The sequence below is a fragment of the Nocardia takedensis NBRC 100417 genome, from assembly GCF_000308695.1.
Lineage (GTDB): Bacteria > Actinomycetota > Actinomycetes > Mycobacteriales > Mycobacteriaceae > Nocardia > Nocardia takedensis.
In genome coordinates, this window is record NZ_BAGG01000019.1 from 57,672 (window position 1) to 115,342 (window position 57,671).

Sequence of the window (57,671 nt, forward strand, 5' to 3'; positions counted from 1 at the left end):
CGGGCGCCGGACCGGAGACCTTGGTGGCGGTGGCGCTGCCGCGCTCGCTGGACCTGGTGGTCGCGCTGCTGGCGACCGTCAAGGCGGGCGCGGGCTACCTGCCCGTCGACCCCACCTACCCGGCCGACCGCATCGCCTACATGCTCGACGACGCGCAACCGGTCTGCGTGCTGAGCACCGCCGAACGCGACGTCGACCTGCCCGCGGACCTGCCGGTCCTGGAAATCGACACCCTGGATCTGTCCCAGGTGCCCGCCGGGCCGATCACCGCCGCCGAACGCCGCGCGCCGCTCACGCCGGACTCGATCGCCTACGTCATCTACACCTCCGGGTCGACCGGCAGGCCCAAGGGCGTGCGGGTGCCGCACCGCACGGTGGTGGCGCTGTTCGCCAACACCCACAACGATTTCGGGTTCGATCGCTCCGACGTGTGGACGATGTTCCACTCCTACGCCTTCGACTTCTCGGTGTGGGAACTGTGGGGCCCGCTGCTCTACGGCGGCACCCTGGTCGTGGTCGACTACTACGTCTCGCGCTCGCCCGAGCAGTTCCTGCACCTGCTGCGCCGCGAACGGGTCACCGTGCTCAACCAGACCCCGTCGGCGTTCTACCAACTGGCCGAGGCCGACCGCGTCGCCGAACCGACCGCGCCGCCGCTGGCGTTGCGCTACATCGTCTTCGGCGGCGAGGCGCTGGAACCGCGCCGACTCGCCGACTGGTACAGCAGGCACACCGACACCACACCGCGCCTGGTGAACATGTACGGCATCACCGAGACGACGGTGCACGTCACCCGGCGCGCGCTCGACGCGGCCTCGGTGGAGGCGGCCGACGCCAGCGTCGTCGGGCGGGCCATCGCCGGTCTGCGCACCTACCTGCTCGACAGCGGCCTGCGTCCGGTGCCGCCCGGCGTCCCCGGCGAGATCTACGTCGCGGGCAGCCAACTCGCGCGCGGCTACCTCGGTCGGCGGGCGCTGACCGCGAGTCGCTTCGTCGCCAACCCGTTCGACGAACCCGGCGCGCTGCTGTACCGCTCGGGCGATCTGGCCCGCTGGAACCGCGACGGCGACCTGGAATACCTCGGCCGCGCCGACGACCAGGTCAAGGTGCGCGGATTCCGCATCGAACTCGGCGAGATCGAAGCCGCGCTGCTGGCCCAGGAACGCGTCCGGCAGGTCGCGGTCGTGGTCCGCGAGGACAAGCCCGGCGATCAGCGGATCGTGGCCTACCTGGTCGGCGATCCCGGCGCGGCGCTCGACGTCGAGTCCGTGCGCGAAGGCGCGGGCGAGGCGCTGCCCACCTACATGGTCCCCTCGGCCTTCGTCGTGCTGGACGCGATCCCGTTGACCGCCAACGGCAAACTGGACCGCCGCGCGCTGCCCGCCCCGACCTTCACCACCACCGCGACCCGCGAGCCGATCGGCGACGTCGAGGCGCGGATCGCCGAGTTGTTCGCCCAGGTGCTGGGTCTGGAGTCGGTGGGCGTGGACGATTCGTTCTTCGCCGTCGGCGGCGACAGCATCCTGTCGATTCAGCTGGTGTCGCGCGCCAAGGCGGCGGGCATCGTGTTCAGCCCGCGCCAGGTGTTCGAGCAGCGCACCGTCGCCGGACTCGCCCGGGTCGCGGCGGCCGCCGCCGACAGCACACCCGACGTGCTCGAGGAATTGCGCGGCGGCGGCGTCGGTGAGATCCCGCTGACCCCGGTGCTGGCCGCCTATCTGGCGCACGGCTCGCACAACCGGTTCTTCCAGAGCATGGTGCTCGGACTGCCCGAGGAGATCGACGCGGCCGGCCTGGTGGAGACCATCGGCGCGGTTCTCGACCACCACGATGTCCTGCGGTCGCGGGTTTTCCGCGCCGAGACCGGTTGGCGGCTCGAAGCGCTGCCGACCGGCGCGATCGACCCGACCGAGTTGATCGGGCGCATCGACATCCCGGCGGGCACGAGCGAGGAGGAACTGCGGCGGATCGCGGCCTCGGCGGTGGAGGAGACGGTCGACGCGCTCGACCCGGCCGCCGCGCGCATGCTGGCCTTCACCTGGCTCAGCCGACCCGACGGACCGGACGTCCTCGCCGTGGCCGCCCACCACTACGCCATCGACGGCGTGTCCTGGCGCGTGCTGATCCCCGATCTGGCGACGGCCTGGGCGCAGCGGCTGTCCGGTCAGCCGATCGCGTTGTCGCCCAACGGCACATCCTTCCGCCGCTGGGCGCACGGCCTGGTCGAGGTGGCCCCGCGCAGGCGCGGCGAGATCGACTTCTGGCGCTCGGTGGTGGCCACCCCCGACCCGCTCTTGGGCGCGCGCGCCCTCGATCCCGCCTTCGACACCCAGGCCACCGTGCGCCGGGTGCAGATCCGCGTCCCGGTCGAGGTGGCCGAGGCCGTGCTGACCACCGTGCCCGCGCTCTACCGCGGCGGCGTGAACGACGGACTGCTCGCGGCGCTGGCGATGGCGGTGCGCGCGTGGCGGGCCCGGCGCGGCGTCGACGCCCCGCGCACCCTGGTGAAACTCGAGGGCCACGGCCGCGAGGAAGAGGTGCTGCCCGGCGCGGACCTCACCCGCACGGTCGGCTGGTTCACCAGCATCTACCCGGTCGCCCTCGACCTGTCCGGGGTCGACCCGGCCACGGTCTTCGACGGCGGCGCGGCCACCGGTGACGCCATCAAGGCGATCAAGGAACAACTGCTCGCCGTGCCGGACAAGGGCATCGGCTACGGACTGCTGCGCCACCTCGACCCGGAGAGCGGCGCGCGGGTCGCCGGTCCGCTCGGCCAGATCAGCTTCAACTACCTGGGACGGGTCTCGGCGGGCGGTGTGCCCGAGGGGCTGACGGCGCTGGGCTGGATGCCGACCGACGCGGTCGGCCAGCACAGTCCCGACCAGGACCACGCCATGCCCGCGGCGGCCGTCGTCGACGTGAACGCGATCGTCAACGACGGGCCCGACGGCCCGCTGATGGACGTCACCTTCCTCTACGCGGCCGAGGTCATCGGCGAATCCGAAGTCCGCGAACTGGCCGAGGACTGGGTCGACGCGCTCGGCGCGCTGGCCCGCCACACCGAGGACCCGTCGGTGGGCGGTCTCACCCCGTCCGACGTGCCGCTGGTACGGGTCACCCAGGACGAGATCGAGCGGTGGCGCGCGCAACGCCCCGGCCTGAGCGACATCCTGCCGCTCTCGCCGTTGCAGGCGGGTCTGCTGTTCCTCACCGAACTCGACCTCGACGCCGTGGACGACTACGTCATGCAGTTCTCCCTGGAACTGGCGGGCGGCATCTACATCGACCGGATGCGGCGCGCCGCCCAAGCCCTGCTCGACCGGCACGCCAGTCTGCGCACCGCGTTCGTCAACGCGGCCGACGGCACACCGGTCGCCCTGGTGGTCGACGCGGTGCCGGTGCCGTGGCAGGCCGTCCCCGACGTCCCCGACGAGCAGTTGGACGCCGTCCTGGCCGCCGAGCAGCGTCGGCGTTTCGACCCGGCCACCGCGCCGCTGATGCGGGTCTCCATGCACCGCACCGTGTCCGGGCGCAGCTTCCTGACCCTGACCACCCACCACATCCTGCTCGACGGTTGGTCGATGCCGCTGTTGATGAAGGATCTGCTGGCGCTCTACGCGCTGCGCGGCGACGGCACCGCCCTGCCCCGGGTGCGTCCCTACCGCGAATACCTGGCGTGGCTGAGCGAACAGGACCCGGACGCCTCGCGGCGCGCCTGGACCGACGCGCTCGCAGGCGTCGAACCGACGCCGCTGGTGCCCGCGCTGCCCGCCCCCGCCACGCCCGCCGACGGGGTCGGCGTGGTCGAGTTGACGCTCTCGCCGGAGGAGACCGCCGAACTGACGGCGATGGCGAGCGGGGCGGGCGTCACCGTGAACACGGTGGTGCAGGCCGCGTGGGCGCTGGTCGTCGCCGCGAGCACCGACCGCTCCGAAGCGGTGTTCGGCGCCGCCGTGTCCGGTCGTCCGCCGCAGTTGGACGGCATCGACTCGATGGTCGGCCTGTTCGTCAACACGATCCCGGTGCGGGTGCGCTTCGAGCCGGACTGGACGGTGCGCGAACTGCTGGGCCGTCTGCAATCCGAACAGGCCGCCCTGCTCGACCACCACTACCTCGGGTTGGCCGACCTCCAGCGCGCGGTGGGCGTGGACGCGCTGTTCGACACCATGATCGCCTTCGAGTCCTACCCGGTCGACTCCGAGGGGCTGGCCGAGGCGGGCACCATCGACGGCATGTCCGTGGTCGACCTGCGCGCGGTCAACTACACCCACTACCCGGTCACGTTGCTGGTGAACCTGGACACCCGCCTGTGGGTGAAGGTCCAGCACCACCGCGCGTCGGTGGACGACGCGGTCGCGCGGTCGCTCACCGACCGGTTGCGGATGCTGCTGGGAGCCTTCGTCACCGCGCCCGAGCGCGCGCTGTCGCGGCTGTCACTGCTGCTGGAACCCGAACGGTTCGTGCTGGAGTCGATGAACGGCACGGACGTGGCCTGGCCCGCCGACGAGGCGACGCTGGTGTCGAAGTTCCGCATCCAGTCCGAACGCTCACCCGACGCGCCCGCCCTCAGCGCGGGCGGTCGCACGCTGACCTACGCCGAACTGCGCGAACGCGTCGACGTCATGGCCGACGCCCTCGCGGCGCGCGGCGCGGGGCCGGACACGCTGGTCGCCGTCGCGATGCGGCGCTCGATCGATCTGGTCGTGGCGGTGCACGCGGTGCTCAGTTGCGGTGCGGCCTACGTGCCGGTCGACCCGGACCACCCCGCCGAGCGCAACGACCACGTCCTGGGTTCGGCGCGTCCACTGTTCGTACTCACCACGGCCGCCGACGATTTCGTCACCGGGACCGAGGTCCCGGTGGTCGACGTCGCCGACCTGGACGAACCGGAGGTCGCGCCCGCGCGGCGGTGGCCGCGCCCCGACAACCTGGCCTACGTGATCTACACCTCCGGCTCGACCGGTCGTCCCAAGGGCGTGATGATCACCCACCGGCAGATGGTCAACCAGTTCCGCTGGGCGCAGTCGGCCTACCCGCACAACCGCTCCGACACCGTGCTGCACAAGACGCCGATCACCTTCGACATCTCCACGTGGGAGTTGTTCTGGCCCTTGCAGACCGGTGCGCGACTGGTGCTGGCCGAACCCGACGGCCACCGCGATCCGCGCTACCTCGCGGAGCTGATCCGGCGCGAATCGGTATCGACGGTGCATTTCGTGCCCTCGATGCTGGACGCGTTCCTCGATCTGGCCCCCGATCTGCCGACCGCGGTGCCGCGCCGGGTGTTCGCGGCGGGCGAGGCGCTGGGCGCCGGCACCGTCGCGCGGTTCGACGCGTCCCTGCCGGGCGCGCTGCACAACTGGTACGGCCCGGCCGAGGCCACCGTGGTCACGGCCTGCCGCGCCAACGGCGCCGACCCGAACGCGCCGGTCTCCATCGGTTCGCCGGTCGCCAACACCCGCGTCTACGTGCTCGACCGCCAGTTGCGCCAAGTGCCGTTGGGCGCGCCCGGTGAGCTGTACGTCGGCGGCGTGCAACTGGCGCGCGGTTACGTCGGAGCGCCCGCGCTGACCGCCGAACGGTTCGTCGCCGATCCGTTCCGGCCCGGCGTGCGCCTCTACCGCACCGGTGACGTGGTCAGGCTCTCGCGCGGCGGCCTGGAATACCTCGGCCGCGCCGACTTCCAGGTCAAGATCCGCGGTCAGCGCATCGAACTCGGCGAGATCGAGGCCGTGCTGGCCCGGCACGACGCGGTGGCGCACGCCGCCGCCGCGGTGGTGCCCGAGCCGGACCGCCTGGTCGCCTACGTGGTGGCCGCCCCGGATCGCGAGATCGACGACGCGGCGCTGCTCGAGCACGCCCGCGCGAGCCTGCCCGGGTACATGGTGCCCGCGGTCGTCGTGACGCTGCCGGAACTGCCGCTCAACGCCAGCGGCAAACTCGACCGCCGCGCGCTGCCGGTGCCCGAGTTCACCGCGCGCGCCTACCGCGCGCCGGTCACCCCGACCCAGCACCTCGTGGCGGAGGTCTTCGCGGAAATCCTCGGCCTGGACCGGGTCGGCCTGGACGACGATTTCTTCGCCCTCGGCGGCACCAGCCTGGAGGCGAGCCGGGTGGCGGGCCGGTTGCGCGCCCGCTCCGGCGCCGAGGTGCGCGTGCAGTGGTTCTTCCTCGCCCCGACCGTCGAGGCGCTGGGCGACCGGCTCGCCGAGGCCGCCGCGGGCACCCTGGACTACACCGCCGAGACCGAGGCCGCGATGGGGGTGCTGCTGCCGATCCGCGCCTCCGGGGACCGACCCGCGCTGTTCTGCGTCCACCCGATGTACGGGCTGGCGTGGTGCTACAGCGGGTTGGTCCGCCACGTCGGCCGGGACACGCCGATCTACGGCATCCAGGCCGCCGCGCTGTCGGAGGACGCGCCGCCGCCGCGCTCACTGCGCGAGATGGCGCACCGGTACGCCACCGAGATCGTGGCCGCCCAACCGCGCGGGCCCTACCACCTGCTCGGCTGGTCGCTGGGCGGTGTGCTGGCCCACGAGATCGCGGTCATCCTGCAGACCTCGGGTCGGGAGGTGGCGGTGCTGGCCATGCTCGACAGCGATCACGACTTCGACCTGACCACTTGGCGCACCGCCACCGTGGAACTGTTGGCCGAACTCGGGCTGACCGGCGTCGACGCCGCCGGTTTCGCCACGGACCGGCCGCTGGAGCTGTCCGAGGCCGACTTCGCCAAGCTCTACGCGGCGATCCCGGCCGACACGGTCGGGATCACCCCGGACCGATTGCGCCGGATCTACACCAGCGCCATGCGGTCGGTGGAGCTCACCCGCGAGTTCGAGCCGAAGTTCTTCGACGGCACGGTGCAGTTCTTCCGCGCCGCCGCGGACACCCGGCGCACCCACGACGTGATCGCGGCGTGGCATCCGTACGCGGCCCGGGTGGTCGACCATCCGGTCGCGGCGACGCACGAGGTGATGACACAGGCGCCCGCGCTCGGCGAGATCGGCCCGGTGCTGGATAGATTGTTGCGAGGAGAGGACGACGCCCGGTGACCCCCGGACATCGGGCGTGCCCCCGACCCGACCGGCTGTACATTGTTCGCGCTGGTCAGCAATGATGACGACACGTTACGGTAACGACGGCCCCTGGTGTGACGACTACACAGGCCGTATGGTCGGGCCGGCTACCCGCCGGCCCGGTCGAGGGAAGACCATCCGTCCCGATACGAAGTGAAGGTGCGAAATTGATACGTCGACTCACCCGGCGCCGTGGCTCGCGTGCCGCGGCGATGCTGGCGGCGACCGCGGTGTTCGCGGGCGTCATGTCCGGACTCGGCGCATCCCCGGCCTCGGCGGCCGACCCGATCATCGACTCCAAGGCCCTGCTCGGTAATCCCGTCGCGCCCGACGGCTCCAAGATCACCAAGGCCGAGATCAAGGACGCGCGCAACCTGCGGTTGTACGTGTACTCGGCGGCGATGGACGAGACCTTCCCGGTCGACGTGCAGCGCCCCGCCGACGCCTCGGTGCCGCGTCCGGCCTTCTACCTGCTCAACGGCGCGGGCGGCGGCGAGGACACCGCCTCCTGGAACGCCAAGACCGACGCGTTGCAGTTCCTCAGCGACAAGAACGTCAACGTGATCCAGCCCATCGGCGGCAAGTGGAGCTACTACACCGACTGGATCAAGGACGATCCGACGCTGGGCCGCAACAAGTGGACCACCTTCTTCACCGAGGAACTGCCCCCGCTGATCGACGGCGCGCTGGGCACCAACGGCGTCAACGGAATCGCGGGTCTGTCGACCTCGGGCACCACGGTGCTGGCGCTGCCGATCGCCAAGCCGGGCCTCTACAAGGCCGCCGCCGCCTACAGCGGCTGCGCCCAGACCAGTGACCCGGTGGGTTCGGAGTTCGTGCGCCTGACCGTCGAGACCTGGGGCGGCGGCGACACCTTGAACATGTGGGGCCCGGAGGGCTCGCCGGAGTGGACGAAGAACGATCCCTACGTCAACGCCGAAGGGCTGCGCGGGGTCGATCTCTACGTCTCCACCGGTACCGGCCTGCCCGGCCCGTACGACACCCTGGACGGCAAGTACGCGCTGCCCGGCGCCTACGGTCTGGCCAATCAGCTCATCATCGGCGGCGTGATCGAGGCGGGCACCAACTTCTGCACGCACAACTTGCAGAACAAGCTGAACGAACTGGGCATCCCGGCCACGTTCAACTTCCGCCCCAACGGCACCCACTCGTGGGGCTACTGGCAGGACGAGCTGCACCAGTCCTGGCCGGTCCTGGCCCGCGGCATGGGCGTCTGACCCTCCCGAACTCCACCGCCCCGGTCGCGCTCAGCGGCCGGGGCGGTGTCGTGTGTGGGGGCCGTTCAGACCCAGTTCTCGGCCCAGTACTTCCAGATCAGCGGTGCGTAGCCGGCCAAGGGGGGAACGCGGATGTCGGAGTCGGCCAGCGCGGCGGTGGTGCGCTCACAGCCGAACCAGCAGGTGAATTCGCTGTGCGCCAGCACGTCGCGGGGGACGCCGACGCGCGGCAGCACCCATTTCGCGCCCGGCACCCGCAGCATCATCTCCAGGGTGCGTTTGGGCATGACCTCGACCAGGTGCGGCGCGCCCGCCTCGTCGGCGAACAGGTTCAGCGCCTCGGCCGCGCTCTGCCTGCGCGGGTCGACCAAGTGGTAGGTGCTGGAGTTCGGCAGGTCGCCGTGGGCGATGTGGTCGAGCGCGCGGGCCACGAAATCCACCGGCACCATGTTGGTCTCGCCCAGTTTCGGTACCAGCACGGGCAGCAGGCGGGGGAGTTGGGCGGCCATCCGCAGCAGGCGGAAGAAGTAGTAGGGGCCGTCGATGCGGTCGATCTCGCCGGTGCGGGAGTGCCCGATGACGATCGAGGGCCGGTAGATCCGCCAGTCCACCCCGGAGTCGCGCACGATGCGCTCGGCCTCGAATTTGCCGCGTTGCAGGGCGGTGGCGGGCCGCTGGCCGCGGTCGAACATGTCCTCGGTGAACAGGCCCTCGAAGCCGCCCGCGACCTCCACGGTCGAGAGGTGGTGCAGCAGGGGCGTTCCCAGCGCCTCGGCCACCTCCACCACGTGGCGGGTGCCGCCGCCGCGCTCGATCAGGTCGTAGCTCGAGGCCAGGTGGAAGATGTGGTCGATCTCGCCGCGGTGCTCGACCAGCCAGCCCGGGTCGATGCCGAGTCCGGGCGCGCCGAGGTCGCCGCGGACCGGGCGGACCCGGTCACCGCCGTCCCACTCCCGGGCGCAGCAGGTGAAGCGGTCCGCCGAGTCGAGGCCGGGTCGGACCAGTACGTGGATATCGCCGTCACGATGCAGCAACTGCGGGACGAGGAATCGACCGATGAACCCAGTTGCTCCGGTAACCAGGTATGCCATAGCCGATGAACATAGTCGGCGGAAATCCGCGATGTGTGGCCGGGACCACCATCGCGGACCTCGGTCGGCCGCGCGCCGGACTAGTCGGCGAAGACCGCCTTGCGCTTGGTGAGCATCGCGGTCGCGCCCTCGAAGAAGTCCGGCGAGACCAGCAGTTCGGTCTGTCCGGCCTTCTCGGCGGCCAGCGCGGCGTCCAGGTGCGAGAGGGTGGCGGCGTTGAGGGCCTGCTTGGTCAGTTCCAGCGCGCGGCGCGGACCCGCGGCCAGCTTCTCGGCCACGGCGTCGACGCGGGCGTCGAGGTCGGCGTCGGCGAGCACGCCCGCGAACAGTCCGGCTTCCTTGGCCTTGCCCGCGGGCAGGCGCTCGCCCAGCAGCGCCATCTCGGCGGCCAACGGGCGGCCCGCCGCGGCGGCGACCATCGCGGCGGCGCCGCCGTCGGGCATCAGGCCGATGTTGATGAAGGCCAGCAGCAGGTAGGAGTCGGTTTCGGCGTAGACGAGGTCGGCGGCCAACGCGATGCCGACGCCGACGCCCGCGGCCGCGCCCTTGATCTTGGCCACGACCGGGACCGGCACGTCGACAATGGATTTCACGAGCCGGTTGGCGGCGTCCATGACCATGTCGGAGGTGATGCCGCGCTGTTGTTCGGCGGCCGAGGAGGACAGGTCGGCGCCGGTGCAGAAGTCGCCGCCCTCGCCCGCGAGTACGATCGCCCGGACCTCGCGATCCTCGGCGGCGGCCAGGAAGGTGTCCCCGAGGGCGACCATGGTGTCGTAGTCCACGGCGTTCTTGCGCTTGGGGTTGGTGATGGTGACGCGCAGGATCTTCCCGTCCTTGACCGCGGAGAAACGGGCCGCGGTTGCGGAATCGGTATTACTCATCATCAGCTCCTGGTCTGCCATTCGCCCGGCATCGCAACACGAATAGTGGTTAACTTTGCGAATTGTGGTTAACTTAGGTTGACTTGTCGGGCGCTGTCAACAGGCAGCGCCGTGGTGAGGGGACCGTCCCGGAATGGAGTGATGCATGGTCGCGGAACGCAGCGAGATCGATCTCGCTCCCGCGCGCCGTGCCACCGGCGGCAACGCCGCCGAACCCGCCAAATCCGTGCGCAGGCGTCCCAAGGACCGCAAGGTCCAGATCGTGCGCGCCGCCGCGCGCGCCTTCAGCGAACGCGGCTACTACCCGGTCGGCGTCGACGAGATCGCGGCCGAGGTCGGCATCTCCGGCCCCGCGCTCTACCGCCACTTCGCCAACAAGTACGCGCTGCTGGTCGCCGCCGCCGAAGAAGGCGCCCGCCACCTGCTCCAGGTCGCCCAGGACGCCGACGACCCCGACCTGGAACCCGCCGCCCGCCTGGACGCCCTGATCAAGGCGATCAGCGAACACACCATCGACATCCGCCGCGAAGCCGGGCTCTACCGGTGGGAACGCCGCTACCTCGAACACGAGGACCGCGTGCGCATCCGCAAGATCTACGACGACCTCAACGCCACCGTCGCCGCCCCGATCGCCGGTCTGCGCCCGGAACTGCCCGACGCCGACGTCGCCATGCGCGCCGCCGCCGTGCTCAGCGTAGTCGCCAGCATCTCCGCGCACCGCACCGCGCTGTCCGGCGCGCGCCTGCTGCCGCTGCTCGAACAGATGTGCGCCGCGGTGGTGCACGCCGACCTGCCGCCCGCCCCGCCCGCACCCGAACCCGGGCCGGTCACCAAGGGGCTTCCGGTCACCTCGAAACGCGAACAGCTGCTCACCGAGGCCATCCGCATCTTCGGCAGGCAGGGCTACCACGAGGCCAGCATCGAGGAGATCGGCGCGGCCGTCGGCATCAACGCCTCCAGCGTCTACCGCTACTTCAGCAGCAAATCCGATCTGCTCGCCGCCGCCTTCTACCGCACCGGCGACCGGGTCGCGATGGCCATCACCGAAGCGCTGGCCGAAGCGACCAGCCGCCCCGACGCGGTGCGCGGCATCGCCGAACGCCAGGCCCGGCTGACCTTCGCGATGCCCGAGATCATGCCGGTCTACTACGCCGAGTTCAGCAACCTGCCGCCCGCCGAACAGCACAAGCTGCGCGCCATCCAGCGGCAGAACGTGCAGGAGTGGGCGAACCTGCTCGACGGCGACCCGACCGAGGCCCGCTTCCGCGTGCACGCGGCCATCGGTCAGGTCATCGACGTGGGGCGGTTGGTCCGATTCGACTCCCGCCCCGAGCAATTGGCGCGCGTCACCGCCCTGATGGAGGCCGTGCTGCTCGGCTGAGCCGCCGTCCGGGGTCGGTGTCGACGCGCCGCTCAGGGGCGGTGTCGACGTGCCCCTCAGGGGCGGTGCGCGTGCCGTAGTCGGAACATCGTCTTCGCCAGGCGTAGGTGCCGTGGGTGCCGCTCGAACGTGGACAGGTTCACCGGCGCCCGGTACTGCTTGCGGGCCACCGCGAGGGTGCGGCTGAACTCGCGCAGGCCGTGCTCGCCGTGGCTGTGGCCCTGGCCGTATTCGCCGACGCCGCCGAAGGGCAGCGCGGGAATGCTGGTGTAGGCGGTGGAGGAGTTGATGGTCACCACCCCGACGCGCAGTTTCTCGGCGAAGGAGTCGACGTCGGCGACGTCGCGGGTGAACACCGAGACCGCGATGGCGTTGCCGGTGGCGTTGATCCGCTCGGCCGCCTCCTCCAGGTTCGCCACCCGGTTCACGATCAGCACGGGGCCGATGGCCTCACCGGTGACGGCGATGCTCTGTTCGGGGACCTCGGCGAGCACGATCGGCTGGATGTAGGGCTCGCGCAGCGACTCCAGGTCACCGACCACCGCGCGGCCGCCGCGGGCGAGTGCGTCGCGGACCTGCCGGCGCACCACCTCGATCTGCGATTCGAGCACCATCGGGCCGTAGGAGGCGTGCCGGTCCGCGCCCGGACGCAGGACCCGCGCGTGCGCGGCCACCAGTTCCAGGAAGTTGTCGTAGACCGAATCGGCGACGTAGGCGCGCTGGATGCCGGTGGGGTTCTGGCCCGCGTTGGCCATCGCGCCGAACACCGCGGCTTCGGCGGCGTCGTCGAGTTCGGCGTCGACGTGCACGACCATCGCGCCCTTGCCCGCCCGTTCCACCACCACCGGTGTCATGGTCTGCGCGCAGGCCGAGATGACCTCGCGCGCACCGGCTTCCGATCCGGCGTAGGCGATCTTGTCGACCTTGGCCCGGCACAGCGCGGCCCCGGTGACGTGATCGCCGGTGACCACTTGCAGCACCGGTTGGTCGGGGGCCAGTCGCTGCCAACTCTCGGCCAGCCACACCCCGACGCCGGTGGTCAGCTCGTGCGGTTTGAACACCACCGCGTTGCCCGCGGCCATCGCGTAGGCGATCGAGCCCATCGGGGTGAACAGCGGGTTGTTCCACGGCCCGAGCACGCCGACGACGCCGAGCGGGAGGTAGCCCACCGACGCCTTCTGGTTACGGGTCAGCCACGTCGAGCGCAGGCCGCGCCTGCGCAGGGTGCGTCCGGCGTTGCGGGCGGCCCAGTCCAGGTTCTCGATGGCCAGCAGGACCTCGATCACCGCGTCCGCCTCCGGTTTCCCGGTCTCCTCGCGGATGATCTCCACCAATTCGCCCGCGCGCTTGGCGATGTGGCGTTTCCAGTCCAGCAGCCACCGTTTGCGGGCTTTGAATCCCAGTGCGGCCCACCATCTCTCGGCCGAGCGCGCCGCGCGCACGGTGCGATCGAGTTCGCCGGTTCCCATCATCGCGTAGCTGCCGACCACCTCGCCGGTGCGCGGGTCGTAGGAGGTCAGGACCTCCCGGCCGGTCGGATACAGGGCTGTCCGTACGGATTCCATCGCCGTGCGCGGCTGCGTTGACTCTGTCATGTCGCACCTCTCGCAGTCGTCCCACCCTGGTACTCACCCGGTGGACAGCGACCCCGCCGACAGGTGAGTACGTCGTTTTCCCCTGCCAGCAGATTATGGGCGTCGCGAGGCGTCGACAAGACGGCGTCACTGCCCCTGCGCTGCCCTCGCGCGGATCCGCCCAGGGCGGGTCCCGACCGGCCACGCAATTGTGATCAAGAACACAGTTCGGAACAGTTCCGGTGGGATACCCCTGCTCACCCTTGTCGCGGAGTTGGGGCCGGTAACATCACGCCGAGCGATCCGATCACCACCGGAGGGCGTGCCCACGGCACGCCACGGCGAGGATCGCCGCACCGGGCAGATAGTGGAGAGTTGATGCCGAGTTCGAACCAAGCAGAGTCGTCCGTGAGCGATCCGGCGGTCCTCGTCGAGGACGTCCGCAAATCCTTCGGCGAGGTCGAGGCCCTGCGCGGCATCAGTTTCACCGCGGCCAAAGCGACCGTGCTCGGCATCCTCGGCCCCAACGGCGCCGGGAAGACCACCACCGTCAAGATCCTGTCCACGCTGCTGCGCCCCGACTCCGGCACCGCCGTCGTCGCCGGACACGACGTGCGCGCCGACCCCGCGGGCGTGCGCCGCTCGATCATGATGACCGGCCAGTACGCCGCCCTCGACGAGAACCTCTCCGGACGGGAGAACCTCGAACTGTTCGGCAGGCTCATGGGCCTGGGTCGCTCGTCGGCCCGCCGCCGCGCCGACGACCTGCTCGAACAGTTCGACCTGGTCAGCGCGGGCCGCCGCTCGGTGCGCCAGTACTCCGGCGGTATGCGCCGCCGCGTCGACATCGCCTGCGGACTCGTGGTGCGCCCCGAAGTGGTCTTCCTCGACGAACCCACCACCGGTCTGGACCCGCGCAGCCGCCAAGGCGTGTGGGACCTGGTGCAGATCCTCAAGCAGCAGGGCATCACCGTGCTGCTGACCACCCAGTACCTCGAGGAAGCCGACGTCCTGAGCGACCGGATCATCGTCATCGACAAGGGCACCGTCATCGCCGAAGGCACCGCCGACGAACTCAAGGAGAAGACCGGCGGCAGCTACTGCGAGGTCGTCCCGCTCGATCCCAAGCAGCTGCAGCGCGCCGCCGACGCCCTCGGCGACCTGGTGCCCGCCGCCGTCGCCGCCGATCTCGACGGCGCCGACCGCCTCTCGATCCCGGCCCCCGGCGGCGCCACCACCCTGGCCGAGGCGCTGCGCCGACTCGACTACGTCGGCGTCGACCTCGCCGACATCGGCCTGCGCCGCCCTTCCCTCGACGACGTATTCCTGTCCATCACCGGCCACTCGGGCGGTCAGTCGTGACGGCCGCCACCACCGAGCGACCCGATCCGGGCGCCGACCCCGATCGGCTCTTCGCCGCGCTGCCCGAAGCCAGTCCGTCCTCGTTCGCGCAGTGGCGCGCGCTGAGCGGGCGGGTCGTGCGCACGATGGCGACCAAGGGCGAACTGATCGTCGCCTTCGTCACCCCGCTGGTGTTCACCCTCGGCTTCTACCTGCCGCTGCGCTACGTCATGAAATTCCAGGGCATCGACTACGCGCAGTTCGTCATGCCGGTCATCGTGTTGCAGACCATGGCGTTCACGATGATGTCGAACGCCCAGTTGTCGGCGTTCGAGGCGCTGACCGGGTTGAGCACCCGATTGCAGACGATGCCCATCGGCACCCTCGTCCCGCTGTCCGCGCGGATCAGCGCCGGGCTGGTGCGTTCGGTCGTCTCGCTGATCGGTGCGCTGCTGTTCGGCCACCTGATCGGGTTCCGCTTCGAGGCCGGGGTGTGGCAGGCCGTGCTGTTCTGCGGGTTCTCCCTCGCGGTCGGCACGGTGCTGGCGATCGGCGCGGACGGGCTCGGGTCGCTGACCAAGAGCCCGGAATCGCTGAGTCAGGCGCTGACGCTGCCGACGATCATCTTCGGCATGCTCTCGTGCGGATTCGTGCCGGAGACCTCCTTCCCCGAGTGGATCCGGCCGTTCGCGCGCAATCAGCCGATCTCCCAGTTCTCCTTCGCGATGCGCGACATGGCGGCCGACGGGGTCAGCTGGCAGGTGTTGTGGGTTCCGCTGCTGTGGTTGGGCGGACTGGCGATCGTATTCATCCCGTTTGCGGTCTGGGCGAGTGTGAGGCGGTCATGAGTTCGGCGGAGATGGTCTTGGACGAGGACGTCGCGACCGAGGAGATCCGGTGGCAGCCGCTGCCGGTCGTGGAACGACCGCGCGCGGAGAACGGCTTCGGCACCTGGCTCGACCACAGCCTGGTACAGGCCAAACGGCTGCTCTACGGGTGGGCGCGCGATCCCGCGACCACCATCCAGACCATCCTGTATCCGGCCGTCACCCTGCTGATGTTCCACGTCGTGCTGGGCAATTCGATCAGCGCCGCCACCGGGCAGCCCGCCGTCTACGGTCAGGTCCCGATGATCACGCTGGTCGCGGCGATGTCCGGGGCGGTGGTGAGCGCGCTGGGTTTCAAGGTGGAGAAGGCCACGGGCCTGCTCGGCCGGTTCTGGACCATGCCGGTGCATCGCGCCGCCGGTCTGACCGGCAGGTTGATCGCCGAGGCGGTCCGGGTGCTGCTGACCACACTGTTCGTCATCGCGGTCGGTTTCGCCATCGGGTTCCGCTTCGATCAGGGCGCGCTCGCCGCGGTGGCGATGATCGGCATCCCCGTGCTGTTCGGCATCGGTTTCGCGGTGCTGGTCACGGCGTTGGCGACGATCACCGAAGGCGTCATGCTGGTCAGCCTCATCAGCATCGTCAACACACTGCTGATGTTCTTCAACACCGGCTTCGTCCCCGTCGGCGCGTACCCCACCTGGTTGCAGGACGTGGTCGAGAACCAGCCCATGAGCTGCGCCATCGACGCCATGCGCGGCCTGTCCTACGGCGGCCCCGTCGCCGAGCCCATGTGGAAGACCGTCGCCTGGACCGTCGGCCTCATCGCCGTCTTCGCCCTCCCCGCCATCCGCGGCTACCGCCGCGCCGCCGAAACCGGCGCGTGAGTGTCACGGCGGACGTACCGTCGTGACCAGCGATATCCGTATGCTGGGGTGGCGAATCGGAGGGAGGTGTGCGCGATGACGGCGGCGACCACGCACGAACCGCCGCGGGATCCGGCGGAGGTGTTGTTGGAGGGGTTCCACGCACTGGTGACTCCCGACGGGTTCCGGGCCGAACTGATCGAGGGGGAAATCATCGTGACACCGCCGCCGTCGGGCGATCACGAGGCGATCGTCGCCTCCGTGGTCCGGCAGATCATCCGGCGCGCGACCGTCGATCTGGACTTCTCGGGCAACAAAGGTCTGTTGCTGGAACGCGGCGGCCTGTGCCCGAGTAATCACCTGATCCCCGACGGGGTGTTCGCGCCGGTCGGCGCTTACGCCGGTCAACCCGCTTGGATGCCGGTCGACGACATTGTCTTGGTCCTCGAGGTGACCAGCGCCAAAGCCGAACGGGATCGGCGCGGCAAGCGCTATTGCTACGCCCGGGGCGGCGTGCCGCTCTATCTGCTGGTGGACCGGGAGAAGCAGGCGGTCACACTGTTCGGCGAACCAGGCGGCGACGGTGACCTGATCGATTACCGTTCGGAGTCGCGGGTGCCCTTCGGCAAGCCGCTCGACCTGCCGAGCCCCTTCGCGCTGACGTTGGAGACCGTCGACTTCCGGTAGGTCAGTAGGGGTGGTCGAGCCAGCGGTTGCGGTGGGTCCAGCCGACGAGGTCGTAGCGCCAGTGGAAGGGCCAGGTGTGGGCGACGGTGTTGACCAGGACCGCGCCGAGGGCCGTGTAGTCGTCATGGGCGGAGAGCAGGGCGCGTTGTCCGCGCTCGGATTCGGTGAAGAACGCCTCGAACATGGCGATGGACTGGTCGGTGGTGAGACGGCCGAGGCCGTACAGCCCGCGCATGCGCATCCAGTAGACCAGGCGCGCGCGCCACGGCCACAACGCTTCGACGGGGTTCGTTCCCGCGTTCAGGGCGTCGACGGCGGTGTCGACCAGGGCCAGTGAGTCGGCGACGCTGTAGCCGGTGCAGGGGTGCATCATGCCGCCGCGTGAGCCGAACGGGATCGGTCCGTCGCCGCGGCGGGCGGGCGGGGGCTGGTCGAGGGGGTAGTGGGCGGCTTCGCTAGGTTCGTCACCGGTGAGGTGGATGCCGTGCGCGGCGAGGCGGGCCAGGGTGCGGGCCCGCAGCACGTGCTGGGGCATTCCCCCGCGTAATCCGAGGCTGGTCTCCTCGAAGATGACGGTGCCGTCGCCGAGCGGCACGGCGTACAGGAACGACGGCGGTTCGTCGGGGCCCGCGCCGTTCTCGGGCCGCCAGTCCAGCAGCAGTCCTTCGCCGTCGCCGACCATGGGCGCGGCGACGGCGGCGTCGACGAAGATGCCGTGCGCGGAGGCGGTGCGCCGCGCGCCGGGGGAGGGCAGGCCGCGGGTGTCGAAGACGGTGTCGGCGGTGATGGTCGTCCCGTCGCGCAGGGTGACGGTGTGCGCGGTGACCTCGGCGGCCCGCCCGGTGATCACGGTGGCCTCGTCCAGCGGGAGCGCGTCGCGGAGTCCGGGTTTGGACAGCACGCAGTAGGGGCGTTCGACGCGGTGTTCGGTCTCGGTCCACACGGTCGGCGCGGCGATGCGCTGGGCGATGGCGCTCGCGGGTAGCCAGGCGGGCAGTTCGTCGATCCAGCAGGAGAAGGTGGGCGGCCACAGGCGGTCGGGGCGCGGGTCGACGGCGGCGACGCGGAGTCCGGCCGCGGCCGCTCGGTGGGCCAGCGCCCGTCCGGTCGGCCCGAGGCCGACCACGCAGATGTCGAATTCTCGGCTGTGGCTCACGTCCGCATTCAATCCGGTACGACCGTCCCGGCGCAACAACCGGTCGGTTCACGTTGCGCGCGGAGGGATGCCCGAGGTTTGCCGCGAGGGTTAAAACAGGGGTGAGGCAAACCATTTCCACACTCCGGGCGCGTCGATAGTTTACCCGTCATGTGATCGTGCGCGGCGAGCCGTGCGCGCTTCACGGCAGTACCCGACGTGCCGAACGTCCTGCGCTTTACCTCTGACGACCCCGAACCACGGTGCGGCTGAGTGGAACTCGCTGAGCCGACACGACGGGAGTCCCCAGGTGTGTGTTCGAAAGGAGTCGCGGTGGCAATCGGGCGTAGGAGAGGGGGATGGCGGCTCGCCGCGGTGACGACGCTGGTCGCGCTGGTGGCGACCGCGTGCGCGGGCGGCGGCACTTCGGGCGGCGGCGACGCGGGCCCGCCGCAGACCGGCGGCACGCTGAACATCGGCCTGAACCAGGACCTCAACGGCGTGGACGCCGCTGTGGTGAACCAGGTCTGGCGGACGGTGGCGCGGGCGCTGTCGGATTCGTTGGTCTTCTACAACCCCGACACCAAGCAGTTGGAGCCGTGGCTGGCCACGAAGTGGGATGTCACCGACGCCCGCGTCTACCGTTTCCAACTGCGCCAGGACGTCACCTTCCAGGACGGCACCAAACTCACCGGTGACGTCGTGAAGAAGAACTTCGAGAGCCTGAACCGGCCCGGCATCCACTCCAGCGCCAAGACCATCGTCGAAGGCATCCGTCAGATCACGGCGCCCTCGGAGTACGAGGTGGTGGTGGAGTTCGAGAAGCCGAACGCCGCCTTCTTGACCAGTCTCTCGCGCGCGCACGCCGGCATCGTCTCGGCGAAGACCGCGGCGCTGCCGGTGGCCGAGCGGCAGAAGTGGATCGACGGCTCCGGCCCGTTCTACCTCCAGGAATACATCCCCAACCAGCACATCGTGTTGAAGAAGCGCCCCGAATACAACTGGGCTCCGGCCTATTTCGGTCGTTCGGGCGCGGCGTACCTGGACGAGGTCGTCTACAAGATCATCCCCGAGGACTCGGTGCGCAACGGCGCGGTCATCGGCGGCGACGAGTTGCAGTTCATCTACTGGGTCAACGGCAAGTACGTCGACCAGTTGAAGTCGGCGGGTCTGACGATCTCCGAGACGCTCAATCCCGCGACCGGCACCGAACTGCCGGTGAACACCTCCTCGAAGTTCCTCCAGGACGTGCGGGTGCGGCAGGCGTTGCAGGTGGGCCTGAACCGGGAGGAGTACGTCAAGATCGTCTCCAAGGGTCACGACCGGGTGGCGAAAGGTCCGCTGAGCGAGTCGAACCCGTACTTCGCCGATGTCAGCCAGTACTTGAAGTACGACCCGGACAAGGCCGTGCGGTTGCTCGAGGAAGCCGGCTGGAAGACGGTGGGCGCGGACGGCATCCGCGTCAACGCCGCGGGTGAGCGACTGCGGTTGCGGGGTCCGCAGGACGACGCGGGCTGGCAGGTGTTGCAGAGCCAGTGGCGCAAGATCGGCGTCGACCTGGCGTTGGAGCCGCCGCTGCGCGCGGAGGCCAACCAGAAGCTGCTCTCCGGCGAGTACGACATCGCCTACTGGTACCACTCCACGCCCGACCCGGACGTGCTGCGCGCCAACTACGGCAAGACGACCGGCTCCAACCGGTCCTTCCTGCCCGACGGCACCGAGGTGGACGCGTTGTTGCAGGAGCAGAACACCGTGCTGGACAAGCCCGCCCGGCAGGCGATCGTCGACAAGGCCGCGGAGTTGCTGGTGCGCGAGGCGTACGTGATCCCGGTGATCAACGACGTCGACGTGTGGGCCTACCAGCCGCGACTGCACGGGATCGAGGCGGTCGGCCTGGACCAGTACCTGTACAACGCCTGGCTCGAGCAGTAGGTCCGTGATGGAACTGGTGAGGTACGTCCTGCGGCGGCTGGCCTACGCGGTGGTCGTGGTGTGGGGCGCGTTCACGGGTGCGTTCTTCCTGCTCTACATCGTGCCCGGCGACGCGGCGGGCGGCCTCACCCTGGGCGCGGACGGCGGTGACATCGAGCGCATGCTCGCCGAGCAGCGCGAGTTGCTCGGGCTCAACCGTCCGCTCTACGTCCAGTACTTCGACGCGCTGTTCAGCGCGCTGCGCGGCGATTTCGGCGACAGCATCTACCAGCGGCGGCCCGCCACCGACATCTTCTTCGAATCCTTCGGGCAGACGGTGCAACTGGCGTTCCTCGGGCTGTTCCTCGCGGTGCTGCTCGGCGTGACGCTGTCGGTGGTGATCGAGTTGATCGACTGGAAGTGGGCGCGGGAACTGCTGATCTCGCTGCCGCCGGTCGCGGTGTCGTTGCCGCCGTTCATCGTCGCGCTGGTCGGTGTGCAGATCTTCGCCTTCCAACTGGGCTGGATCAAAGCGTTCGGCGACAAGACGACCCTCGGTCTGGTGATCGCGTCGCTGTCGATCGCGGTGGCGGGCGGCGGGCAGATCTCCCAACTGCTCACCGTCAACCTGCGGGCCGCCCTGGACTCGCCCTACATCGAGACCGCGCGCAACTGGGGGCTGAGCCGTTTCGACCTGGTCGTGCGGCACGCCCTGCGCGCGGCGTCGCTGCCGGTGGTGACCGCGCTCGGGACCACCGTCGGCGTGATGGTCGGCGGCACCGTGCTCACCGAGACGGTGTTCTCCCGCCTCGGGGTCGGCAGACTCATCGTCGACGCCGTGGAGGGCCGGGACATGCCGATCGTGCTGATCGCGGTCACCGCGAGCGCGCTGATCTTCGTGACGGTCAACCTGGTCGTCGACCTGATCTATCCGGTCATCGACAAGCGAATCCGATTGGACGCCCGATGAGTCTGCTGGAAGTCTCCTCCGTCGATCTGGAGAAGTCCGCGGCCCCCGAGGTTCCGGCCCGCGCGGGCGGGCGGGGCAAGGCGGCGCTGCGGTGGTCGCGGCACGTCGTGACCGAGCCGAGTCTGCTGATCTCCTACCTGTGGGTGGCGCTGATGGTGGTCGCCACCTTCGTCCCGACGCTGTTCACCGGACGTGATCCGCTGGCCCAGGACGCCGACGCGCTGCTGCTGGCCCCGAGCCTCGCGCATCCGTTCGGCACCGACGACCTGGGCCGCGACCAGTTCACCCGCATGGTGCACGGCACGTCGCTCTCGGTGCAGGCCGCGGTGATCGCGGTCCTGCTCGGTCTGGTCAGCGGCGCGCTGATCGGGTTGGTCGCGGGCGCGGTGGGCGGCTGGGTCGACAGTGTGCTCATGCGGGTCATGGACGTGATGCTGGCGGTGCCCAGCCTGATCGTGTCGCTGGCGATCATCTCGGCGCTCGGGCACGGCGTGCTCAACATCGCCATCGCCATCGGCATCAACAGCACCGCGGGCTTCGCCCGGCTCATGCGCTCGGAAGTGTTGAAGGTCGCCACCTCGAAATACGTGGAGGCGTCGGTGTTCGCGGGCCACGGCTACGCCTACCGCCTGTTCCGCCACGTCGTCCCGAACGCGTCGCGGTCGGTGCTGGCCGCGGCCACCATGGAGATCGGCACCGCCATCCTCACCGTCGCGGCGCTGAGCTTCCTGGGTCTCGGTGCGCCCCCGCCCACCCCGGAGTGGGGTCTGCTCGTCTCCGAGGGCCGCACGTTCATCGCGACCCAGTGGTGGCTGAGCCTGCTGCCCGGACTCGTCATCACCCTCTCGGTCGTCGCGATCTACCGGATCGGACGATCGCTGAATCGCGGGAGAACCAGTGTCGTCGCCTGATCCGCTCACGAAGGTCACGAAATCCCCGGCGACCTTGCTGACCTTGCAGGACGTCACCGTCGACTTCGACGTGCCCGGCCGCCGCACGGCCCGGGTCGTCGACGGGGTGAGCCTGAGCCTGCGCGCGGGCGAGGTGCTGGCGCTGGTGGGCGAATCCGGTTCGGGCAAGTCGACACTCGCGCGCACCGTCACCGGCACCCTCGCCGAGAACGGGCGGGTCACGGGCGGGCGCGTCACCCTGGGCGGTCGTCAGCTCAACGGGCTCACCGACAAGCAGTACCGCGCGATCCGCGGACGCGAGATCGGCTACATCCCGCAGGACGCGCTGCTCGGTCTGAATCCGCTGCTGCCCGTGGGCATCCAGGCGGGCGAACCGCTGCGCGCGCACGGCTTGGCGAACAAGGCCGAACGCCGGGCGCGCATCCTGGACCTGTTCGCGCAGGTGGGATTGCGCAACCCGGACAAGGTCTTCCACGCCTATCCGCACGAACTCTCGGGCGGCATGTGCCAGCGAGTGTTGATCGCCGCGGCCATGTCGACGCGGCCCGCGCTGCTGGTCGCCGACGAACCCACCACCGCGTTGGACGTCACGGTGCAGAAACGCATCCTGGACCTGCTCAGCGAACTGGTCGCCGAGGAACAGTTGGCGATCCTGCTGATCACCCACGATCTCGGCGTCGCCGCCGAACGCGCCGACGAGATCGCGGTGTTGCAGTCCGGTCGCGTGGTGCGCTCGGGCCGGGCGGCCGAGGTCATCGCCGAACCCGGCGACCCATACACGACCGCCCTGCTGAAATCCTCGGCGCTGGGGCTGGCCGGTTCGGTCGTCGCGGCCGAACGCGCCGTCGACCCGGACGCGCCGATCGTGGTGCGCGCCGAAGGCGTGCGCAAGAGCTTCCTCGCCCATCGCGGCAAGGAGAAGGTCACCGCCGTCGCGGACGCCTCGTTCACCGTGCGGCGCGGCACCACCCTCGGCATCGTCGGCGAATCCGGTTCCGGCAAAACCACTCTCGTGCGGATCTTGGCCGGACTGGTCGCCCCCGACGCCGGCGCCGTCGAGGTCGCGGGCGAACGGGTCGTGCACCATCGCCGCGGTCGTGGGCAGCGCGCGCTCTACCGCAAGGTCCAGATGGTCTACCAGGACCCGTTCGCCTCGCTCGACCCGCGCGTCACCGTCAGCGCGCTCATCGAGGAACCGTTGCGCGGCCACCGCATCGGTGACGCCGCCCGACGTCGCCGCCGCGTCGCCGAACTGCTCGACCGCACCGGCCTGCCCGCCGACGTGGCCGACCGCTACACCGCCGAACTCTCCGGCGGGCAACGCCAACGCGTCGCCATCGCCCGCGCGCTGGCCCCCGACCCGGAACTGGTGATCCTCGACGAACCGGTCTCGGCGCTCGACGTCACCGTGCAACGGCAGATCCTCGACCTGCTGGCCGACCTGCAACGCGACCTGTCGCTGACCTACGTCTTCATCTCCCACGATCTCGGCGTCATCGCCGAGATGTCCGACGAGATCGTGGTGTTGCGGCACGGCGAGATCGTCGAGAGCGGCACCGCCCGCGCCATCATCTCCACCCCGGAAACCGACTACGTCAAGGAACTGCTCGCCTCCATTCCCGGCGCGGGCATCCCGACGGTCGCGGTCTGATCGACCGCCGGTCTCCGTCTGATCCACCGAAAGGATTTCACGTGAGTTCCCCCTCGAAACGTGAACTGCACCTGGGCTACATGTACTGGCTCAACGGCACCCACTGGGGCGGCTGGCGACTGCCGGAAGCCCCCACCGCGAACGCTTTCGAACTCGACTACCCGGCCAAGGCCGCCGCGTTGGTCGAGGCCGCCAAGTTCGACTTCTTCTTCCTCGGCGACACCCTGCCCGGCGACGTCTTCCAGGAACACTGGGGCACCACCCACAACGCGGGCAGACTCGAACCGTTCACTCTCGCCTCACAATTGGCGCTGCGCACGTCCAAGATCGGCATCGCCGTCACCGCGCACCCCACCTACTACGAGCCCTACATCCTGGCCCGGCTCACCGCCTCCCTCGACCACCTGAGCAAGGGACGGCTGTCCTGGAACGTGGTGCTGGGGGCCTCGGACCTGGCCGCGCGCAACTTCAGCCTGCCCGACCTGGGCGGGGAACGCCGCTACGCGCGCGCCGACGAATTCATCGACGTCATCCGGCGACTGTGGGACAGCATCGAGGACGGCGCCTACCTCCAGGACAAGACCGGCGGCGTCTACCTCGACCCGAGCAAGATCCACCGCCTCGAGCACAAAGGCGAGTTCTTCCAGGTCGCGGGCACCCTGCCGATGGCGCGTCCGCCGCAGGGCCAGATCCCGCTGCTCTACGCGGGCGCGTCGGAATCCTCGCGGGAACTGACCGCGCGGCACTGCGAACTCAACTTCACCGGACCGACCAGCATCGAGGACTCGATCGAGTTCAACACCGACGTCCGCGCCCGCGCCCGCCGCATCCACGGCCGGGACGTGCCGATCTTCTTCCTGCCGGGCATCTCCCCGGTCATCGGTGACTCCCGCGCCGACGCCGTGGCGATCTTCGAGCGCCTCAACGACGGACTCCCGCTCGACGAGGACCCGGTCGAGGGCGACAAGGACGAACAGTTCTGGAGCGGCGAGGCGTGGACGGCGATCCAGCAGTCGCGCTTCCCGCTGCCGCGCGGCGTGCGCAGCCTGCGTTCGCTGTCCGAACGCGTCGGCGTCGACCTGCGGCCGGGCGGACTGGGCGCGCTCGTCACCGCCGACACCGCGAGCGAATTCAACGACTACGGCCGCCGGTTGCTCGACGCCGTCGCCGCGCGCACCGACCGCACCGTCGAGAAGGGCGCGGTCCGCGCGGGCGACCTGCTGCGCAACGCCATCGGTGGCGGCTTCCCGCAGGTCATCGGCACCGCCCAGGACGTCGCCGACCGTCTCATCGAATGGTTCGACCGCGGCGCGGCCGACGGCTTCAACATCAACTCCCCCTACCTGTGGGACCAGTTGGAGCGCTTCACCGGCGAGGTCGTGCCGATCCTGCAGGACAAAGGCGTGTTCCGCACCGAGTACACCGCCGACACCTTCCGCGGCCATTTCGGACTTCCCGTGCCGCCCAACCGTTTCGCCACCGGAGAGACCCATGAGTGAGAGAAAACTGCGCCTCGGCGTCGCCGCCTACGGCACCGGCTGGGACGCCGACGCCTGGCGGTTGCCGCAGGCCACCAATTCCGGACTGCGCGACCCCAGCGTCATCCTGGACATCGCCCGCGCCGCCGAACGCGGCAAACTCGACTACGTGTTCTCCGGCAGCGCGCTGGGCAGCGAACCGGACCACCTCCAGCGGATCTACCGCTGGGACAACTTCGTCTACGCGAGCCACGCCGCCGCGCTGACCAAGAACCTCGGCTTCCTGGTGTCGGTGAACTCCTCCTTCGAGCACCCCTACGCCATCGCCCGGCAGTTGGCCACCCTGGACAACTTCGCCACCGGCCGCACCGCGCTCAACGTGGTGTTCGGCATCGACCGCGAGGGCGACCCGGCCCTGAACTACGGGCGCAACGCCGTCCCCGACGAGCAGACCAAATACACCCGCGCCCGTGAGTTCACCGAGGTCGTCAACCGTCTGCTCTACGAGAGCTGGGACGAGGACCTGCTGCTCGACGACCGCAAAGCGGGCACGCTCATCAAGCCCGGCTCCTGGCATCGGATCGAGCACAGCGGCGAACATTTCGAGGTGCGCGGCCCGCTCAACGTGCCGCCGCCGGTGCAGCGGCGCATCCCGAACGTGCACGTCGGCACCTCCGAGGAGTCGCTGAAATACGGCGCGGACCTCGCGCAGGTGCGGTTCTCGCCCTACCTGGGCATCGAGCGCGGCAAAGAGGAGTACCGCGCGCTCAAGGAACGCGTCGCCGCCAACGGGCGCGACCCGGAGAAGTTCAAGATCATCCCCGGCGCCACCTTCTATGTCGCGGGCACCCGCGGGGAAGCTCAGGCCATCTATCGCGAGGTCACCAATTTCGCGCTGACCGAGGAGATCCCGGAGCAGTTCTCCCTCGCCCTCGGCATCGACCTGTCCCGGGTGCGCGACAACGAGAAAGTCGTGGACGTGGTCGACCTGGACACCGTCGCCCCGAACGTGTTCGACGGATTCCTCGGCTCACTGGGCCGGGAGAAACGGCACGTGGACAGCCGCGACGACCGCGAGATCATCCGACGCCTGCTCACCTCGATCGGCGAAGACCTCACCCTGCGCGAGCTGTACCACCACGTGCACCGCTCGCGGCAGGCCGCGCAACCCGCCCTGGTCGGCGACGCGAACACCATCGCCGACTGGGTCGAGGAGAACTTCGTGGAACGCGTGCTCGACGGCGTCCAGTTCTTCCCGCCCTATCACCGCGGCCCGGTGGACCTGCTGGTCGACCTGGTCGTCCCGGAATTGCAGCGGCGCGGCCTGTTCCGCACCGAATACGAAGCCGACACCCTGCAGGGCCTGCTCGATACGGACAACGGCTGATGCCCCCGGCAGCGGCGTTGCCCGCCGGCTATCGCGCTCTCGGCCGCTCCGGACTGGTCCTCTCGGAACTGGGCATCGGAGCCAGCACGTTCGGCCGCACCGGAATGCGCGCCGTCGACCCCGAGCGGGTGCGGGCCATCGTCGACCGCGCCCTCGACCTCGGCATCACCTACTTCGACCTCGCCGAAGGCTACGGCGACCGCACCGGACTCAGCGAGGAACTGTTCGCGAAAGCCGTCGGCAACCGACGCGAAAACGTCGTCATCGGCACCAAATTCGGCCGCTCCCTGCTGGCCGACCGCGGCCCCTCCTACGCGCTGACCGGCGCGCGCAAATACATCCTCGCCTCGGTGGAGGATTCGCTGCGCCGCCTGAACACCGACTACATCGACCTCTACCAGATCCATTTCCCCGACCCGCACACCCCGATCGAGGAAACCCTCGCCGCCCTGGACAGCCTGGTCACCTCCGGCAAAGTCCGCTACATCGGCGCCTCCAACTTCGCCGCCTGGCAGATCGCCGACGCCGACCACACCGCCGCCCGCCACGGCTACACCCGATTCGTCTCCACCACCGACGAATACAACCTCACCTGGCGCAAACCCGAAGAGGAACTCCTCCCCGCCCTGCGCCACTACGGCCTCGGCTTCATCCCCTACTTCCCCCTCCAGAACGGCCTGCTCACCGGCAAATACCGACGCGGCGACGCCCCCGAGGGCGCCAAGATCACCAACCTCAAACGCTACCTACTGAAAACCGCCCCCTGGGACGCCCTCGACCGCTTCACCGCCTTCGCCGCCGAACGCGACCTCACCCCCACCGCCCTCGCCCTCGGCTGGCTCCTCGCCCAACCCACCGTCACCAGCGTCATCGCCGGCATCACCGTCCCCGAACAACTCGACGAAAACCTCACCGCCACCCGCTGGACCCCCACCGCTGCCGAAGAACAAGAACTGCGGGGATTGTTCACCGGCGACCTCTCCGGCGGTCCGGGCGTAGTCGACACGGGCGACTCCGCCCCGACCTGATCCTCAACTGACAGGCGCGTGGACCCGGCCAACACCGGTCCATGCGCCTGCTCAGGTGGTGATCTACTACGGCTGACCGAGGAGCTGTGCCGGCGGAAGTGGACTACCCGCCGCTCAGACGTCGCACCGCCAGTTGTAGGCCGTGGAACCGCCGCGGGCGTGCAGTCCGTAGGCGTACTGGCACCACGCCTCGATGTTCACGCCGGGACGGCCTGCTCCCGGATTGGCGGGCAAGAAGCATCGCCAACCGAACCCACCTTGATTCGGGTAGTTGTAGCACTGGAGAAATACTGTCCTCCTAGGTTACGAAATCGAGTGCTGTGATCGAGTCACCCGATCGATCGCCACCGAGCCGGGGGCCGAGTCGTCCGAAAGGGGTGAAGCGTCGGAACTCGACAGGGTCGGGATTGATGCGCCACACTTTCGAAAGGTCATCCGGAATGTTCGGAACGATTCGAGGGGGATGCGACGGCAATGGAGCAGAAGACCTTTGTTCCGGCCGCCGACAACGCACAGTCGGCGTCCGTTTTGAGCTTTCCCACGGCATGACCCTGACCTCGCAGCAGGCCGCCGATCTACTCGGCGTCAGTCGTTCGACGGTGAAGCGACTGATCGACAAGAACGAGTTGGCCGCCGAGCGGGTGGGCACATGTCATCGGCTGCGACTGGACGACGTGCTCGCCTACCGCGCCGATCGTCGTCAGCGTCAATACGCCGCCTTGGCGACCACCTCGGTCGATATCGATGCCGAAGACGATCCGGCCGACATTCGGGAGCAGTTGCGTGCTGCGCGGCGTGCGGTCGCCGCGCGTCGAAATATGAAGAGCTGAAACAATTGACGGATACGTGCCGTAGTGCTGGGCACCTGCCCGTCGCGCATCCACCAAGGCCACAAGATCAGGAGTCCGGATCGGGCCGCTCTCGAAGGCGCGAGCCGAGTTCTTCGGTGCGCCGCCGGTAGTCGTCCTCGCTGAGCCTCGTGACCTCGAACCCCGGTGTGCTCTCCCGGCCGTCGAGATGGCGCTGGGTGCGCGCCCAATGCTCGGCGACATAGGCCGGATCTCGGATTCGACGGTCGAACTCGGCTTGTAGGCGCGCGATCGCATCCTGCCGGTCCGTTCCGACGACATACCAGTCGTCGCCCGGATAATAGGCGCGCACGGTGCCATCGGCCTGATTCACGAACTGCGGACTCTGCAGAACGTGAACGACCGGCTCAGGGCCTGGCCGAGGGTCCGGGTGCATAGAAGACCTCCGTCGAACCGTTCTCGTGATGGACGTAGCAGATGTACTGCATCCCGGGGTGCCCCACCACCGGACCCGAGTACACACAGTTGATCGTCGTAGCGGCCGCCGGTGTCGCGACCACGACCACCGGCAGGACAGCCAGCATCCCGGCACCCACGATCGTCGCCAACCTTCGCCTTCTCATCTTCCCCCCACATCGTCGAACTTTGCCCGAACACAGGATTGGACGTCGACAGACCCCGCCCCGGTTCCCCTCACCCCATCAACCCCACTTGACTTCGAAGCATCGAACTTCCGGCGAAGCGAAGCGCGAGAGCGGCCTCATTCGCGAGCGGCAGCACGCACGAAGAGAAGGCGATCACAGCGGCGGTACCCGCTCGCACGCACCGATGTGACCAAAATCTGCGATCGGGGCCGATAAGGGCAAACCGATGTCAAGCGTTCGAAAAACGACCGTTTTCCGAACGAGTCTTCGGGGAGCCGTGCAGGAGCACCGGCCGCTGAGATTGTCCTCGCTTGCCCTTGCCGTGGGGTGGATGCTTCCGGCGGCTAAGGTCGAGTACGGAGCGAGTTCGATATGGGAGGAAGGGGGGCTCGTGGCCGAGGAACTGAAGGTCGAGCCCGATCATCTGGATGGCGCGGCCACGAAGTTGCAGAAGCTGTCCGATGACAACGCGCACACCGAGACCTATCTGAAGCAGTGGCTGGATCTGCCCAGTTCCGAGGGGGGACTGGTATTGCAGGGCGTGATCGAAACTCTGCAGGAGGTGTTGGCTCAGCTGCAGGCGAACTACAAGCGGCTGGGGAGCGTCACCAGCGACTCCGCAACAGAACTCACCAATGCCGGAAAAATGTACAGGACTACCGACCGCGGTTTCGCCGCATCATTGGATCGCACCTATGTGAGCGATGGTGAGAAGTGACCGAGACGCCGATCGAGGTACTGACCGATCCCGTAGCCGATGACCCGGTGCCCGACCTGGTCGAACTGGCCACCAACGCGAACTTCGTCTCGCCGGCCTATTGGCTCAACGGCATCGTCAAGACGATCACGGGTTTCGATGCTCTGACCACGATCACCGACTATGTCGCAGGTGACTGGGATGCGCTGCAGCAAGCCGGGATAGCGATCGAGAAGCTCGCGGAGTACAACACCGCCTACAGCGGGGGTGTGGAAGCAGCGGTCAAGGAGTTCGATGCCTCCTGGCGCGGTAACGCCGCCGACAATGCCCGGACGTATTTCGCGTCGGTGACCGATCGCCTCGATCAGCAGGTGGATCCTCTGCAGGAAATCGCCGAAAGCATCAAAGCATTCGCATTGTCCTCCTATGGACTGGCGCAGACGATTTCCGGTCTGGTGCAGACACTGTTCGACCTGGCGGCGATGTATGCGATCAAGCAGGCCACGGTCGCGGCTCTGAGCGCGACCGTGGCCGGTGCACCCGCCGCGGCCGCGATGCAGGCCGCCGCCGCTCTGGACGCTGCGCGCATGATCAAGACCGCTATCGATATATGGAGCAAACTCGGATTGATGTTCGCGGGCTCGGAAGGAGCGGTCGCGTTGATGTCGGCGGGAGTCAACACCATCGCCAACAATGCGGACCTGCCAGGGGTGCGATCGATCTCCTACGACCATCCGGGTGTGTCGTGAGTCGGCCCGATCCTCTTCGCGATGTCGCCGGTGGCGATGCCGCGGTCTCGCGGCAGCTGACCCACACGCTGCGTCTACTGGCCGCCCACACCACCGATCCCGCACTCAAGGAACAGATCAGCGCGGTCCTGTCCGGCAAGGCGGAGGTTCGGGATTTCGTTCGCGCCGAGACGTTCACACGCACTCTGGACCAGGTGATGCCGGCCGCGCTGGACAACTATCTGGCGATGTCGGAGGAGCAACGTCAGCAGCTGGCCGCGCAAGGCGAAGCCGAACTGGAGCTCTACCGCACTCCGTCGCGTTCCGTGCCGGAGCCTGCGATACCCGAACCGGCACCGGCACGTCCGGCGGAACCGCCCACCCCACCTGCCGAAACCGTCACGACACGGAACACCATCGCGGGCACACGGAAGCCGAACCGCGACCAGATCGTCACACCCGACGAGCCCGACGAGGACGACCTGTACTTCCAACAACGGAACCAGCGGGGATGGCTCGAATAAGGTGCGAGATCGAGGTCTGTACCGAGCGCACGGGTCCGGACCGCTTGTCGATGCGGATATCGCAGCGGCTACCCGCTGTGTGTCCCCGACATGGTGGGCCCGCGATCGAATACCGACCCGGGTCGGTGCGGTTCCATCGGTCCGGGCAGGTGCACGTGCAGAGCACCTTCAGTTCGACATTCCGGTGGTGGCTACGGCGACTGTCCCGGACTCCGCCCGCCACCACCATCGAACTGTTCGCGCGGTGGCCGGTCTGTGCCCGCTGTACGAGACAGCGTCGATACCTGCACCTACTCGCCGTCGGTCTCGTCCTGGCCGGACTCGTCCCGGTACTGGTTCTGTTGGTCGGGGGATACCTGCAGATCCTCACCCCGCCACAATCGCCGATGCTCGCACTGATTTTCATCCCGATCTGGTTCCCGGGCGCGATCGCCGTTGCGGGCAGCGCTTACGCCCGCGCCAGCCGATATGCCCGCATCGTCCCCATCACGGACGAGAACCGGATCGTGATCCGAGCGCACCCCCACTTCGCCGAAAACGCCACAGGCTGAACCATCCGAACCTCGCTGCTGCCGCTGACGGCGCTCACTGAATTCGGCGCTGTTCATACTCGGTGAGCGGTCGAGCTTCGCGAGTAGGTTCCGTGCGACCTCACCCAACCCGTTCGGAAATCGTTCGTTTCCCGAACACCGCACCCCACCCCGCCCCCCGGAGACGGACTCGCAGGAGCGGGTGTTCGGAAACCCGTTCGAAAACAAGCGGGCTTGTAGCCGGTTTACGAACACGTTTGTCGAATAGGCAGACTGCTTCGTGAGGCTGGTCGGACGGCGATGCGACCTACGGGAGGTGTTCGAGGTTGTGGTCAGCGCCGGCCTCGAACGGTGAGGTCGATCCGGATCCTCGGCTTCGCCGAATGGGCTGGCACCGCACATCGAACGGCGCACCGCTGCCAGGGCGGACAGTGCGCTTGTCGTGGGGACGATGTCCACCAGTCGGACGGGGGATGGAGTCCGCCTGAGGTAGACGACCTGGCAGGCGGACGGACTCACATCGAGCATGGCCGAGCACGGCTCGAGAGTGTTCTAAGCGGTTCTCACCGTACGGCCAGTCTGCGCCCGCCGTGCGGCCTTCACGGCATTGCTCTTCTTCGCCGCGCGCGGGGGCTTGGTGTCGCGCACGGTCTTCGCGGCGCTACCACTCTTCGTTGCGCGATCGGTTTTCACCTCGCCGCTGGAGTCGGCCTTCTCCGGACTGTGAGGGACTGAACCGCCGGCGAGTTGCGAGACACGCTGCGCGCTCATCTTCAGGATCACGGCGACGTCGCGTACCGGTAGCCCTCTGTCGCGCAACTTCTTGACCACATCGCGAGAGGCGGTGGCGGCGGCGGCTTGAACAGCCTGCGCGGCGGCGACCTGAGCCCGCGCGTGCTCGGCAGTCGCCAGCAACTCCGGGTCTCCGATGTCGGGGACCACGGTGACCTCGACCTGCTCGGCCGGAACATCCTCGAGCAGCGAGACGGCGTCGGACACCATTGCCGGGATCTGATCCAACCGTTTGGCCTGGGTGAAGGCTCCATCGACTTCGGGGACCTCGACTGCCCAGCAGTCCCCACTGCGGTGCGCGATGGCGGTCACCTGCATCTCACCCACCACCGATCTCAGCTGTTTGCGGTTGCGCTTCACGTCATAGTATTGGGCTCTCAGCGTGCGATCGCAGAATGGGTGGGCTCTGAAACAGCCTCGGCCCCTGATTCAGCCGCGTTCGGCACCCTGGGCAACCGGACGGTCGGGATCGGTGACCCACTGAGACCAAGATCCGGGATACAGCGACGCCCGCACGCCGATTGTGGCCAGGGCGAGCACGTTCACAGTCGCCGCCACACCACCACCGCAGTAGGAGCCGACCTCGCCGTCGAGGTGGGACGCGTATCGCTCGCGCAGGGCGGACTCGTCCAGCAGGTACGCCTCGCGGAGGTTCGCCGAACCGGGGAGGCTGTGCGCGCCGGGGATATGTCCGCTGGTCGGGTCGTCGGCGGACCCGGCGTAGGCGGCGGACCCTCGGGCGTCGAGCAGGTGGCCGGAACGGGCGAGGGCGGCGGCGGATTCGGCGTCGAGGGTGGGGAGTGCGCCGAGGGAGATCCGGGCGGTGCCGCCGCCTTCGGCCGGTCTGGTGTCGGTGAGTTCGCCGCCTGCGGAGACCCAGGCCGCGACGCCGCCGTCGAGGTAGCGGACGTCGGCGAGGCCCGCCCACCGCAGGACCCACCACGCGCGGGTCGCGCTGGACGGGGCGTCGGGGCTGTAGACGACGACGAGCGAGCCGTCGTGGATTCCCCAGCGGCGGACCAGGTCCGCGACTTGGTCGTGGCTGGGGAGGGGGCCGTTGCCGGAGTCGCGGGTGCGCGCGCCGACGAAGTCGGTGAAGTCCGCCGCGTGCGCGCCGGGGAGGTGACCGGCGGGTGCGGGGTCGGTGAGGGCGGCTCCCGCGGGGAGGTCCGTCCGGTCGCGGCGCACCTCGAGGACGACGATCTCGGCGCCCGCGGCGCGGGCGGTGAGCAGGTCGGCGGCGGAGATGACTGGGGAGACGGAACTCATCGCGATACTCATCGAGCGAAGGGGTGTGACTCCGGCGACGGTAGGCGCGGGCGCGCGTCGCGGGAACGGTTGTGCTCGCTCGGATCGTTTTCCGCTATTTCGGTGTCACCCAGGTGGTGATGTCGGCGTGCACCACTTCGAGGCCGTGTTTGTCGAAGATGGCGACGGGCACGACGAGTTCGACGCCTTCGGTGACGGCGGCGAAATCCGGAATCTCCGGGAGTTTCGCGACGGCGCGCAATCCGGTTTCCGCCTTCGCCAGGTACCGCACGTTCATCGCTTTCGGAATCCAGCGATGCGTGGACGGCACGGTGGCCTCGCTGAGCATTCCCATCGCCACTTCGGCCAGATTGCAGGCGGCGATCGCGTGGTAGGTGCCGAGGTGATTGTGGATGCCGAACCATTTCGGCGCGGTCACTTCGCACAGGCCGGGTTCGAGCCGCACGACGTTGGGCAGCACGGTGCCGAAATACGGGACTCGGGCGACCATGCCGAGGGAGAACAGCGCGTGCCCGAGTCGGTTGTCGGGCAACTTCTTCCAGCCGCGGTAGGTCGCGGTGTCTTTCGTCATACCGCTATCTTACTCCTCGGTAAGATAGCTGTCTCCGGTGGTCGCGGAACAATGCGCCGTTCGAGATGCCCGCCTGTCCGAATTTTGGTAATTTGCAGCGTTGTGCCGGTTCGGCGCGACTGGGAGTCGACGCCATTCCCGTCGGCCACAGGGGATTTCGGAGATTTGAAGATCATGGGTATTCGCAAGGCCGTGGCCACCGTGGGAACCGCGATCGGCATGGCCGCCCTCGGCGCCGCCGCGGCGGGCAACGCGGGCGCGGTCGTCACCGAATTCGATCCCGGTGTCGGGATCTACGGCGCGCTCGACCTCTCCCATCAGGAGACCGTCGCGCTGAACAACAGTCCCATCCCGGGCCTGCTCGATCCGCTGTGGGCGCAGCACGGCCTCTACGACACCGACCCGGCTTCCCGCCTCGACGCGGGTGCGGCCGACCCTCGCTACACCGCCGCCGACTTCTCCGACGTGGTGCGCGAGGCCGCGGTCAACGGCGGCACGGTCAGCTTCGGCATCGTCGATCCCGTCCGCCTCTACGACGGCAACATCTGGCCCGGTCAGGAGAACAGGAACTTCCTGATCGTGCAGTTCCTCTGAGTCGTGCGCCCGGACGCCCGGCGGCCGATGGGTCGCCGGGCGTGACGGGTCACCTGGCGTTCTGCCGCCGGGGCGGCGACAGGGTGCACTGCTCGCGGCGAGGACGTGCGCTGCCAGGGGATGGCGCCAACGGTGAGGAAGGCGCGCGAAGGGTTAGGGGCGCGCCCGGGAAAACCGCCGCTGAGCGGCGCATCGAGCGCTAGTGGGGGGTGGATTTGAGATGTCGAACGGGCATCGGGCATACTGTTCGGGTTGCCTTGAACAGGGCCATGCCCATTCCTCGTGAATCGGTCTCGGTCGGACAAGGCTTAGCAGTACCCCTTCTGTACTCCGCTGGTGATCAGCGCGGGTACGTCCGGGACAGAAGTTCCAGGCCCGAGGTGAAGTCTTCGATCCGGGCACAGGAATGAGCGGCAGGGCGACACGCCCGACCGCGTGTGCCGGAGAACCATGACAGATGAACAGCGGCGAGGATCGGGCGCGCCCGGTCGAGGTCTCACTGAGGATCTCCACACCGTGTGTTCGGGCTGTGCAAATGAGGGTGGTTCGGCCGCTTCGGCGACCGGATCACGAACGTAAGCGGAGAAAAGGACACTTAGCGTGGCGGGACAAAAGATCCGCATCAGGCTGAAGGCCTACGACCACGAGGCGATCGACGCGTCCGCGCGCAAGATCGTCGAGACGGTGACCCGTACGGGAGCCCGTGTGGTCGGCCCGGTGCCGTTGCCCACCGAGAAGAACGTGTACTGCGTCATCCGTTCGCCGCACAAGTACAAGGACTCGCGCGAGCACTTCGAGATGCGCACCCACAAGCGGCTGATCGACATCCTCGACCCGACGCCGAAGACGGTCGACGCGCTCATGCGCATCGACCTGCCGGCCAGTGTCGACGTCAACATTCAGTGACGGCGGTAGGAATTCGAATGACTGACAGCATCGACCGAAAGAACCGGCCCGCGGCCGGCATCCTGGGCACCAAGCTCGGAATGACCCAGGTCTTCGACGACAAGAACCGCGTTGTTCCGGTCACCGTCATCAAGGCGGGCCCGAACGTCGTCACCCAGATCCGCACCCTGGAGACCGACGGCTACAGCGCCGTGCAGGTCGCCTTCGGCGCCATCGACCCGCGCAAGGTCAACAAGCCGGTCTCCGGCCAGTTCGCCAAGGCCGGCGTCACCCCGCGCCGTCACGTGGTCGAGATCCGCGTCGCCGACGCGTCCACCTTCGAGGTCGGCCAGGAGATCTCCGCCGACGTCTTCGAAGAGGGCTCCTACGTCGACGTCACCGGCACCAGCAAGGGCAAGGGCTTCGCCGGCACCATGAAGCGCCACGGCTTCCGCGGCCAGGGCGCCTCGCACGGCGCGCAGGCCGTGCACCGCCGCCCGGGCTCCATCGGTGGCTGCGCCACCCCCGGTCGCGTGTTCAAGGGCATGCGCATGTCGGGCCGGATGGGCAACGACCGCGTGACCACCCAGAACCTCTCGGTTCACAAGGTGGACGCCGAGAACGGCCTGCTGCTGATCAAGGGAGCGATCCCGGGTCGCCGCGGCGGCGTCGTGATCGTCAAGAGCGCCGTGAAGGGTGGTGCGCACGCATGAGCGTGGATACTCAGAAGAAAGCCGCGAACCTGACCCTTCCGGTCAAGGAGATCGGCGGCAAGACCAACGGCACCGTCGACCTCCCCGCCGAGATCTTCGACGTGCCCGCCAACATCGCCCTGCTGCACCAGGTCGTGGTGGCCCAGCTGGCCGCGGCCCGTCAGGGCACCCACGCGACCAAGACCCGCGGACAGGTTTCCGGCGGCGGCAAGAAGCCGTACCGCCAGAAGGGCACCGGCCGCGCCCGCCAGGGCTCGACCCGCGCGCCGCAGTTCGCCGGTGGTGGCACCGTCCACGGCCCGCAGCCGCGTGACTACAGCCAGCGCACCCCCAAGAAGATGAAGGCCGCCGCCCTGCGCGGAGCCCTCTCCGACCGGGCGCGCAACGAACGCATCCACGTCGTCACCGAACTGGTGGCCGGGCAGACCCCGTCGACCAAGACCGCCAAGTCCTTCCTGGCCGAGCTCTCGGACCGCAAGAAGTTCCTGGTCGTCGTCGGTCGCGAGGATCTCGCCGCCTGGAAGAGCGTGGCGAACCTGCAGAACGTGCTGCCGATCGCACCGGATCAGCTCAACACCTACGACGTGCTCAACAGCGACGACGTGGTGTTCAGCGTGGAGGCGCTCAACGCTTTCGTCCACGGTCCGGCGGAAGCGGCCCAGGAGGAGAGCAAGTGACCACCATCGCCGACCCCCGCGACATCCTGCTGGCGCCGGTCATCTCGGAGAAGTCCTACGGACTCATCGAAGAGGGCACCTACACCTTCATCGTGCACCCGGACTCCAACAAGACGCAGATCAAGATCGCCGTCGAGAAGGTTTTCGGTGTGAAGGTGACCAGCGTCAACACCGCCAACCGTCAGGGCAAGCGCAAGCGGACCCGCTTCGGTTACGGCAAGCGCAAGGACACCAAGCGTGCGCTCGTGACCATCTCGGCCGACAGCAAGCCCATCGAGATCTTCGGAGGCCCGGTCGCGTAAGCGGACGGGAGTCCAGAAAGCAGAGAAGAACTCATGGCAATTCGTAAGTACAAGCCGACAACCCCGGGTAGGCGCGGGTCCTCCGTCTCGGACTTCGCCGAGATCACCCGGTCGACTCCCGAGAAGTCGCTGCTGCGCCCGCTGACCAAGAGCGGCGGCCGCAACGCGCACGGACGGATCACCACCCGTCACCGCGGCGGCGGCCACAAGCGTGCCTACCGTCTGATCGACTTCCGTCGACTGGACAAGGACGGCATCCCGGCCAAGGTCGCGCACATCGAGTACGACCCGAACCGCACCGCCAACATCGCGCTGCTGCACTTCGTGGACGGCGAGAAGCGCTACATCATCGCCCCCAAGGGCGTGACGCAGGGCACCCCGATCGAGTCCGGCCCCACGGCCGACATCAAGCCGGGCAACAACCTGCCGCTGCGCAACATCCCCACCGGTACGACCATCCACGCGGTGGAACTGCGTCCCGGCGGCGGCGCCAAGCTGGCCCGTTCCGCGGGTAACAGCATCCAGCTGCTGGGCAAGGAAGGGCCGTACGCGACCCTGCGTCTGCCCTCCGGTGAGATCCGTCGCGTCGACGTGCGCTGCCGCGCCACCGTCGGCGAGGTCGGCAACGCCGAGCAGTCGAACATCAACTGGGGCAAGGCCGGCCGTATGCGCTGGAAGGGCCGCAGGCCCACCGTCCGCGGTGTCGTCATGAACCCTGTCGACCACCCGCACGGCGGTGGTGAGGGCAAGACCTCCGGTGGTCGCCACCCGGTCTCGCCGTGGGGGCAGCCGGAAGGCCGCACCCGCAAACCCAACCGCCCGAGCGACAAGCTCATCGTCCGCCGTCGCAAGACCGGCAAGAAGCGCTGAAGGAGGAGGTAACAAATGCCACGCAGCCTCAAGAAGGGCCCGTTCGTCGACGACCACCTCCTCGCGAAGGTGGACGTCCAGAACGAGAAGGGCACCAAGCAGGTCATCAAGACCTGGTCCCGCCGTTCGACCATCATCCCCGATTTCATCGGACACACCTTCGCCGTCCACGACGGTCGCAAGCACGTTCCGGTGTTCGTCTCGGACAACATGGTCGGGCACAAGCTGGGTGAGTTCGCGCCCACCCGCACGTTCAAGAGCCATGTCAAGGACGATCGGAAGAGCAAGCGGCGATGAGCGAAGCGAAGAGCGATCAAGCACTGCTGAGCGCCCCCAACCCGACGGCGCGCGCGACCGCGAAGCACGTTCGTGTGACCCCGATGAAGGCGCGTCGCGTCGTGGACCTGGTCCGCGGCAAGCGCGTCGAGGATGCCCTGGCGATCCTGAAGTTCGCGCCCCAGGCCGCGAGCGAGCCGGTCGCCAAGGTCGTGGCCAGCGCCGCGGCGAACGCCGAGAACAACCTCGGCCTCAACCCGGCCACCCTGGTCATCTCGACGGCCTACGTCGACGAGGGTGCGACCATGAAGCGTTTCCAGCCGCGCGCCCAGGGCCGCGCGTTCCGGATCCGCAAGCGCACCAGCCACATCACCATCGAGGTCGAGAGCGTTCCCACCGCCGGTGGATCCACTCGTAACCGCCGGAAGGGAGGGGCAAAGTAAATGGGACAGAAAATCAACCCCCACGGCTTCCGCCTCGGTATCACCACCGACTGGAAGTCGCGTTGGTACGCGGACAAGCAGTACGCGGACTACGTCAAGGAAGATGTCGCCATTCGCAAGCTCCTCGCCACCGGCATGGAGCGGGCGGGCATCTCGAAGGTCGAGATCGAGCGCACCCGTGACCGCGTGCGGGTGGACATCCACACCGCTCGTCCGGGCATCGTGATCGGCCGTCGCGGCGCCGAGGCCGACCGCATCCGCGCCGAGCTGGAGAAGCTCACCGGCAAGCAGGTGCAGCTGAACATCCTCGAGGTCAAGAACCCCGAATCCGATGCCCAGCTCGTCGCCCAGGGTGTGGCCGAGCAGCTGTCCAACCGTGTGGCGTTCCGTCGCGCGATGCGCAAGGCCATCCAGTCGGCCATGCGTTCGCCGAACGTCAAGGGCATCCGTGTGCAGTGCTCGGGCCGCCTCGGCGGTGCGGAGATGTCGCGCTCGGAGTTCTACCGCGAAGGTCGTGTGCCGCTGCACACGCTGCGCGCGGACATCGATTACGGCCTCTACGAGGCCAAGACCACCTTCGGTCGCATCGGCGTGAAGGTCTGGATCTACAAGGGCGACATCGTCGGCGGCAAGCGTGAGCTGACCGCCGCCAGCGCTCCCTCCGGCGGCGATCGCGATCGTCCGCGCCGGGAGCGTCCGAGCCGCCCGCGTCGGTCCGGTTCCGCCGGCACCACGGCGACCAGCACCGAGGCCGGGCGCGCCGCCACCGCTGTGGCGGACGCACCGGCAGAGACACAGGAGGGCTGACGCAATGCTGATGCCTCGCAAGGTCAAGCACCGCAAGCAGCATCACCCCGGCCGTTCCGGCATGGCCAAGGGCGGCACCTCGGTGGCGTTCGGCGAGTTCGGCATCCAGGCGCTGGAGCCGGCGTACGTGACCAACCGGCAGATCGAGTCGGCGCGTATCGCGATGACCCGCCACATCAAGCGTGGCGGCAAGATCTGGATCAACATCTACCCGGATCGCCCGCTCACCAAGAAGCCCGCCGAGACCCGCATGGGTTCCGGTAAGGGTTCGCCCGAGTGGTGGGTCGCGAACGTCAAGCCCGGTCGGGTGATGTTCGAGATGAGCTACCCCAACGAGGAGACCGCTCGTGAGGCCCTGCGCCGCGCGATGCACAAGCTCCCGATGAAGTGCAGGATCGTGACCAGGGAGGAGCAGTTCTGATGGCTACCGGAACACCGGCCGCAGAGCTCCGCGAGCTCACCGAAGACGAACTCGTCTCCCGCCTGCGTGAGTCGAAGGAAGAGCTGTTCAACCTGCGCTTCCAGATGGCCACGGGCCAGCTCGACAACAACCGTCGGCTGCGCGTCGTCCGCCACGAGATCGCGCGCATCTACACGGTCATGCGCGAGCGCGAGCTCGGCCTGGCCACCGCACCTGCTGGCAAGGGAGACGCCGCGTGAGTGACAAGACGAAAGAGGAGCGTGGCAGCCGCAAGGTCCGTAGCGGCTACGTCGTCTCCGACAAGATGAACAAGACGATCGTCGTCGAGCTGGAAGACCGTCACCGGCACCCGCTCTACGGCAAGATCATCCGCACCACCTCCAAGGTCAAGGCCCACGACGAGAACGAGATCGCCGGCATCGGCGACCGCGTTCAGCTCATGGAGACCCGCCCCCTGTCCGCCACCAAGCGCTGGCGGCTGGTGGAGGTCCTGGAGCGCGCCAAGTAGGCCCACCCAGGTCGTGCCCGAAGGCCCGGTACCCCATCGGTACCGGGCCTTCGTCCATTCGAACTCGCTGCATAACTCATCGACGTCGATACCGTGCGGATAGAGAGCGATCACCGATGGGTCGTGGTGGCAATTCTGGAATCATCGAGGCGTGGCTTGGACAGTGAGATTTCCCGAGGATGAAGAGTCCGCGCTCGATATGCAGGCCGACGCCGAGGGGCGGTCGAAGAACGAGGTCCTTCGCGACGCCTTCAAGCAGTATCTGGCGCGGAACCGGACCTGGCCGGAACCGCTGCTGACCGATGATCAGACTTTCGATCTCGGGGGCTCGATCAGCAAGCAGGACATCCGTGGCAGGCGCTGAGGCTCTGCTCGGGGGGCGGTTCGGGGGTGGGTCTGGTTTGCTGGAGTGGGTGATCGTGGGCCTGTGACGCGGGAGGTTTCGTAGTGGGTTACGTGCGGATCGAGCGGGATGGGCTGCGGGAGCAGTTGGTGGGGGTCGGGATCGCGGGGGAGGTCGCGACGCCTCGGGAGGGGAATCTGGAGCATTACCGGCGGATGGTGGCGAAGAATCCGCGGTACCAGTTCGGGTTGGTGTTGAAGGACTGGACCTTCGAGGAGATCCTCGACACGATGGTGCGGTTGTGCGGGGTGAATCCCGATCCGCGGCATGTGCGCGGAATCGACACGATCGACCCCGAATTGACCATCGACGCGCTCGAGGCGATGGGGGAGCGGATCGGGCAGGCGGCGGCGCGGCGGGAGACGGTGGTGTTGGCGACCGGGCATCCGGCCACGTTGATGGGGGTGTATCGGGCGGTCGAGGACAGGTTGCGGGCTGCGGGGTGCACGGTGTTGACGCCCGCCGCCGGTTGGTCGTACGAGGCCGAGGAGTATTACGGGTCGCCATATCGCGAACTGCGGTACGAGGGCGGGGTGGCGGCATTGGTCGGGGCGGCAGGGGAGCCCGCGCACACCCACGATCCACGGCCGATGCGAGTCATGTTGCGCGAGTTGACGAACGGGCCGTGGCCGGATCTGATGATCGCCGACCACGGGTGGGCCGGTGCGGCAGGCGAGGCCGGGATCGACACCGTCGGGTTCGCCGACTGCAACGATCCGGCACTGTTCGCGGGCCAGGTCGAAGGCAAGATCCGGGTGACGGTCCCGCTCGACGACGGCATCCGCCCCGCCGAACACTATCTGCCGATGACCGGATACCTGTTGGCGCGAGCGGGATTCACCGACTGAGCCGGTCTAGCCGAGATGCCGGGGGCGGACCTTGGCGACCGAGTCGAGGATCCGCGCCACCGCCGCTGTCGGCACTCCTACTTCGTTGCCGATGCCTGGCGGAGTCCATGACTGGTCGGCGAGGGTGAGGACCTCGGCGACCTGCGCGACCGGCAGGCGCGAGTAGCCGCGCTCGGTGATGGCCCTTGCCACCGACCAGATCTCGACGTCGCCGTCACCGTCGATGTCCACGTCGAGATCCTCGGCGCGCTCGATCTCCTCCACCGCTTCGCGCGCCGCCGCGATGGCGTCGAGGGTGATGCGCGGGTGGCGGGGTTCGGGGCCCGGGTCGGCGGTGAGGGTGAGTTGGTCGTCGGGGTTGATGTCGGCGGTCTTCGCGGCCGGTGCGGCGACGGATTCGGTGCGGCGCGGCGGGCGGGGCGAGTTCGCCTCGGGCCGAGCAGTTTTCGCGGTGGTCGGCTGCGGTTCGGCGGTGCGCGGCGCGGCTACGACCGTCTCGGTCGCCGGGGTGGTTGTGCGCTTGGCGCGAGTTCGCGCGGGTGCGGTCTCGCCACCGCGTGCGGGCGTCGCGGTGCGCGTGGCCTTCGGCGGGCGGCGGCGCTCGACCGGGGACGCGGGCAGGTCCTCGAGGGGGATCAAGGGCAGATCGGCGGCGACTTCCCGCGCTGCCGATTCGCTCGATGCCTCCGCTGCGGGGACCGCGCCCGTGGGTGCGGATTCGAAGGCGTCGGTCACCTCGGACGAGCGCTCGGTACGGGGACCGAGGGTGCCGGCCGCCCGGGGTTGTTCCGTCCGGGATACCTCGGACGAGGCGACATCCATTCGGGCGGTGTGACTTTCCGCTGTGGGCTGCGGGACCGTCGATCCGATCCGGTTCGATACCGCGTCGGGAACCGCTGTGGGGGAGAAGTTCTCGATATCGAGTGCGGAGTATCCGAGGGAGGCGCGGAGTTCGTCGGTCGTCGCTGCGCCCGCTGATGCGGAGTGTTCTTGGTCCGGCGTGGCGCCGCCTTCGAACGCGGGGTGGGGCAGTTCCGAAACCGGGAAAAGGCGCGGTGCCGGAACGGCTTCGGGGTGCGGCAGGTGGGCCGTGGCGAGTGCCGTGCCCGCGGGATGACCGCCGCGGGCGAACGAGCGGGCCGCGCGTTCGTAGGCGAGCGAGGTGACCGAGCCGGGGCCGCGAGTGTTCGTGCGTGCGACCGGTCGTTCGCCCGCTACGCGCTCACGCGTGGGGTGGGGCGCGGCCGTCGTGGTTTCGCGGCCTGCGGGCGATTCGGTGGTGGCGGTCGCGGGAGGTGACGATGGCTCACCGTCTGCGGCCGCGCCCACCGCGCCGGGCTCGACGGCACCGGTTGCTTCGACCGAGAGTCGGACAGTCGCGGCCGTCGCGTGGGTTGGGTGCGATTCAGTCGCGCCGGTCGGACGCTGCTCGCCCGTGACCGCGTTGCCGGTGCGACGGGCCTCATGGGTGAGGTTATCGAGCTCGGCGGCTTCGGTGGCGCGCGTGAAGGGGTTGTCGTGGTTTCCGACGGCCGGGGCGTCGACGGCCGAGGCGGTGTCGAGGTCGGAGGGGTTTGCGGCTGCGCCCTGATCGTTTTCGGGATGCGAAGGGATCAGCGATCCGTCGTTGGGGATGACCGGGGAGTGATCGAGAGAGCCCGCAGGGTGAGAGGTCGAATCGTCGGCGGCGTGCAGGGTGCGGCCGTGCGGGGTGCGCACGGTGCGGCCGTTGGCGCGCGCGGTGCCCGCCGGGCGGGCGACGCTGACGAGTTCGGGGACGAGTGAGCGGTTCTCGGGCCAGCGGGCGGACGGGTGGTTCCCCTCGGAGTCGTTGTGCGGGAATCCGTTGCGGGGATGCGGGCCTGCGCCGTTCACCCACTGGCCGTTGCGCGTGCCGTTGGTTCCGCGCGGGGCGGTGCCGTCCGTGCGCGGGTAGCGGGCATCGCTCGCGGCGTGACCGTTTCGGGTCTCGGCTACCGCGTGGCCGTTGGAAGGGGCACCGGTCTGCCCATCGAGATCGTCTCCGCCGGCGTGACCGTTGCGTGCCCCCGCGACACTGTGTCCGTTGCGTGCCGCGTCGTGGCCCTCGCGTGACGTGTGCCGGACGAGCGGCGTCATCGGGATGTGCGAGGTGAGATCTTCGGTGGTCCGGTCGATTTCCCGATCGGGACCGTGATCGTTCGGTTCGAGCGCGGGATCGTCGACGTAGCGCGCCGGGTCGTAGGTTTCCACGCGTTGGACCTGCACCACCGAGCCCTCGTCGGCGAGGGGCACGCTGTCGATGAGTTGGGCGTAGCGGGCGGCGACCCAGGCGTGCAGCCAGATGACGACGCCGACCATGACGGGGGCGATGGCGAATTCGGCGGCTTTGCCCCAGTGGCCCGCGGCGAGGTGGGGGCCGGTGTTGAGGGCGACGGTGGTGCCGAGCAGGGCGGTCTCGAAGAAGACGACCTTGCCGCGGGGGAGCTCGCGGCCCCAGCGGGCCGCGGTGGTGGCGACGACCATGATGGTGATGATGGGGATGGAGATCATGGCTTCGATGCCGTAGCTGAGCCAGTAGAGCGGGTCGGACATGTCGCCGCTGGGGACGAGGTTGTGCTGCACGTTGACCCCGGCCCAGATCATGCCGAGGACGACGACGCCGATCAGTGCGCGCGAGGACCATTCGGCGCGGCGGTAGAGCTGGGCGAGGCGGGCGTCCTGGTTGGCGACGCGGCGGCGGGCGGCCAGGGCGCGGCGGTGCCAGCGGGCGTCGGCTTCGTCGGCGCGGTCGATGGCGGCGGTGGTGCGGCGGCCGCGTTTCTCGGCGGCGAGTTCGTCCTGTACGGCGCGGCGGCGCTGACCGCGGCGCTGGGTGCGGATCCATTCGGCCAGTTCGCGTTCGGCGCGGATCTCGTCCTCGGACAGGACGTCCACGAGCGCGGCGTCGTGTTGCAGCGGCAGTTTGCCCCGTGCGGTGGCGACGCGGTGGGCGAGGGCGGCGATCTCGGAATTCCCGGTCGACTGGTCGTCGGACATCGCGAACCTTCCCTGAAACGGGTATCGTCCCGACTCATCGGTGGCGACTGGCGTGCTCGAACATATGTTTGAACGTGGTGAGACTAATCCGCCGGGATGCTCGGGTCAATGCCAACGGTCGTGGTTCGGGCGCGTCGGGCCATTCGCGCAGGTGTTTTCCGACGTTTCGGCGCACCGGATTCGATGCGACCGAAAACGTCGTCCCCGTGATCGATTCGAGATCGGTCGTGATCTGTGTGGTGCGTGTCGCATCGGCGGATGTCCGTTGGGTGCGATCGGCGCACGAGGCACACCCGGTTCGCGAATTGTGCGATGTCGCCGGATTGTTGCCGTGAGCGCGAAGGTCTGCCCGGTCAAGTGAGGCGGGTCGAGTGCGTCCCGGGGTGAAGTGCGGGTGCGCGAGGCCGAAGCGGGAACAGGACGCCGACCGAAAGGTGTTCAGCCCAGGGTGGTGTGCCAGACCAGCGCCGCCGCCAGCGCGCCCGCCCCGTTGACCGACCAGTGCAGCGCGATCGGCGCGAGCAGGCTTCCGCTGCGCCGCCGCAGCCAGGTGAAGACGACGCCCGCCGCGGCGGTGGCGACGACGGCGAGCGCGACGCCCGCGATCTGGCCCGCGAGTCCGCCGCCAAGGAATCCGGTGAGTCCGCGATTGGTGGTGGTGAGGCCGAGCGAGGACGCGACGTGCCAGAGGCCGAACAGCAGGGACCCGGCCGCGAACACCCCGCGCACGCCGTAGACGCGGTCGAGGGTGCCGTGCAGGACGCCGCGGAAGGCGAGTTCTTCGGGGATGACCGTCTGCAACGGGATGACGATCATCGAGGCGATGAGCGCGCCGGAGATGGTGGCGTACCGGTCGGCGAGGAAGAACGGGCGGGTGACGGGCAGTAGCGCGCCGATTGCCACGGCGGTCAGCACGACGCCGACGGCCGCGAGTGCGTAGAGCGTGCCGCGTCGCCAGTGCCGCGGTGACAGGCCGAGTTCGGCCCAGCCGAGGCCGCGGCGGCGCACGAGCGCCAGCAGGACCAATGCCGCGACGGGAACGGTGACGATGCTCGCCCACGCGGTGGTGAAGTGCGCGATCAGATTGGTTCCGGCGAGGACGACCACGACCACCGCCACGTCGAGGTAGGCGTGGATTCGGTGACGTCGCGTTGTTTCCGCTACCGGTTCCGTGAGAAGCACCCGGCCCAGTGTACGTATCGATTCGATAACCGCGAGGTGGGCGGCTGAGGTGGTCGTCACCCTCGAAGCAGGTCGAAGGCTGAGGATTTGCCAAGTGCTTCGCGCGTGTCGTGGCGACTCGTGTCACGGTCCGCGCCCGGCCGGTAGGGCCTATCTGACTGAAACATGTTTCAGTTTTTCCGCGAATTCGCCCCGCGATGAACTGGACGGTCGATACAGTTCGCCCACCGAATCGGACACCCAGGAGAACCGCATGAGCACCCCCTCCCGTCTCGCCGCCGGCCTCGCCGTCGCCGCCGCCGCGACCTGCGCCGCCGTCTTCGCCGCACCCCAGGCGGGCGCGACCGTGCAGGACCTCACCGTCGACGGCCGCGTCCTGCAAGCGGGCTGCGTCTACCAGATCACCGCGAAGGTCAACCACTGGTTCGAGGTGTGGTTCTACGACAACGCGCTGATCATCCCGGGCAGTCCGGTCTCCCCGGTCAACGGCGTGGCCACGATCCAGTGGAAGCCGGGCGGGTCGGGCACCCACACGCTCGCCGCGTTGCAGGGCCTGGCCTTCGAGAAGAAGGTGAATGTGGCCGAACCCACGCTGACCGGCAGTGCCACCTGCGGTGCGGGTCCGCTCGCCTGGATGGGTTCCTGACCGACCCGGTTCGACCGGCGCGGCCCTCGGTCGGCGGGCGCCTGACAGGTGCGCCCGCCGGGACTATTCGGCCGCTCCGGCCCACCCGGCATAGTCGGTCCACGCCCGCAACGTGCGCCGCGTCCGGAATCGGCGCGGCGCACCGGTCACCGGGTCGGTGAATTCGAGCGTGGCGGCCAGCAGTTGCAGCGGCCGGGTGAAATCGGTCACCGGTTTGTCGGTGATCTCGGGATAGAACTCGTCGCCGAGGATGGGCACGCCGAGTCCGTTCATGTGCAGGCGCAGTTGGTGGGTGCGTCCGGTGTGCGGGCGCAGGCGGTAGCGGCCGAGTCCGTCACGGTGCTCGAGCAGTTCCACCTCCGTCTCGGCGTTCGGTTCGCCGTCCACCTCGTAGGCCGCGAGCACCTGCTTCTCCTTGACGATGCGACTGCGCACCGTGCGCGGCAGCGCGAGGTCGGGATCGTAGGGGGCGACGGCCTCGTATTCCTTGCGGACCACGCGCCGGTGGAACATGGTCTGGTAGGCGCCGCGCCGGGCGGGGTCGATCACGAACAGCACCAGTCCGGCGGTGACGCGGTCGAGGCGGTGGGCCGGGATCAGATCGGGCAGGTCGAGTTCCTCGCGCAATCGCACGAGCGCGGTCTGGCGGATGTGGCTGCCGCGCGGGATGGTCGCGAGGAAGTGCGGTTTGTCGATGACCAGCAAGGTCTCGTCGCGGTGCACGACATCGATAGCGAAGGGGACCTCGATCTCCTCGGGCAGGTCGCGGTGGAACCAGACCGCTCCGCCGGGCACATAGGGGGCGTCCGGCGCGATCGGCCCGTCGAGGTCGACGATCGCGCCGCTCGCCAACATCTCGTCGATGCGCGCCGGATCGACGCGGGGCAGTCGCTCGACCAGATGGTCGCGGATCGTGGCCCAGGTCCCGTCCTCGGGGAGTCGCAGCCGGGCGGGGTCGAGGCCGAACCGCTTGGGCAGCGGCGGTTGCTGCCTGCGTCTCACGTTCGCTGCGCCCTCATGATGTGTCGAGCCTAGTCGCGACGCTGGCGAGCAAGGAGATCCTCGCCCCGGTGCGCGGGGCGTTGACCGCCGCGAGCGCCGTCATGGCACTGGCCGCGATCTGCACGGTGACGCCGTTCATCCTGATCGTCGCGGCCTGCCGTGAACTGCTCGAACCCGAGGTCGACACCGACGCGGTGTGGCGACTGGTGTGGGCGGCGGTCGCGGTGCTCGCGGTGCGCGGTCTGCTCCAGGCGGGCGCGCTGACCTGGTCGCACCTGGTCGACGCGGGCTATCAGCTGACGGTGCGGCGCGCGCTGGCCGCGAAACTGACCCGGGTGCCGCTGGGTTGGTTCGGCGACCGCACCTCGACCGAGGTGAAGAAGTACCTCCAGGACGACGTCGACGCCCTGCACTATCTGGTCGCGCACGCCCGGTTGGAGTTCGTCGGCGCGCTGGTCGTGCCGTTGGTCACCCTCGGTTACCTGTTCAGCGTCGAGTGGCGGCTGACGTTGGTGCTGCTGGGCCTGCGGATCGCGATCGGGATGCAGCGCGGGTTGCAGACCGGGATCGGTGACCACCTCAACGCGCTGCCGCTGGGGTGGTTCGAGACCCACGGCGCGGGTCCGCTGTCGCGGTTGGCCGTGGAGAACGTGCGCGAGATCCAAGGCGCGGTCGCCTATCTGGTGGCTCGGCTGCTCAACGCCGTCGTGGTGCCGTTGGGCGTCGCGGTCGGCATGATCTTCCTCGAGTGGCGGGTGGCGTTGGCGATGGTGCTGGCCGCGCCGGTCCTGTTGCTGCTCAACGGGGTGGCCGGACGCGCCTACAAGCGGGCCGACGAGCAGGCGCACGCGGCGGCCGAGGAGGCCGACACCCGGGTGCTGGAATTCGCCCAGGCGCAACCGGTGCTGCGGGCCTTCGGCGCGGTGGGCGCGGGCAATCGCGCGCTGGAATCCGCGCTGGCGCGGCAGCGTTCGGCGTATCGGCGGATGGTCGGCACTTCCGTGCCGGGGTTGATCGTGTTCGCGCTGGCCGTGCAGGCGGTGTTCCTGGTGCTGACCTACCTGGTGATCGGCCAGGTCACCGGCGGGTCGATCTCGGCGGCCGCGGCGATCGCGCTGATCGCGGTGAGCGCGCGGTTCATCGAACCGCTCGACCAGGCCGCGCAGTTGGGCAACGGGCTGCGCGCCGCCTCGGCCGCGGTCGACCGGGTGGCGGCGCTGCTGGCCGAACCGGTGCTGCCGGAGGCGGATTCGCCGGTCACCCCGGGCGTGCCCGCGGCCACCGACGACGAGCTCGCGCGCGCGATGCGGGCGGCGCGGGTGGACGAGATCGTGCAACGTCTGCCCGACGGCGCGCGGACGCGGGTCGGCGAGGGCGGCGCGGCGCTGTCGGGCGGTGAGCGGCAACGTGTCTCGATCGCGCGCGCCCTGCTCAAGGACGCGCCGATCGTGCTGCTGGACGAGGCCACGGCCGCTCTGGACCCGCACAGCGAGGCGGTGGTGGTCCGCGGCGTGCACGAAGTGACCCAGGGCAAGACGGTGATCGTCGTCGCGCACCGACTGGCGACCATCGCCCACGCCGATCAGATCCTGTTCGTCGACGGCGGGCGGATCGTGGAGCGCGGGACGCACGCCGATTTGCTGGAAAGCGGTGGGCGCTACGCCGATTTCTGGAACGAGCGTTCGCGGGCGGCGGGTTGGCGTTTGGACGCCGCCGCGGTGTAGCGGGTTCGGAGATTCTCGGCGGTCGGGACCGAGGACGCGCACTAGCTGTAAGGTAAGGCTATGCAAACATAGGCGCGCGGATCGGTCGATGTGGGCACGACCCACGTATGCGACGCGAGTCGGGAGTGGGAGATCTTGTGGGAACACTTGTCGTAGTCGGCGCGGGCCCGAAGGCCCTCGCGGTGGCCGCCAAAGCGCGCGTACTCGGTGAGCTGGGATTGCCCGCGCCGCGGGTGATCGTGGTGGAAGCCTCGACGGTCGGCGGGAATTGGCTGCCCAGCGGCGGGTGGACCGACGGGCAGCACCGTCTGGGTACGAGTCCGGAGAAGGACATCGGCTTCCCGTATCACTCCACTTCGGCGCGCGGTCACAACCGCGCCATCGATGAGGCGATGATGCGCTTCAGTTGGACCTCCTTCCTGGTCGATCAGGGCACCTACGCCGAGTGGATCGATCGCGGCAGGCCCAGCCCGCAGCATGTGACGTGGGCGAAATACCTTCGGTGGGTGGCGGATCGGATCGAGTTGGACCTGGTCATCGCCGAGGTCACCGGTCTGGCGGCGGGCGCGTCGGGCTGGCAGGTCACCGCGACCGCGGCCGACGGGACGGTCATCGAGATCGCCGCCGACGAACTGATGATCACCGGCCCCGGACGCAGTGCCAAGGCGTTGGCTCGGCATCCGAAAGTGCTGAGCGTCTCGGAGTTCTGGGATCTGGCGGGTAAGCGGGAACTGCCGGTCTCCTCGCGGGCCGCGGTCATCGGCGGCGGGGAGACGGCGGGGTCGGCGCTGGACGAGTTGATCCGGCACGGGATGCTGTCGATCTCGGTGATCTCGCCGATGGCGACGATCTACACCCGCGGGGAGAGCTATTTCGAGAACTCGCTGTTCAGCGATCCGATCAAGTGGGCGACGCTGAGCATCCAGGAGCGCCGTGACGTCATCCGCCGCACCGATCGCGGCGTGTTCTCGGTGCGGGTGCAGGAGAGCCTGCTGGTCGACAATCGCGTACATCACATGCAGGGCAGGGTGGTTCGGGTCGCCGATCAAGGCGACGGGGTCGCGTTGACGCTGCGCAACGAGATGCGCCCGGATCAGGTGCACACCTTCGACCTGGTGATCGACGCGACCGGCGGTCAGCCGCTGTGGTTCCTGGATCTGCTCGACGCCAACGCCTCGGACATGGTGGAGATCGCGGTGGGCGGTCAGGTGGATCAGGCGCGCATCGAGGCGTCGATCGGCTACGACCTGGCGGTCTCCGGGTTGGACGCGAAGCTGTACCTGCCGAATCTGGCGGGGCTCGCGCAGGGGCCGGGATTTCCGAATCTCAGCTGTCTGGGCGAACTCTCGGACCGCGTGCTGCGCGGGGCGGCCGCGCCCGCGCGGGCGGCGGTGCGGGAGCGGGCGGGGGCCGGCCAGCCGCCGCGTTAGGGTGACACGCACATTTGGCGACACGCGGACGATCGGATGTCGGTCGCGTGACTCTCCGCACGTCGCGCCCCGGGTGCGCCCCGCGAGGCGGGGGTGCCGAGCGAATTCCTCGCCACCTCCGCGGTCGTCCGGCTGCCCGGGGTAGGTGTCATCGCCGCCCGTTTCGCCTCGGGGCCCCCAGGAAACCCGAGTATGCGCGCAGTTGACACGCCGATTCACGGCCGCGGTACGCGGGTCGCGCCCGATTCTGCCGTAGACGGGCAATTCGGACAAATTCGACAACTGTCGCCACGATCGAAACGGGCGCAGGGGAGTGCATTTCGGCGACTGGATGTGAAAAGGCTTTTGCCGCAAACGCTGGGCGAGTCGTCGGGGTGGCGCTCGAGTGCTGTATCGGCGCGATCGTCGCCCGAAATGAGTCTGCAATAGGCTAGGCTAACCTTTGTATTTCGCCAGGAAGGTTGTTCTCAATGCGTATCGTGTCGTTCGGTTTCCAGACGTGGGGGCGCAAGACACTCCAGGCTCTGATCGACTCGGACCACGAAGTCGTACTCGCCGTGACGCATCCGGCCAGCGACCATTCCTACAAAGGGATCTTCTCCGATTCGGTCGAAGAACTCGCCCGCGCGCACGGCATTCCGGTGCACCTCACCGAACGCGCCGACGAACAGACCATCGACCTGGTCAAGCGCGCCGAACCCGAGGTGATCGTGGTCAACAGTTGGTACACGTGGATGCCCGCCGAACTCTACGACCTGCCCCCGCACGGCACCCTGAACCTGCACGACTCGCTGCTGCCGAAGTTCACCGGATTCTCCCCGGTGCTGTGGGCGCTGATCAGCGGCGCCACCGAAACCGGACTCACCGTGCACCGCATGGACGACGGACTCGACACCGGCGACATCCTCGTCCAGCGCACGATGCCGATCGGCCCGGCCGACACCGGCACCGACCTGGTCGAGCGCGGGATGGAACTCATTCCCGGCGCCGTGCATGAGGCGCTGGCCGCGCTGGAATCCGGCAACGCCCGGTGGCGGCCGCAGAACAAGGCCGAGCGCACCTACTTCCACAAGCGCTCCGAGCGCGACAGCCGCATCGACTGGACCTGGGACGCCGTCGATCTCGAACGGTTCGTGCGCGCGTTGTCCGCCCCGTACCCGCGCGCGTTCACCCACTACCGCGGTGAACGCGTCGAGGTGCTCGCGGCGCGCGTGTCCGAGGCGCACTACGGCGGCACGCCCGGCCGGGTCATCGTGCAGGAGGGCGGCGGCGCGGTGGTGACCGGCGCGCAGGCCCACCGCGGCGGCAATCGCGCGCTGGTGATCACCCGGGTGCGCGTCGCGGGCGTCGACCACGACGGCGCCGAGTTCTTCTCCCGCGGTGGGTATCTCACCGACCAGTGACCTGACCAGCAGGTACCGGTCGCGCGGCGGGCGGTGCCCGACGACGACCGCCGTCCGGTGTGTCCGGACACAGACCCGACAGACGCGAAGGACGGACATGGCAGACGACATTCTCGAGCGCCGCAGAGAGCTACTCCGGAGACGTCTGCGGGAGGAAGGTGTAGCGGCCGCCCCGCGCGAGCGCGAGATCCCGGCTCGGCCCGCGGGCACGCCGAGCGCGCTGTCGGCGGCCCAGCAGCGCATGTGGTTCGTGCAGCGCCTCGATCCCGCCGACACCACGCTCAACGTCTGCGTGGCCTACCGCCTCGACGGACTCGACGACCCGGCCCGCCTGCGCGCCGCGTTCGCCGCGGTCGTGGCCCGCCACGAAGTGCTGCGCACCACCTACCGCGTCGGCGAGGACGGTGAGCCGCAGCAGGTCTCGCGCGCGGACGCCGAACTCGACTGGCGGGAACACGATCTCACCGACCTCGCCGAGGCGGTGCGGCAGCGGCGCGTCGAGGTGCTGGCCCGACGCGAATTCGCCCGCCCCTTCGACCTGTCGGCGGATCTGCCGCTGCGCCCGAGTCTGATCAAGGTGGGCGCGGACGCCCATGTACTGGTGCTGGTCCTGCACCACATCGGCTGGGACGACGACTCGTGGCCGGTGTTCTTCACCGAGCTCAACGCCGCCTACCGGGGCGAGGCGCTGCCCGAGGTCCGCGCCCAGTACGTCGACGTGGAAGTGCTCGGGGCCGCGCACCAGGAGGATGCCGCGAGCCTGGAGTACTGGCGTTCGACGCTGACCCCCCTGCCCGAACGGCTGGAACTGCCGAGCCTGCGCGCGGGTGCGGGCGGCAAGAACGCCGACCGGGTGGTGCGCGCGCTGCCCGCCGAGCTGATGGAGTCGGTGGCCGCGGTCGGCCGGGCCCATTCGGCCACCCCGTACATGGTGCTGCTGGCCGGCTTCCAGGCGCTGGTGCATCGCTACACCGCGGCGACCGACTTCCTCGTCGCGATGCCGGTCACCAACCGGCGCGACGCCGACGCCGAGGCGCTGATCGGTTACTTCGGCAATTCGCTGCTGATCCGCGCCACGCCCGCGGCCGCGCAGAGCTTCGCCGATCTGGTCGAGGCCACCCGTGACGCGCTGGTCGGGGCGTTCACCCATCAGCACATCGGCGTGGACCGGGTGATCGCGGCGGTCAGCCCGGATCGGCCGGCGGGAAGCGACGCGATGGAACAGCTGGTCCAGCTCAGTTTCAGCGTGCGCGGCGCGGCCAACGGCTTCGATCTTCCCGGCGTCACCGCGACCGAACTGTCGCTGGGCAGTGTCGTCGCGCGGGAGCCGCTGGGCCTGATGGTGGTCACCGACGAGGCGGGCGCGCGGGTCGAGGCCACCTACCAGGTGGACGAACTCGACCGCGGCCTGGTGAGCAGGCTGCTCGACCATTTCACCCAGGTGCTCGACAGCGCGCTGCGCGATCCGGCGCGGGCCCTGCGCGAGCTGGACATGCTCGGCGAGGTCGACCGGCGTGAGCTGCTGGCGATCTCGCACGGCGCCGAGGTCCCGGAAGAACCGACCACCATGGTCGCGATGTTCGAGCGCCGGGTGGCCGCCACGCCCGAGGCGATCGCGCTGGTCTCCGACGAGGTCGAGCTGACCTTCGCCGGACTCGACGCGCGCGCGAACCGCTTGGCCCACCACCTGATCGGCCTGGGCGTCGGTCCGGAGGATCTGGTCGCGCTGCGCATGGCGACCTCGGTGGAATTCGTCGTCTCGGTGCTGGCCGCACAGAAGGCGGGCGCGGCCTACCTCCCGATCGATCCCGCCTATCCGGCCGAGCGGACCGAATACCTGCTGGCCGACGCGCGGCCCACCCTGACCCTGGACGCGGAATCGCTGCGGGCGGCCGAAGCGGCGGCCGCGGACGCGCCCGACCGCGCGCCCGTCGACGCCGACCGCACGGTGGCCCTGCATCCCGGCAACCTCGCCTACGTCATCTACACCTCCGGTTCCACCGGTAAGCCCAAGGGTGTCCCGGTGCCGCACGAGGCCATCGCCGAACACCTGTCGGGATTCGTCGCCGAATGGGATCTCACCCCGGACGACCGTGTCCTGCAATCGACTTCGGTGAGTTTCGACGCCTCGCTGCTCGACATCTTCGTCACCCTGAGCGCGGGCGCGCGCGTGGTGGTCCCGAAGGCCAACGCCTACCGCGACATCCCGTACCTGGCGGATCTGGTGACTCGCCACGGCGTCACGGTGCTGCACATGGTGCCCTCGATGCTGGCCACCCTGCTGGTGCTGCCCGAGGTCAACGACTGGCGCACACTGCGTCGCGTCCCGGTCGGCGGCGAGGCGCTGCCCGGCGAGGTCGCCGACCGTTTCGCCGCGCAGTTCGAGGCCGACCTGCGCAATCACTACGGCCCCACCGAGGCCGTGGTGTGCTCGACGCACATGGAGGTCAGGGGCCCGCAGGGCACCGGCATCGTGCCGATCGGCCTGCCCAACCGCAACGTCACGGCCTATCTGCTCGACGAGGCGTTGCAGTTGGTGCCCTCCGGTGTCGTCGGCGAGATCTACCTGGGCGGACGGCAATTGGCGCGCGGCTACCTGCGCAGGCCCGGCCTGACCGCGGAACGGTTCGTGGCCGACCCGTTCACCGACGGCGGACGGCTGTATCGCACCGGTGACCTGGCCCGGCGCAACGACGCCGGGGAGATCGAATTCATCGGCCGCGCCGACGAACAGGTCAAGGTGCGCGGACACCGGATCGAACTCGGCGAGGTCGAGGCGACCGTCACCGATCATCCGTCGGTCGCGCACTGCGTGGTGATCGTGGCCGAGCACCAGATGCTCGGCCCGGTGCTGGCGGCCTATGTCGTGCCCGCCGCGGGCGCGGAGGTCGACCCCGACGCGTTGCGCGCGCACGTGGCGGCCGCGCTGCCGGAGTACATGGTCCCGGCGGCTTTCGCGGTCATCGACTCGGTGCCGCTCACCGCGCACGGCAAACTGGACCGCCGCGCGCTGCCCGCACCGGCCTTCGCCGAGGTGCGCGCCTACCGCGAGCCGTCGACCCCGACCGAACACCGCATCGCGGAACTGTTCGCGACGCTGTTCCAGCGCGAGCGCGTCGGCGCGGACGACTCCTTCTTCGAACTCGGCGGCCATTCGCTGCTCGCGGCCCGGCTGATCACCATGATCCGCGCCGAATTCGGCATCGAGATCGATATGCGGGTGCCCTTCGACAAGCCGACCGTCAGCGCGCTGGCCGCGCATCTTGTCGCGGCCTTCCAGGCCGAATTCGAGATCGACCTGGACGAGATCGACGGCCTGGACGACGATTTCGCCGAGCCGACGCCGGTGGTGGTCGACCGCGCGGCCAAACCGCCGTTGGTGCGCCGGGACCGTCCGCGCCACGTCCCGTTGTCCTACTCCCAGCGCGTCTACTGGTTGCAGCGGCGGTTGGAAGGCGCGATCGACGGCGAGAACGTCAGCTACCCCATGCGTTTCGACGGCCCGCTGGATCTGGACGCGCTGCGCGCCGCCATCGACGACACGGTGGCCCGGCACGAATCGCTGCGCACGAGTTTCCCCGAGCACGAGGGCACCCCGTACCAGTTGATCGCCCCGCCCGCGCCGGTGACGGTGCCGCTGGTCGACCTGAGCGAGGCCGACGACGTCGACGCGGAATTGCGGCGGGAACTGGCCGCGGACTGGGACATCGTCTTCGACCTCGCCGCCGAATCGGTGGTCCGGTTCCGGGTGCTGCGGCTCGGGCCGCAGGTCCATGTGCTGTCGATCCTGATGCACCACATCATCGCCGACATGCGGTCGTGCCAGATCTTCCTCGACGATCTGACCGTCGCCTATCGGGCGCGGCTGGCCGGACAGGGGCCGGGCTGGGACGACTTGCCGCTCCAGTTCGCCGATTTCGCGATGTGGCAGCGCGAGATCTACGACCGGGGCGCGAATCGCGAGGTCAGCCCGTACGGTCAGGCGCAGCTCGACTACTGGCGCGAGCGGTTGGACGGCCTGCCCGACGAGATCGCGGTGGCCCACGACCACCCGCGTCCGCCGGTGCTCGGCCGCGACGGCATCGCCGCCAACCGGGTGCTGCCCGCGCGGGTCTGGAACACCCTGCGGTCCCGGGCCGAGTCGGCCGGCGCCACCGAATTCATGCTGTGCCAGGCGGTCAGCGCCGCCGTGGTGAACATCCTGGGCGGCTTCGAGGACGTCGCGGTGGGCGCGGCGGTCGCCAACCGGATCGGTCAGACCACCGACGAACTCGTCGGCCTGTTCGCCAACGTCATGGTGATGCGCCACGATGTGTCCGGCCGCCCGACCCCGCGCACTCTGCTCGACCGGGTCCGGCACGCGGGCCTGGACGCGATCACCCACCAGGGCGTGCCCTTCGAGCGGTTGGTGGAATCGCTGAATCCGCCGCGCTCGCTGTCGCGCAACCCGCTGTTCCAGGTGATGATGCACTTCCGGCACCGCCCCGTGCCGGTGCCGTTCACCGCCGACGGGGCGACCACGATGGCGGGCATCGCCGGGTACTACGACGTCTCGTTCATGGACTTCCACCTGGACTACTCGGTGGACACCACCGGTGACCTGGTCGCGCGCGTCGTGGTCAACCCGGACCTGTACCTGGCCGAGACCGGTCAGGTCTTCGCCGACGTGCTGATCGGGGTCCTGCGGGCTTTCGCCGAACAGCCCGAGACGCCGCTGGCCGACCTGGACCTGCTGCCCGCGGGCTGGGACACCGGTCGCTCGGTCGCCCACCACAGCGCGCGCGCCGCGACGATGGCGGAACCCGGTTTCGTCGCACCGGCCACCGACACCGAACGCGCGCTGGTCGCGATCCTCGAGGATCTGCTCGAGATCACCGAGGTGGGCCGCGAGGACGGGTTCTTCGGGCTGGGCGGCGACAGCGTCATCGCGATCAAGTGGGCGGGCCGCGCCGCCGAATCGGGTCTGCCGCTGACCCCGCAGATGGTGTTCGAGCACTTCACGATCGCCGAATTGGCGGCGGCGGTGGACGAGGCCGTGGCGAATCCGCCGGAGGTCGCCGAGGCCGCCGCCGACGAGGGTGAACACGCGCCGATGTCGGCCTCGGGCCTGGACGCCGACGCGCTCGCGGCCCTGCGGAACTCCTTCGCCGCGCGGTCGGGGGACGCGGGTGAGTGAGATCGAGGACGTCCTCGCGCTGAGCCCGTTGCAGGAGGGACTGTTCTCGCTGTCCCGCCTCAGCGGCGCGGGGCAGGACGTCTACACGATCCCGTTCCTCATCGACGTGGACGGCCCGCTGGACACCGACCTGCTGCGGCGGTGTCTGGAGGCGCTGTTGCGCCGCCACCCGAATCTGCGCGCCGTCTTCTGGGATCGCGACGTCCCCAAGCCGGTGCAGATCGTGCCGCGGCAGGTGGATCTGCCGTGGTCGGAGCGCACGGCCGACGACGCCGACCTGGACCGGGTGGAGGCCGAGGAACTGGCGCGGCCCTTCGATCTCGGCGTCGGACCGTCACTGCGGGCC

51 protein-coding genes (2 of these 51 cut by a window edge) are annotated in these 57,671 nt (G+C 69.1%); 39 read left to right on the forward strand and 12 right to left on the reverse strand.

Translation table 11 applies throughout. From position 1 onward, the window contains the following. Positions 1–7,052: the 3' portion of a non-ribosomal peptide synthase/polyketide synthase gene (locus ON30_RS04165; protein WP_444543688.1), read on the forward strand. Its footprint begins 9,769 nt before the window's first position; the window shows 7,052 of its 16,821 coding nt (coding positions 9,770–16,821); the start codon falls outside the window, past its left edge; the stop codon is at positions 7,050–7,052. Positions 7,053–7,288: 236 nt separating this feature from the next. Continuing rightward, positions 7,289–8,314: an alpha/beta hydrolase gene (locus tag ON30_RS04170; protein WP_040704337.1), complete on the forward strand. Its 1,026-nt coding sequence runs from the start codon at positions 7,289–7,291 to the stop codon at positions 8,312–8,314. A gap of 65 nt (positions 8,315–8,379) precedes the next feature. Here the strand turns inward: ON30_RS04170 and ON30_RS04175 are convergent, their stop codons facing one another. Continuing rightward, positions 8,380–9,405, reverse strand: a complete 1,026-nt coding sequence (locus tag ON30_RS04175) for an SDR family oxidoreductase (protein WP_040704339.1) — start codon at positions 9,403–9,405, stop codon at positions 8,380–8,382. Positions 9,406–9,485: 80 nt separating this feature from the next. Further along, a complete protein-coding gene (locus ON30_RS04180; RefSeq protein WP_040704515.1) occupies positions 9,486–10,286 on the reverse strand; it encodes an enoyl-CoA hydratase-related protein in 801 nt (266 codons plus the stop codon). 145 nt (positions 10,287–10,431) lie between these two features. Between ON30_RS04180 and ON30_RS04185 the strand changes: the two genes are divergently transcribed. Next, the gene (locus ON30_RS04185) at positions 10,432–11,667 is read left to right on the forward strand and encodes a TetR/AcrR family transcriptional regulator (protein WP_051028916.1); all 1,236 of its coding nucleotides are present in this window, start codon (positions 10,432–10,434) and stop codon (positions 11,665–11,667) included. 56 nt (positions 11,668–11,723) lie between these two features. Here ON30_RS04185 and ON30_RS04190 read toward each other — a convergent pair whose 3' ends face one another. Next, complete coding sequence (locus ON30_RS04190; RefSeq protein WP_083911131.1) at positions 11,724–13,262, reverse strand: aldehyde dehydrogenase family protein; 1,539 nt, start codon at positions 13,260–13,262, stop codon at positions 11,724–11,726. A 357-nt stretch (positions 13,263–13,619) separates the two neighbouring features. On the opposite strand from ON30_RS04190, the gene ON30_RS04195 reads away from it, so the two are divergent. From ON30_RS04195 to ON30_RS04210, 4 genes are all read left to right on the forward strand, one after another. Continuing rightward, entirely contained in the window at positions 13,620–14,603 is a 984-nt protein-coding gene (locus tag ON30_RS04195; protein WP_051028918.1) for a daunorubicin/doxorubicin resistance ABC transporter ATP-binding protein DrrA, read from the forward strand. Then, complete coding sequence (locus ON30_RS04200) at positions 14,600–15,430, forward strand: ABC transporter permease (protein WP_040704343.1); 831 nt, start codon at positions 14,600–14,602, stop codon at positions 15,428–15,430. Before ON30_RS04195 ends, ON30_RS04200 begins: the two co-directional genes overlap by 4 nt. Further along, positions 15,427–16,296, forward strand: coding sequence for an ABC transporter permease (locus ON30_RS04205; protein ID WP_040704345.1), 870 nt, complete (start codon positions 15,427–15,429; stop codon positions 16,294–16,296). Before ON30_RS04200 ends, ON30_RS04205 begins: the two co-directional genes overlap by 4 nt. Positions 16,297–16,371: 75 nt before the next feature. After that, positions 16,372–16,962: a Uma2 family endonuclease gene (locus ON30_RS04210; RefSeq protein ID WP_040704347.1), complete on the forward strand. Its 591-nt coding sequence runs from the start codon at positions 16,372–16,374 to the stop codon at positions 16,960–16,962. Between the two features lies 1 nt (position 16,963). Here the strand turns inward: ON30_RS04210 and ON30_RS04215 are convergent, their stop codons facing one another. After that, positions 16,964–18,118, reverse strand: coding sequence for a lycopene cyclase family protein (locus tag ON30_RS04215; RefSeq protein ID WP_040704349.1), 1,155 nt, complete (start codon positions 18,116–18,118; stop codon positions 16,964–16,966). A gap of 312 nt (positions 18,119–18,430) precedes the next feature. On the opposite strand from ON30_RS04215, the gene ON30_RS04220 reads away from it, so the two are divergent. The 8 genes from ON30_RS04220 (at position 18,431) to ON30_RS04255 (ending at position 28,263) form a co-directional block, all read left to right on the forward strand. Continuing rightward, positions 18,431–20,029 (forward strand): ABC transporter substrate-binding protein, encoded by a 1,599-nt coding sequence (locus tag ON30_RS04220; protein WP_157183604.1) that lies wholly within the window; start codon positions 18,431–18,433, stop codon positions 20,027–20,029. A 7-nt stretch (positions 20,030–20,036) separates the two neighbouring features. After that, positions 20,037–20,978, forward strand: a complete 942-nt coding sequence (locus ON30_RS04225) for an ABC transporter permease (protein WP_051028920.1) — start codon at positions 20,037–20,039, stop codon at positions 20,976–20,978. Next, the gene (locus tag ON30_RS04230) at positions 20,975–21,889 is read left to right on the forward strand and encodes an ABC transporter permease (protein ID WP_040704351.1); all 915 of its coding nucleotides are present in this window, start codon (positions 20,975–20,977) and stop codon (positions 21,887–21,889) included. Before ON30_RS04225 ends, ON30_RS04230 begins: the two co-directional genes overlap by 4 nt. Next, positions 21,876–23,540, forward strand: coding sequence for a dipeptide ABC transporter ATP-binding protein (locus ON30_RS04235; RefSeq protein ID WP_051028921.1), 1,665 nt, complete (start codon positions 21,876–21,878; stop codon positions 23,538–23,540). Before ON30_RS04230 ends, ON30_RS04235 begins: the two co-directional genes overlap by 14 nt. Before the next feature lie 41 nt (positions 23,541–23,581). Further along, a complete protein-coding gene (locus ON30_RS04240; protein WP_040704352.1) occupies positions 23,582–25,039 on the forward strand; it encodes an LLM class flavin-dependent oxidoreductase in 1,458 nt (485 codons plus the stop codon). Next, a complete protein-coding gene (locus tag ON30_RS04245; RefSeq protein ID WP_040704354.1) occupies positions 25,032–26,405 on the forward strand; it encodes an NtaA/DmoA family FMN-dependent monooxygenase in 1,374 nt (457 codons plus the stop codon). Before ON30_RS04240 ends, ON30_RS04245 begins: the two co-directional genes overlap by 8 nt. Beyond that, complete coding sequence (locus tag ON30_RS04250; protein WP_040704356.1) at positions 26,405–27,433, forward strand: aldo/keto reductase; 1,029 nt, start codon at positions 26,405–26,407, stop codon at positions 27,431–27,433. Before ON30_RS04245 ends, ON30_RS04250 begins: the two co-directional genes overlap by 1 nt. 440 nt (positions 27,434–27,873) lie before the next feature. Continuing rightward, positions 27,874–28,263 carry a helix-turn-helix domain-containing protein gene (locus ON30_RS04255; RefSeq protein ID WP_306307314.1) on the forward strand — a complete coding sequence of 130 codons (390 nt, stop codon included), beginning with the start codon at positions 27,874–27,876 and terminating at the stop codon, positions 28,261–28,263. 67 nt (positions 28,264–28,330) lie between these two features. Here the strand turns inward: ON30_RS04255 and ON30_RS04260 are convergent, their stop codons facing one another. Continuing rightward, entirely contained in the window at positions 28,331–28,678 is a 348-nt protein-coding gene (locus ON30_RS04260; RefSeq protein ID WP_169334873.1) for a hypothetical protein, read from the reverse strand. Beyond that, positions 28,650–28,865 carry a hypothetical protein gene (locus ON30_RS04265; RefSeq protein ID WP_157183605.1) on the reverse strand — a complete coding sequence of 72 codons (216 nt, stop codon included), beginning with the start codon at positions 28,863–28,865 and terminating at the stop codon, positions 28,650–28,652. Before ON30_RS04265 ends, ON30_RS04260 begins: the two co-directional genes overlap by 29 nt. 412 nt (positions 28,866–29,277) lie before the next feature. On the opposite strand from ON30_RS04265, the gene ON30_RS04270 reads away from it, so the two are divergent. From ON30_RS04270 to ON30_RS38795, 4 genes are all read left to right on the forward strand, one after another. Continuing rightward, entirely contained in the window at positions 29,278–29,604 is a 327-nt protein-coding gene (locus ON30_RS04270) for a type VII secretion target (RefSeq protein WP_040704360.1), read from the forward strand. Continuing rightward, on the forward strand, positions 29,601–30,332 hold the full coding sequence (locus ON30_RS04275; protein WP_040704362.1) for a hypothetical protein: 732 nt from the start codon (positions 29,601–29,603) through the stop codon (positions 30,330–30,332). Before ON30_RS04270 ends, ON30_RS04275 begins: the two co-directional genes overlap by 4 nt. After that, complete coding sequence (locus ON30_RS35875) at positions 30,329–30,835, forward strand: hypothetical protein (protein ID WP_051028922.1); 507 nt, start codon at positions 30,329–30,331, stop codon at positions 30,833–30,835. The genes ON30_RS04275 and ON30_RS35875 overlap by 4 nt, the downstream gene beginning before the upstream one ends. A 386-nt stretch (positions 30,836–31,221) precedes the next feature. Further along, on the forward strand, positions 31,222–31,386 hold the full coding sequence (locus tag ON30_RS38795; protein WP_157183606.1) for a hypothetical protein: 165 nt from the start codon (positions 31,222–31,224) through the stop codon (positions 31,384–31,386). Positions 31,387–31,917: 531 nt separating this feature from the next. Here ON30_RS38795 and ON30_RS41990 read toward each other — a convergent pair. From ON30_RS41990 to ON30_RS04300, 3 genes are all read right to left on the reverse strand, one after another. Then, complete coding sequence (locus ON30_RS41990) at positions 31,918–32,517, reverse strand: hypothetical protein (RefSeq protein WP_063719820.1); 600 nt, start codon at positions 32,515–32,517, stop codon at positions 31,918–31,920. A gap of 69 nt (positions 32,518–32,586) precedes the next feature. Beyond that, complete coding sequence (locus ON30_RS04295) at positions 32,587–33,426, reverse strand: sulfurtransferase (RefSeq protein ID WP_040704365.1); 840 nt, start codon at positions 33,424–33,426, stop codon at positions 32,587–32,589. Positions 33,427–33,520: 94 nt separating this feature from the next. Continuing rightward, complete coding sequence (locus ON30_RS04300) at positions 33,521–33,997, reverse strand: hotdog fold domain-containing protein (protein WP_040704366.1); 477 nt, start codon at positions 33,995–33,997, stop codon at positions 33,521–33,523. A gap of 174 nt (positions 33,998–34,171) precedes the next feature. Here ON30_RS04300 and ON30_RS04305 point away from each other — a divergent pair, with 174 nt between their 5' ends. From ON30_RS04305 to ON30_RS04365, 14 genes are all read left to right on the forward strand, one after another. Continuing rightward, positions 34,172–34,591 (forward strand): hypothetical protein, encoded by a 420-nt coding sequence (locus tag ON30_RS04305; protein ID WP_157183607.1) that lies wholly within the window; start codon positions 34,172–34,174, stop codon positions 34,589–34,591. 600 nt (positions 34,592–35,191) lie between these two features. After that, the gene (gene rpsJ, locus ON30_RS04310; RefSeq protein ID WP_003938093.1) at positions 35,192–35,497 is read left to right on the forward strand and encodes a 30S ribosomal protein S10; all 306 of its coding nucleotides are present in this window, start codon (positions 35,192–35,194) and stop codon (positions 35,495–35,497) included. A 17-nt stretch (positions 35,498–35,514) separates the two neighbouring features. Further along, positions 35,515–36,189, forward strand: coding sequence for a 50S ribosomal protein L3 (rplC, locus tag ON30_RS04315; RefSeq protein WP_040704370.1), 675 nt, complete (start codon positions 35,515–35,517; stop codon positions 36,187–36,189). Next, complete coding sequence (gene rplD / locus ON30_RS04320; RefSeq protein ID WP_085999264.1) at positions 36,186–36,866, forward strand: 50S ribosomal protein L4; 681 nt, start codon at positions 36,186–36,188, stop codon at positions 36,864–36,866. Before rplC ends, rplD begins: the two co-directional genes overlap by 4 nt. Next, positions 36,863–37,168, forward strand: a complete 306-nt coding sequence (gene rplW / locus ON30_RS04325; RefSeq protein ID WP_040686547.1) for a 50S ribosomal protein L23 — start codon at positions 36,863–36,865, stop codon at positions 37,166–37,168. The genes rplD and rplW overlap by 4 nt, the downstream gene beginning before the upstream one ends. 33 nt (positions 37,169–37,201) lie before the next feature. Further along, positions 37,202–38,038 (forward strand): 50S ribosomal protein L2, encoded by an 837-nt coding sequence (gene rplB / locus ON30_RS04330; RefSeq protein ID WP_040704372.1) that lies wholly within the window; start codon positions 37,202–37,204, stop codon positions 38,036–38,038. A gap of 15 nt (positions 38,039–38,053) precedes the next feature. Further along, a complete protein-coding gene (gene rpsS / locus ON30_RS04335) occupies positions 38,054–38,335 on the forward strand; it encodes a 30S ribosomal protein S19 (RefSeq protein WP_019045020.1) in 282 nt (93 codons plus the stop codon). Then, a complete protein-coding gene (gene rplV / locus ON30_RS04340) occupies positions 38,332–38,757 on the forward strand; it encodes a 50S ribosomal protein L22 (RefSeq protein WP_051028923.1) in 426 nt (141 codons plus the stop codon). The genes rpsS and rplV overlap by 4 nt, the downstream gene beginning before the upstream one ends. Continuing rightward, positions 38,758–39,564: a 30S ribosomal protein S3 gene (gene rpsC, locus ON30_RS04345; RefSeq protein ID WP_040704374.1), complete on the forward strand. Its 807-nt coding sequence runs from the start codon at positions 38,758–38,760 to the stop codon at positions 39,562–39,564. A gap of 4 nt (positions 39,565–39,568) precedes the next feature. Beyond that, complete coding sequence (gene rplP, locus ON30_RS04350; RefSeq protein ID WP_040704375.1) at positions 39,569–39,985, forward strand: 50S ribosomal protein L16; 417 nt, start codon at positions 39,569–39,571, stop codon at positions 39,983–39,985. Beyond that, positions 39,985–40,224 carry a 50S ribosomal protein L29 gene (gene rpmC, locus ON30_RS04355; RefSeq protein WP_040704376.1) on the forward strand — a complete coding sequence of 80 codons (240 nt, stop codon included), beginning with the start codon at positions 39,985–39,987 and terminating at the stop codon, positions 40,222–40,224. Before rplP ends, rpmC begins: the two co-directional genes overlap by 1 nt. Then, positions 40,221–40,493 (forward strand): 30S ribosomal protein S17, encoded by a 273-nt coding sequence (gene rpsQ / locus ON30_RS04360; RefSeq protein WP_040704377.1) that lies wholly within the window; start codon positions 40,221–40,223, stop codon positions 40,491–40,493. Before rpmC ends, rpsQ begins: the two co-directional genes overlap by 4 nt. 151 nt (positions 40,494–40,644) lie before the next feature. After that, entirely contained in the window at positions 40,645–40,857 is a 213-nt protein-coding gene (locus ON30_RS37135; protein ID WP_169334874.1) for a ribbon-helix-helix protein, CopG family, read from the forward strand. A gap of 83 nt (positions 40,858–40,940) precedes the next feature. Then, complete coding sequence (locus ON30_RS04365) at positions 40,941–41,744, forward strand: phosphatase (protein WP_218006235.1); 804 nt, start codon at positions 40,941–40,943, stop codon at positions 41,742–41,744. A 6-nt stretch (positions 41,745–41,750) separates the two neighbouring features. Here the strand turns inward: ON30_RS04365 and ON30_RS35880 are convergent, their stop codons facing one another. Together ON30_RS35880 and ON30_RS04375 are read right to left on the reverse strand one after the other, a co-directional pair. Then, a complete protein-coding gene (locus ON30_RS35880) occupies positions 41,751–44,762 on the reverse strand; it encodes a hypothetical protein (protein ID WP_051028924.1) in 3,012 nt (1,003 codons plus the stop codon). A 438-nt stretch (positions 44,763–45,200) separates the two neighbouring features. Beyond that, positions 45,201–45,944, reverse strand: a complete 744-nt coding sequence (locus ON30_RS04375; protein WP_040704378.1) for a CPBP family intramembrane glutamic endopeptidase — start codon at positions 45,942–45,944, stop codon at positions 45,201–45,203. Between the two features lie 253 nt (positions 45,945–46,197). On the opposite strand from ON30_RS04375, the gene ON30_RS04380 reads away from it, so the two are divergent. Then, a complete protein-coding gene (locus tag ON30_RS04380; RefSeq protein ID WP_040704379.1) occupies positions 46,198–46,590 on the forward strand; it encodes a hypothetical protein in 393 nt (130 codons plus the stop codon). A gap of 63 nt (positions 46,591–46,653) precedes the next feature. Here ON30_RS04380 and ON30_RS04385 read toward each other — a convergent pair whose 3' ends face one another. After that, on the reverse strand, positions 46,654–47,592 hold the full coding sequence (locus tag ON30_RS04385; RefSeq protein WP_040704381.1) for an RluA family pseudouridine synthase: 939 nt from the start codon (positions 47,590–47,592) through the stop codon (positions 46,654–46,656). 20 nt (positions 47,593–47,612) lie between these two features. On the opposite strand from ON30_RS04385, the gene ON30_RS04390 reads away from it, so the two are divergent. The 5 genes from ON30_RS04390 to ON30_RS04410 form a co-directional block, all read left to right on the forward strand. Continuing rightward, complete coding sequence (locus ON30_RS04390) at positions 47,613–49,316, forward strand: ABC transporter ATP-binding protein (RefSeq protein ID WP_051028925.1); 1,704 nt, start codon at positions 47,613–47,615, stop codon at positions 49,314–49,316. A gap of 137 nt (positions 49,317–49,453) precedes the next feature. Continuing rightward, a complete protein-coding gene (locus tag ON30_RS04395) occupies positions 49,454–50,746 on the forward strand; it encodes a SidA/IucD/PvdA family monooxygenase (protein WP_040704383.1) in 1,293 nt (430 codons plus the stop codon). 470 nt (positions 50,747–51,216) lie between these two features. Continuing rightward, the gene (locus ON30_RS04400) at positions 51,217–52,149 is read left to right on the forward strand and encodes a methionyl-tRNA formyltransferase (RefSeq protein ID WP_040704384.1); all 933 of its coding nucleotides are present in this window, start codon (positions 51,217–51,219) and stop codon (positions 52,147–52,149) included. 97 nt (positions 52,150–52,246) lie between these two features. Further along, the gene (locus ON30_RS04405) at positions 52,247–57,325 is read left to right on the forward strand and encodes a non-ribosomal peptide synthetase (RefSeq protein ID WP_040704385.1); all 5,079 of its coding nucleotides are present in this window, start codon (positions 52,247–52,249) and stop codon (positions 57,323–57,325) included. Further along, positions 57,318–57,671, forward strand: partial view of a non-ribosomal peptide synthetase gene (locus ON30_RS04410; protein ID WP_040704386.1) — the beginning only. 4,176 nt of this gene lie beyond the right edge of the window; only the first 354 of its 4,530 coding nucleotides appear in the window; its start codon is at positions 57,318–57,320; its stop codon lies off the right edge, out of view. Before ON30_RS04405 ends, ON30_RS04410 begins: the two co-directional genes overlap by 8 nt.

Coding starts and splice junctions, on each gene's coding strand:
- ON30_RS04170 (WP_040704337.1), top strand. CDS start 7,289: ATGCTGGCGGCGACCGCGGTGTTCGCGGGCGTCATGTCCGGACTCGGC.
- ON30_RS04175 (WP_040704339.1), bottom strand. CDS start 9,405: ATGGCATACCTGGTTACCGGAGCAACTGGGTTCATCGGTCGATTCCTC.
- ON30_RS04180 (WP_040704515.1), bottom strand. CDS start 10,286: ATGAGTAATACCGATTCCGCAACCGCGGCCCGTTTCTCCGCGGTCAAG.
- ON30_RS04185 (WP_051028916.1), top strand. CDS start 10,432: ATGGTCGCGGAACGCAGCGAGATCGATCTCGCTCCCGCGCGCCGTGCC.
- ON30_RS04190 (WP_083911131.1), bottom strand. CDS start 13,262: ATGACAGAGTCAACGCAGCCGCGCACGGCGATGGAATCCGTACGGACA.
- ON30_RS04195 (WP_051028918.1), top strand. CDS start 13,620: ATGCCGAGTTCGAACCAAGCAGAGTCGTCCGTGAGCGATCCGGCGGTC.
- ON30_RS04205 (WP_040704345.1), top strand. CDS start 15,427: ATGAGTTCGGCGGAGATGGTCTTGGACGAGGACGTCGCGACCGAGGAG.
- ON30_RS04210 (WP_040704347.1), top strand. CDS start 16,372: ATGACGGCGGCGACCACGCACGAACCGCCGCGGGATCCGGCGGAGGTG.
- ON30_RS04225 (WP_051028920.1), top strand. CDS start 20,037: ATGGAACTGGTGAGGTACGTCCTGCGGCGGCTGGCCTACGCGGTGGTC.
- ON30_RS04230 (WP_040704351.1), top strand. CDS start 20,975: ATGAGTCTGCTGGAAGTCTCCTCCGTCGATCTGGAGAAGTCCGCGGCC.
- ON30_RS04245 (WP_040704354.1), top strand. CDS start 25,032: ATGAGTGAGAGAAAACTGCGCCTCGGCGTCGCCGCCTACGGCACCGGC.
- ON30_RS04250 (WP_040704356.1), top strand. CDS start 26,405: ATGCCCCCGGCAGCGGCGTTGCCCGCCGGCTATCGCGCTCTCGGCCGC.
- ON30_RS04255 (WP_306307314.1), top strand. CDS start 27,874: ATGTTCGGAACGATTCGAGGGGGATGCGACGGCAATGGAGCAGAAGAC.
- ON30_RS04260 (WP_169334873.1), bottom strand. CDS start 28,678: ATGCACCCGGACCCTCGGCCAGGCCCTGAGCCGGTCGTTCACGTTCTG.
- ON30_RS04265 (WP_157183605.1), bottom strand. CDS start 28,865: ATGAGAAGGCGAAGGTTGGCGACGATCGTGGGTGCCGGGATGCTGGCT.
- ON30_RS38795 (WP_157183606.1), top strand. CDS start 31,222: ATGCTCGCACTGATTTTCATCCCGATCTGGTTCCCGGGCGCGATCGCC.
- ON30_RS04295 (WP_040704365.1), bottom strand. CDS start 33,426: ATGAGTTCCGTCTCCCCAGTCATCTCCGCCGCCGACCTGCTCACCGCC.
- ON30_RS04300 (WP_040704366.1), bottom strand. CDS start 33,997: ATGACGAAAGACACCGCGACCTACCGCGGCTGGAAGAAGTTGCCCGAC.
- ON30_RS04305 (WP_157183607.1), top strand. CDS start 34,172: ATGGGTATTCGCAAGGCCGTGGCCACCGTGGGAACCGCGATCGGCATG.
- rplC (WP_040704370.1), top strand. CDS start 35,515: ATGACTGACAGCATCGACCGAAAGAACCGGCCCGCGGCCGGCATCCTG.
- rplD (WP_085999264.1), top strand. CDS start 36,186: ATGAGCGTGGATACTCAGAAGAAAGCCGCGAACCTGACCCTTCCGGTC.
- rplB (WP_040704372.1), top strand. CDS start 37,202: ATGGCAATTCGTAAGTACAAGCCGACAACCCCGGGTAGGCGCGGGTCC.
- rpsS (WP_019045020.1), top strand. CDS start 38,054: ATGCCACGCAGCCTCAAGAAGGGCCCGTTCGTCGACGACCACCTCCTC.
- rplV (WP_051028923.1), top strand. CDS start 38,332: ATGAGCGAAGCGAAGAGCGATCAAGCACTGCTGAGCGCCCCCAACCCG.
- rpsC (WP_040704374.1), top strand. CDS start 38,758: ATGGGACAGAAAATCAACCCCCACGGCTTCCGCCTCGGTATCACCACC.
- rplP (WP_040704375.1), top strand. CDS start 39,569: ATGCTGATGCCTCGCAAGGTCAAGCACCGCAAGCAGCATCACCCCGGC.
- rpmC (WP_040704376.1), top strand. CDS start 39,985: ATGGCTACCGGAACACCGGCCGCAGAGCTCCGCGAGCTCACCGAAGAC.
- ON30_RS35880 (WP_051028924.1), bottom strand. CDS start 44,762: ATGTCCGACGACCAGTCGACCGGGAATTCCGAGATCGCCGCCCTCGCC.
- ON30_RS04380 (WP_040704379.1), top strand. CDS start 46,198: ATGAGCACCCCCTCCCGTCTCGCCGCCGGCCTCGCCGTCGCCGCCGCC.
- ON30_RS04400 (WP_040704384.1), top strand. CDS start 51,217: ATGCGTATCGTGTCGTTCGGTTTCCAGACGTGGGGGCGCAAGACACTC.
- ON30_RS04405 (WP_040704385.1), top strand. CDS start 52,247: ATGGCAGACGACATTCTCGAGCGCCGCAGAGAGCTACTCCGGAGACGT.